Genomic DNA, 55,930 nt, shown 5'->3' with positions numbered 1-55,930 from the left:
TCGAGCACAACCTCGACGTCATCAAGACCTCGGACTGGCTCATCGACATGGGGCCCGAGGGCGGCTCCGGCGGTGGCATGGTCGTCGCCGAGGGCACCCCGGAGCACGTCGCGACCGTCGAGGAGAGCTACACCGGTCAGTTCCTGCAGAAGGTCCTGCAGTAGGTCCCGTCCGTTTCGGCCGGCTCTCCATACTCGTCTGGCGAGGTGGGAGAGCCGGCCGAAAGTTTTTTCGAACTTCGGTGAACCGCCCTCGTGAACCGTCCGTGTTCCCAGTGTCAGTCGGTCACCGCGGAACGCGGGACCACGCACCAGGAGGTTCACATGTCTCGCGCTCGGTTCGCCCTCATTTCCGCAACGGCCCTCTCCGGCCTCGCCGTCCTGACGGCGTGCAGCTCGGGCGGGTCCACCACTGCCGCCGCGTCGTCTTCGTCGGCTGCCCCCTCGTCCAGCGCCGCCACCACGCAGGCCGGGCTGAAGGTCACCACCGTCGGCTCGCTCGGTCAGGTCCTGACCGCCGCCGACGGTAAGACGCTGTACCGCTTCGACGCGGACAAGACCAACCCCGCCGTGTCCAACTGCAACGGCCAGTGCGCCACGCTGTGGCCGCCGCTGATCGCCGGTCCGTCCACTGCGGACATCCAGGGCGCCGACAAGAGCCTGCTCGGCACCGTGAAGCGCCAGGACGGCACCGAGCAGGTCACCTTCGCCGGCAACCCGGTCTACGAGTTCATCAAGGACACCGCGCCCGGCCAGGGCAACGGCCAAGCCGTCCAGAACACCTGGTGGGCCGTGACCGCCACCGGTGCCAAGGCCGTCGCGGGTGCCCCCGCCTCCGGCGCCCCTGCCGCGCCGTCGGCTCCGACCTCCTCGAACAGCGGCAACGGTGGCGGCTACGGCGGCTACTGAGCCGACACCAGCGGACGATCGGAGTGAGGTGTCATCGCGGATGAACGTCTCGGCAGCCACGTTCGAGGTACAGCGATCATCCTTCCGTTCGCCCGTTGCAGTAACGTCCTCGCCGACGAAGCACACAGGCGAGAGGACCGGGGTGGCGATCGGAAGCTGGCGGCCTCAGCGGGCCAAGGGCGAAGACCTGATCCGGCACTTGTACGCGGAGCACGGCCGAAGCCTCCTCGCGTACGCGACCAGGCTCACCAACGACCGGGCCGCGGCCGAGGACGTGGTCCAGGAAACGCTCGTGCGGGCGTGGAAGCACGCCGACGACCTGGAAAACGGCAAGGGCTCGGTACGGGGCTGGCTGCTCACGGTGGCCAGGAACATCATCACCGACCGGGCGCGGGCGCGGTCTTCGCGACCGCAAGAGGTCGAGGAACCGGCCGAGTCGCCGGCTGTGCAGCGCGACCACGCGCAGACCGTCGTCGACTCGATGGCCGTCCTCGGCGCCATGGACGGCTTGTCCCCCGAACACCGGGAGGTCCTGGTGGAGATCTACTACCGGGGACGGACGGTCGCCGAAGCTTCGGAGTCGCTCGGAGTGGCGCCGGGTACCGTTAAATCGCGGTCTTATTACGCCTTACGCGCGCTTCGAGCCGCGATGTCGGGCAGTGGAACGGAGGTGGCTCGATGAGCGCGGTAGAACACGATCACGCGGAATTGGCCGCTTACGTCCTCGGTGCGCTCGAACCGGACGAGGCCGAGCGTTTCGAAGCGCACCTCGCCACCTGCAGCGACTGCACCCACGAGGTCAGCGAGTTCAGTGAGCTGCGCGACCAGCTCGACGAGGTGCCGCCGGAGGCGTTCCTCGACGGCCCGCCCGAGGGCGGTGACCTCCTGCTGCAGCGCACGCTGCGCACTATCCGCGTGGATAGTGCGGAGGACCCTCCTAAGGCCAAGCCTCGGCTGCTGAAGCTGGCCGGGGCGGCAGCGGTGCTGGTCGTGGTGGCCCTCGGCGCTGGTGTACTGGTCGGCCGGGGGACAGCGCCGACCACGACGGTGGCGTCACCGCCCGCCTCGCAGACCAGCGAGCCCGCGGTTCCGGGTACGCGCACGCTGTCGGCAACCGATGCCACGACCGGGGTCAGCCTGGCCGCGGACGTGGTCCCGCTGTCCGGCTGGGTGAAGGTCCGCGTCGCGTTGAAGGGCGTCAAGGACGGCGAGAAATGCGAGCTCGTCATCGTGCCCAAGAACGGCGCTCCCGTGGTCGCCGGTAGCTGGGTCGTCACGGCGAAGGGCCAGGCAGAGGGCATCGGGGTCTACGGCTCCGCGCTCGTCGCGCCAGCCAACGTCGCCTCGGTCGACATCGTCACCCTGGACGGTCGGAAGCTCGTTTCGGCGTCGGCATGAGCGGCCGGTACCGCTTCCGCAGCACCTGGTTGCTGGCGGCGGCGCCGGAGACGGTGTTCGGCGCCGTGGTCGACCTCGAGAAGTACCCGGACTGGTGGGCCGACGTGCGTTCGGTCCAGAAGATCGACGAGGACACCGCCGAGCTGGTCTGCCGCTCGGTCCTGCCGTATTCGCTGGTGCTGCGGATGCGGCGGGCCGAGCAGGACGTCCGGGCCGGCCGCCTGCGGGTCGACCTCAGCGGGGACCTCGAGGGCGTCCTCGCCGGGTCGGTGTGCGAAGTGGACGGTGGGACGAGGCTCGAGATCGTCCAGGAGGTCGTCGCGCACAAGGCGTTGATCCAGCGGCTCGATCTGGTGGCCCGGCCGGTCTTCCGGGCGAACCACGCGCTCATGATGCAGCGGGGCAAGCGCGGGCTCACCGCGCACCTCGCCGCCGCGGCCTGAGCCCTCTCAGTCGCGGTTCGCGGCCGTCGCGAGCTGCACGAACGACCTGAGCAGCGGGCTCGCATCGCCCTGGCCGCCACCACGCGGCTCGGCGCCATGCCGATCAGCGGCACCACGGTCAGCTCGCCGGGGCGGTCGTGCCCGAGCGGCGTCATCCCGACCGAGGTCGGTCTCGCGGATGCGGACCTCGACGCCCGGATGCTCCAGGCGGCGGCGTGACTCCGCGATGGGCGAGGACCAGATCGTCGCCGAGGTCCGGGCGCTGCTGATCGAGCGGCATCCCGAGTGGGCCGGCCAGGAGTGGATCGAGCGCGGCGTCGGCTGCCTGTGCACCGAGTACGTCTGAGGGTCAGTCGAGAATCGCGCCGCACGTCAGGTTGAGCACCGCACCGGTCATCGCTCCAGCGTCCTCCGACGCGGCGAACACCGCAGCTCCGCACAACTGGGCGAGCGTGGGCAGCCGTCCTAGGAGAGTGCCCTCGACCAGATAGTGGTCGCCCCCGATCTCGACGTCCGGGTGGGTTTCGGGGATGTAGTTCGACCGAAGGCACACGACCCGAACCCCCTGCGGGCCCAGTTCGCCCGCGAGGTTGCGGGTGAAACCTTCGATGGCGGCGCACGCCACTCCGAAGCCGCCCATCATCGGACCCGCCAGCTTCGCTGAGGAAGCGGTCAGCAGCAGGACTACGCCCGAGCCTCGGATGACCATGCGACGCGCCGCAGCTGTCGCGGTGAGGAACTGGGTGCGGACGCGGTCGGTGACCGGCCGGGTGAATTCGTCGGGTGCCAGGTCGATCAGGGAGACACCCTGGAGCTCGCCGAGTCCGATCACGTTCAGCGAGACGTCGATGCGCGGTATCGAGCCTGCGTGGGCTTCGACCTCGGCTGCGTCGAGCGCGTCGACCTCGGCGACGTGCACGCCACCTCCGAGGTCCGCGATCTCGGCTGCGACCTTGTCCAGCGCCGGCTGATGGCGGCCGACCAAGAACAGAGTCGCCCCGTCAGCGGCGAAGGCACGTGCGAGCGCGGAACCGATCGTGCCGCCCGCGCCGTAGATCACGACGTTCCTGTTCATTCGGCGACAAGCCGGTAGGAACCGACGACGTGGGCGCCGGTTCGTATCGGTACGTCGGCCAGCCGGTCGTTGATGGTGCTTTGGAAGTTCTTGAACGCGCTCAACCCGGGAAGCGGGTCGCGGTCGTCGTCGGTGGTCACCACGTGCAGGAAGGTGCCGTCGTCGAGGCGGAACGCCGCGTACCGCACCCCTCCGGGGTCGACGGCGGCCAGCTCGGCGAAGACTTTCTCGATCAGTTCCTGGTTCTCGTCGGCGGCGTCGGGCCGAGTCGTGTACCGGATGACGGTTGTCTTGCTCACGCTGTCCTCCTACTGGGTTCGGCTTACCCAGAGGTAGATCCCCGCGGCGCGAAAACTCATCGGTCCGGCGGAAACTCATCGCACACCGATGAGTTCTTCCGTGCTCGAGGATCAGTACAGGGGACATACTTCGAGGAGAACGGGAGCAGCGATGACCGACAGTGAAGACTTCGCCGAGCAGACCGAGCGGTTCCGGCGGGAGCTTCTTGCGCACTGCTACCGGATGCTCGGCTCGGTCCAGGACGCCGAGGATCTGGTACAGGAGACCTATCTCCTCGCCTGGCGCGGCCGGACCACCTTCGAGGGCCGCTCGTCGCTGCGCACGTGGCTGTACCGGATCGCGACGAACGTCTGTCTCAAGGCGCTCGAACACCGAAGCCGCCGCCCGTTGCCGTCCGGACTCGGCGGGCCGGGCGACGATCCGCACCAGCCGCTGGGATCGTCGCGGCCAGAGGTGCCCTGGCTCCAGCCGCTGCCCGACGCGCTCGTGTCGGGGGATGCGACCGACCCGGCGATGATCGCGGTCGCGCGCGCGGGCACGCGGCTCGCGTTGATCGCCGCGTTGCAGTACCTCCCGGCGCGGCAACGGGCCATCTTGATCCTGCGGGACGTGCTCGGCTGGCGCGCCGCCGAAGTCGCCGCGGTACTGGCGACCACCACCGCCGCGGTCAACAGCGGGCTGCAGCGGGCGCGGGCGCAGCTCACCAGCGTTTCGCCTGCCGCCGACGGCTTAGCCGAGCCTGCGGAGACCGTTCAGCGTGCGTTGCTCGACCGTTATGCCACCGCGTTCGCGCGGCGGGATATCGCCGGCCTCACCGCGTTGTTGACCGAAGACGTGGTTTGGGAGATGCCGCCGATCCCGGTGTGGTTCGCCGGGCGGGACCGCGTCGGTGCCTTGCTCGGGCTCAAGTGCCCTGCCGCGGGCGGCAGCCGGCTGGTTCCGGCCGCCGCCAACGGTCAGCACGCGTTCGCGATGTACGCCCACCGGAGCGACGGTCTCTACCACGCGCATTCGCTGCAGGTGTTCACCTTCCGCGGCTCACTGATCAGCCGCGTCACCGCGTTTCACGGTGCGGAGCTGTTCACGACGTTCCGGCTGCCGCAAGTTCAGGCTGACGTTCCGGTCCGGGTTCCGGTTCCGTAGTGGCTTCGTCGAGCAGAGTGGTCTCGTCGAACGGTGCCTGGCCGGACAGGACCAGCTCGGCCTTCGTCCGGTCGAACTCCCTGGTCCACGAGCCGATCAGGACGGTCGCCACGGCGTTGCCCGCGAAGTTGGTGACAGCGCGGGCTTCGGACATGAAGCGGTCGATCCCGAGGATGAACCCGACCCCGTCGACCAGGTCCGGGCGGTGCGACTGCAGGCCGCCGGCGAGGACGGCGATGCCGGCACCGCTGACCCCGGCCGCGCCCTTGGCGGCGATGATCATGAACAGCAGCAACGAGATCTGCTGTCCCAGCGACAGGGGGCTGCCCTGCGCGGAGGCGATGAACAGCGTCGACATCGTCAGGTAAATCGCGGTGCCGTCGAGGTTGAACGAGTATCCCGTCGGCACGGTGATGCCGACGACGGGCTTGCTGACGCCGAGGTGCTCCATCTTCGCGATCAGCCGCGGCAGCGCCGATTCGGACGACGACGTCGACACGATCAGCAGGAATTCGCGAGCCAGGTACTTCAGCAGCTTCAGGATGCTCACTCGCGCGCCGACCCACAGCGTCGTGCCCAGGATGACGAAGACGAACACCAGGCAGGTCAGGTAGAAGCCGAGCATGATCGTGAGCAAGCCCTTGAGCGCGCCCCAGCCGGTCTGGCCGACGACGGCCGCGATCGCGCCGAACGCGCCGATCGGAGCGGCCCACATGATCATCGACAGGATGCGGAAGACCAGCCGCTGAAGGTGTTCGAGGCCGGTGAGGATCGGCTTGCCGCGAGCTCCGAGCTTCTGCAGGCCGAACCCGGCGAGCAGGGCGACGAGCAGGGTCTGCAGTACCGAACCGGAGGTGAACGCCGAGAACAGGCTGTTCGGGATGATGCCGAGGAGGAAGTCGACCCCGCCTTGGGCGCCCGCGGCCTGCTTCTGGGCGGTGGCGACCGCCGACGGCGTCAGGTGCAGGCCGGCGCCCGGGTGCAGCAGGTTGCCGACGACCAGGCCGATCGCCAGCGCGAAGGTCGACATCACCAGGAAGTAGCCGATCGCCATCAGCCCGACTTTGCCGACTTTCGCCGCTTTCGCGACCGAACCGATGCCGAGCACGATGGTGCAGAAGATGATCGGCGAGATCATCATCTTGATCAGGTTCACGAATCCGGTGCCGAGGGGTTGGAGCCCCTTGGCGAACCCGGGGGCGGCGAACCCGACGATGATGCCGAGGGCGACCGCGGCGATCACCGCCAGGTACAGGTAGTGCATCTTGTCGCGGCGGCGGGGGATCGGCGTCGCAGGCATCGTTGCCTCCAGCTCGAGCGGGGGTGTTCGGGATTGCCGGTGACTATCGCCTCCCGCGGTGAGCCAGGTCACGGTTGTGTTCATTGAGTTCGCGCGAGTGAGGTCTCCCGCCCGCGGTGTGCTGGTATGTGCGGGTGTCATCGAAGCCACCCCGGGTGGGCCTCCGGCGCTGGAGCCTGGCCCGCCAGCTGCTCGCGTTGCAGGTCGTCGTGGTCGCCGCACTCGTCGGTACCGGCTTCCTGCTCGCCTACCTCGACGCGAGCAGCGCGACCCGCGCCCGCGCCACCGATCAGGTGACGTCGGTGGCGCAGACGGTCGCCGACGCGCCGAACGTCCTCGCCGCACTGTCCACACCGGAACCGAGCGGGGTGCTGCAGCCGTTCGCCGAGCGTGTCCGCGTAGACACCCGCGTCGACTTCGTCACGATCATGTCGCCGACCGGGATCCGGTTCACTCACCCGAATCCGGCGTTGATCGGGCAGCACTTCCTCGGCAACACCGCGGAAGCACTGCGGGGCAAGGTGTTCACCGAAACCTACACCGGCTCGCTCGGGCCGTCGGTGCGAGCGGTGGTGCCGGTGTTCGGGCCGGGGTCGAAGGTGGTCGCGCTGGTCGCCGCCGGGATCACCGTCGATGTCCTGTCCTCGGAGCTGCGAGACCGGCTGTGGACGCTCGCGACCGTCGCGGTGGCCGTGCTGGCCATCGGCGTCGGCGGCAGCCTGCTGGTCAGTGCGCGCCTGAAACGGCAGACCCACGGGGTCGCGCCGGCCGAACTGAGCACCCTGTTCTCGTACCACGAGGCGGTGCTGCACGCGGTCCGTGAAGGGTTGGTGCTCGTCGGCAAGGACGGCCGGATCGTGCTGTGCAACGACGGCGGCCGGGAGTTGCTGGGCGTCGAAGGCGAGGTCGTCGGCAAGCCGATCGACGACCTCGGGCTCCCCGAAAGCCTTGAAGCCGCGTTCACCTCCACCGAGCCGGTGACCGACGAGATCCACCTGACCGATACCCGGGTGCTCGTGGTCAGCACCGCGCCGGTGCGTTCGGCTGACCGCGCGATGGGCACGGTCGTGACATTGCGGGATCACACCGACATGCAGGCGCTGACCGGGGAACTCGACTCGGCACGGGGTTTCGCCGAGTCGCTGCGATCGCAGGCGCACGAGGCGGCGAACCGGCTGCATACGATCGTTTCGCTGGTCGAGATCGGCCGGCCCGAGCAGGCCGTGGAGTTCGCGACAGCGGAGCTCGAACTCGCGCAGCGGCTCACCGACCAGGTCGTCGGCGCGGTCGCCGAGCCGGTGCTGGCCGCGTTGCTGCTGGGGAAGGCCGCCGAGGCCGCCGAACGCGGCGTCGAGCTGACGATCACCCCGGACACGGCGATCGGCGAGGTCGACGCCGGCATCGCCCCGCGCGACCTGGTGACCGTCCTCGGCAACCTGATCGACAACGGGGTGGACGCGGCGATCGACGGCTCGGCCGGACGGCGGCCCGGGGTCGTGGTCACCGCCCGGGCCGACGCGGGGGAGCTGTTCTTGCGGGTCGCCGACACCGGCGCCGGGCTGGACGACGCGACCGTGTCGGAGGTGTTCCGGCGGGGCTGGTCGACCAAGCCCGCCGACGGCCTGGTCGGGCGCGGTCTGGGGCTGGCGCTGGTCGGGCAGGCCGTGCGGCGCTACGGCGGCACTATCGAGGTCACGCGCGATATCGGCGCGGTTTTCACCGTGCGGTTGCCTTGGCACGCCCGATGATCCGGGTACTGGTCGTCGAAGACGAGCCGGTCGCCGCCGAAGCGCACCGGACCTACGTCGAGCGCGTCCCCGGGTTCAGCGTTTCGGGAGTCGTCCATTCCGGTGGGGACGCGCTGCGGTTCTGCGAGCGCGAACCGGTCGACCTCGTGCTGCTCGATTTCTACCTGCCGGACACGCACGGGCTGGCCGTCTGCCGCGCGTTGCGGACGGCGGGTGTGCCCGTGGACGTCATCGCGGTCACCTCGGCGCGGGATCTGGCCGTGGTGAAGGAAGCCGTGTCCGTCGGTGTCGTGCAGTACCTGCTCAAGCCGTTCACCTTCGCGTCGTTGCGGGAAAAGCTGGACCGCTACGCCGAATTCCGAGGCAACACGGGCGAAGTCGCCGGGCAGGCGGACATCGACCGCGCGCTGGGGGCGTTGCGCACCTCGGAGCGGCCGTCGCTGCCGAAGGGGATGAGCGTGCAGACCCTCACCGCGATCTCCGACGCCCTTGCCGCGTCGGCCGACGGCGTGTCTGCCGGAGCGGCAGCGACCGCGATCGGCGCGTCGAGGGTCACCGCGCGCCGGTATCTCGAGTACCTGGCCGACAACGGTCTCGCCCGACGCGAACCGCGCTACGGCCAAGTCGGCCGCCCCGAGGTCTGGTACCACCCGACCGTATAACGACCTATACGGCTCGGCGTGATGCTGGTCGGGTCTCGTGGGTGTTCCGGCTGGTTCTAGGCGGCTGGAACACCCACGAGTCTTAACGTGCCCGGCCGGGGACTCCGGGGCGGGTCTGCCAGGGGTGCGGGCCGTCGAGCGGGCGGTACTCGACGCCGAGTGCGTCCAGCCGTGGCACGTGGTGCTCGCGCAGCCGCGGGAGGAACTCGGCGTAGTCGCGGCCCTCGGCGGGGCTCCAGACGACCTCCGCGAACGCCGACAGCCGCGGGAAGCTCGCGTAGTCGACGCGCCGGGCCGAGTCGAGGTGTTCGGTCCACACCTGCGCCTGGGCCCCGCGCAGGCGGACTTCGTCGGCGGGCGGCATGCCGAGCGGAACGGGCTCGTAGCCGTAAATGTCCTCGAGCGTGTGCAGGTAGCCGACCGGAATGGGCTCGTCGGGGTGATCGGATTGCCGGTGGTCGAGGTAGACGTGCTGCTCGGGGCACATCACGACGTCGTGCCCGCCGGCCGCGGCGCGCACTCCGGCCTCTTCGCCCTGCCACGAGGCGATGACCACGGGATGCGGCAGGTCGCCGACGTCGAGGACCTCGTCCCAGCACAGTGTTTCGCGGCCGTGGCCATGCAGGTGCTCGATGATCTCCCGGATGAACCGGCTGTGCCGTTCGGTCGAGCCCGGTACCTCATCGCCGCCGAGGGCGATTACCGGCGATGGGAAGATCGAGCACACCTCGTCGAAGACCGCCCGGAAGAAGTCCACAGTGGACTCCTCGGCGTTGAGCAGGCTGGTGCTGATTCCCCACGACGTCCACACTTCGAGCCGCTCGTCCGGGTTCGGCCCGAGCGCCGGGTACGCCGCGATAGCCGCGCGCGCGTGCCCGGGGATGTCGACCTCCGGAACGACGGTCACCGCGCGTTCGGCGGCGTACGCGACGATTTCGCGCAGGTCGTCACCGGTGTAGAAACCGCCGTGCGGCCTGCCGTCGCGCACCGGCTCGTCGTGGCGCCCGACCATCGACTCGGTCCGCCAGCCCCCGACCTCGGTGAGTTTGGGGAATCGCGGGACCTCGATCCGCCAGCCTTGGTCGTCGGTGAGGTGCAGGTTGAGCACGTTGAGCTTGTGCGCCGCCAGCAGGTCGACGAACCGCAGCACCTCGGCCTTCGTCCGGAAGTTGCGGGCGACGTCGAGCAGGCATCCGCGCCAGCCGAACCGCGGATGGTCGGTGACCACGCCGCACGGCAGCGTCACCGGTCCACTGTGGATGGACGCCGAACGGAACGCGGCCGGACCGATCAGCTGCCGGAGCGTCTGCCTTGCATAGAACTCGCCCGAGTCGTCGGCGGCGGAGATCACCACGGATCCCGGCGTGATCTCCAGCCGGTACCCCTCGGCGGGCAGCTCGTCGACGCGGTGCACGACGACGTCGGCGGGCCATGCACAGTCACCGGCCGTCGGCACTACCTCGACCGGGCGGGGGAGCAGTGAGTCGAAACCAGGCACGTCTCAGCCCTTCACGGCGCCGGCCATACCCGACACCAGTTTGCGTTGCACCAGAACGAAGAACACCAGCACCGGGATGGTCATCAGCGTCGACGACGCCATCACCGCGCCCCAGTCGGTGTCCTCGGGTTTGAAGAACACCAGGATCGCCTGCGGCAGCGTCTGGTTCTCGGTCTTGGAGATGATGAACGTCTTCGCGAACAGGAAGTCGTTCCACGCGTGGATGAACGCCAGCACGCTGACCGCGACGAGCCCCGGCGTGACCAGCGGGAACAGGATCTGCCAGGTGAACCGCAGCCGGCTCGCGCCGTCGAGCTTCGCGGCTTCCTCCAGCTCCACCGGGATCGCGGCCACGAACCCGCGCAGCATCCAGATCGCGAACGGCAGGCTGAACGCCAGATGCACCAGCACCAGCGAGCCGAGTTCGTTGAGCCCGAACGCCGGCGCGACATCCCCGACCGAGCGCATCAGGAAGAACAGCGGGATCGTCAGTGCCTCGACCGGAACCATCTGCGCCACCAGCAACATCACCAGCAGCACGGTCCGGCCGCGGAAGTGGAACCGCGTCAGCGCGACCGCCGCCAGGAACGAGAACAGCAGCGAAAGCGCGACGACGGCCACCGCGACGATCACGCTGTTCAGGAAGTACTGACTGAACCCGGAAACCGTCAGCACGCGCTTGAAGCTGTCGAGGCTTGGTGCCACCGTGAACGGTTTCGGGTTCGCCTCCTGGATCTCGCCCGCCGGCTTCAACGCCGAGAGCACCATCCAGTACAGCGGGAAGGCGATCATCGCGGCGATCACCACGGTGATGATCTCGGCGATCAGCCTGCCCGGCCGTTTCACAGCTCGTCGTCCGATCACAGCCATGCTTCACTCCGGCGTTGGGACCGCACGTACAGGCCGGTGATGGAAAACAGCAGCAGGGTCATCACGACACCGATCGCCGCGCCCTGTCCGTAGTCCGAGCCGGCGAACGCCTGCTGGTAGGCGTAGACGTTGAGTACGAGGTTGCGCCCGGCGACCCCGCCGCCGTTGGTCATCACGTAGATCTGGGTGAACACCTTGAAGTCCCAGATGATCGACTGGACCGTCGCGATCATCAGCAGCGGGCGCAGGCTCGGCAGGATGATCGACGTCGTGATGCGGTACAACGACGCGCCGTCGAGCGACGCGGCCTCGAGCATCTCCGGGTCGATCGCTTTGATCCCGGCGTACATCGTGACCAGCACGAACGGGAACGAGCACCAGACGACTTCGGCCGCCACCAACGCGAACGTGCTGTAGGTGCCATAGGTCCACGAGTGGTGGGCCATCCCGGTGAACCCGATCTTCACCAGGATCTCGTTGACCAGACCGAAATCGGCGTCGAAGAGGAACAGCCACACGTACGATCCGGCGATCGCCGGGGTCGCCCACGCGCCGAGCGACGCCAGGAACAGCAGCGTCCTCGGCACCGCGCGGACCCGGCTCGCGAGCACCGCGAGCACGGTCCCGACAAGCAGGCTGCCGACGACACAGGCCGCCGCGAAGCCGACGGTCTTCGCCAGTACCGTCCAGAACGTCGCGGCCTCGATCAGCTGCTGGTAGTTGTCGAAGCCGATGAACACCAGGGGCGCGGTGCCCGAGGCCTGCGGCTGCCCGTACTTGTAGAACGAGATCAGCACCAACTGGTAGATCGGATAAGCAAGCAGCGCGGCGAGCAGGATCAGCGCCGGTGCCAGGTAGATCGCCGCCGCGCGGCCGTCCCGGCGCCGGTTGACGGGCTTCTTGCCCGCCGCCGGCGCCGGAACGGTCCGCGGTAGTTCCTGCGTGGTCATCGGAGATCAGCCGCCGAAGGCTTTGTTCATCTGGTCGGCGGCGTCGGCGAGCGCGGCGTCGGCGCTCTTCCCACCCGTCGCGATCTGCTGGACCGCGGTGGGCAGGACATTCTGCGCGTCGATCTTCGACCACGCCGGCGTGCTGGGCACGAACTTCGTGCCGGCCTGCAGGGTGTCGACGAACGGCTTCAGCGTCGGGTCGCTGCCGGTGAGCTGCTTCTGGACGGTGGCCAGCGTCGGCAGGTCGCCCATCCCGGTGTACATCTTCGCCTGGTACTTCGCGCCGGCGAGCAGCTCGGAGAACTCGACCGCGAGGTCGTGCTTCTTGCTGGCCCCGAACACACCGAGCAGGTTGCCGCCGGCGAACGCGGGGGCGACCGAACCGGGCTGGACACCCGGGATCGGGACGACCGCGTACTTGCCCTTGACCGAGCTGGCGTCCACGGCCTTGCGGTTGAAGTCGCCGCCGATCGTCATCGCCGCCTTGCCCCCGGAGAACGCCTGCACACTCTGCGTCCCGGTGAGGTTGGCGCACTGCGCCGGCGGGCAGATGTCCGGCTTGAGCAGGTCCGCGTACTCCGACAGGCCGGTCTTGGCCTGCGGACTGGTCACCGTCGACGTCCACTTGCCGCCGTCCTGCTTGGCCAGCTCGCCGCCGTTCGCCCACAGGTACGGCAGCATCGCGTAGGTGTACTTGCCACCGACGGAGATGCCGTAGAGGTCGGGCTTCGCCGCACGGATCTTGCGGGCGGTGCTGGTCAACTCGGCCAGCGACGTGGGCGGCTTGAGGCCCAGTTCGGCGAAGATGTCCGTCCGGTAGTACAGCGCGCGGACGCCGGTGTACCAGGGCAGCCCGTACACCTTGCCGTCGACCTTGGCCGTGTCCAGCACGGTCGGCACCAGATCGGCGCCTTCCTTCCAGCTCTTGACGTCGTTGGTCAGATCCGCGAACGCGCCGGCCGCGACGTAGCTGGCCACGTCGGTGTTGCCGAACTCGGCTACGTCCGGTGCGTTCGCGGGATCGTTGAAGGCACCGGAGAACTTGTCCGCACGCCCCTCGACTGGGACCCACTGGACGTCGACCTCGACGCCGGCGTGGGCCGCCTTGAACTCGGCGATGGCCTCGTTGGCCGTCGCCTCCTTCGGCGCGCGGTTGGCTTCGTCGAACAGCCAGACGCGCAGGGTGCCGGTCTGGTCGTTACCGCCGGCGGCGGCCGGTCCGGATTGGGTGGGGGCGCAGCCGGCGACGAGCCCGACCAGCGCCAGCCCGATGAGGGTACGGCGGATTCTCATGAAGTTCTCCAAGGTATAAGGGCTTTAACAGCCGAACAGCACCATAGCGACGGACGCCACGGCGTACGAGCCCGCGACAGCGCCGGGCTGGCCGGTGGCCGGGTCCCGCGGCAGCCAGGTGACGGTTCCGGAACGCTGGTTCGAGACGTAGAACCAGTTCCCCGACGGATCGAGGGTGACGTGGCGCGGCCAGTTGCCGCCGGTCGTGACGCTGCTGGTCCGCGTCAGGTACGCGCCACCCTGGGAGACCGCGAACGTGGAGATCGTGTTCGGGCCGCGCACGGTGGCGTAGACGAATCGGGCGTCGGAGGAAATCGCGAACTCGCCAGGGAACTGGTCGCCAGTGGTACCGGCCGGGACCGCCTGGACTACCTGGATCGGGGTGAGCTTGCCCGCGGCCGAGTCCCAGGAGGCGACGGTCAGCTCCGGGCGCAGCTCCTGGACGATGTAGGCGTAGCGGCCGTTCGGGTGGAAGCCGATGTGCCGCGGGCCCGCGCCAGAAGGCAGGATCACCTGGTCGTGCAGCGCGAGCTTGCCGGTGTTCAGGTCGAGTTGGTAGACGTAGACCGAGTCCGCGCCGAGGTCGACCGAGATGACCCACTTACCGGACGGGTCGGTGACGACCTGGTGGGCGTTGGCGGGTCGTTCGGCACCTTTGTGCGTGACCAGATCCGTTGCCGCGCCGAGCTTTCCGCCGGCGAGGATCGGCAGGACCGCGACCGTGCCGCTGCCGTAGTTGGCCGTGAGCACGTAACGCTGGCTGGGGTGCACCGACAGGTGCGTCGGCGCCGAACCGAGCGACGGGCTGGTGTTCAGTAGCTTCGGCTTCGCCGGGTCGGCCAGGCTGAGCGCGGAGATCGTGCCCGTGTCGGCTTCGTTGGTGGAGTACAGCGTCGCGCCGTCAGCGCTCAGCGCGAACCATGACGCGTCCGGGACGGTCGGGCTCACCGTGCGATCGAGGACGAGCGCGGGGGCGCTCCCCGACCGATGCGTCACGTCGATCCCGTGACCCGCCGGCGGGCTGCTGGTGTAGCTGCCGACGTAGGCCCGGCAGGTCGCATACGGCTTGCGGCCGGATGCGCTTGCGGCCTGCGAAGCCAGGACGGTGCCGAGTCCGGCCGCGCCGACGGCGCCCAAGAAGGTACGGCGATTGAGCCCAGTCATCTTTACTCCCGGGTGGTTCGTGCCGATGGGGACTAGCGTCTGACACTAGAGGTCTGACCTAGTGGTCTAAACCAATGCCATGACCAATGCTGCCACGCCGAACCCCGAAACGGAAAGTACTGTTTCCAAAGCGGTCCAGGTTTTCAGTGTTTCCGGTACCGACATGTTGAAGTACCGCGAGATGATCCAGAAGCCGCCGTCGTTGACGTGTGAGGCGATGATCGAACCCGAGGAGATGGCGACGACGAGCAGTGCCAGTTGGACCTGGCTGTAGTGCAGCTGCGTCACCGTCGGCGCGATGATGCCGCTCGTGGTCACGATCGCCACGGTCGCCGAACCCTGCGCGATGCGCATCCCACAGCTGATCACGTACGCCGCGAGGATCACCGGGAGCCCGGCGTCCTTCAGTGAACCGGCGACGGCCTGGCCGATGCCGGTCGCGGACAGGACAGCGCCGAAGAACGCGCCCGCACCGACCACCAGCAGGATCATCGCGACCGGCCGCAGAGCCGAGGTGGACAGTTCGCTGAGCTGCTTGCCGGTCATCCCGCGCCGGGTGCCGAGCAGCCAGGAGGCGATCAGCACGGCGATCGTCAGCGCCACGGCCGGCGTGCCGATGAACGCGCAGATCCCGTTCAGTGTCGACCTCTTCGGCAGCCAGATGCTGCCGAAGGTCCCGAGCAGGATCAGCACCAGCGGAATCCCGATGATCGAACCGACCAGCTTCAGCGACGGCGGCGGGTTCTCGGTGTCGATCTCCTCGTCGGGGACCAGCATGTCCTCGGGCAGCGGGATGTGGATGCGCTTGCCGATCCAGGTCGAGAACAGGATGCCGCCGATGAACCAGGCCGGGATCGCGCAGCCCGCGCCGATCAGGAGCAGCCAGCCGAGCTGGACGTTGAGGAGAGCCGCGGCCGCGACCGGACCCGGGTGCGGCGGCAGGAACGCGTGCGTGATCGAGAGGCCGGCCAGCAGCGGCAGCGCGTAGAGCACCAGAGACTTGCCGCCCTGCTTCGCCGCGACATAGACGAGCGGGGCGAGCACGAAGATGCCGATGTCGAAGAACACCGGGATACCGAAGATCAACCCCGAAAGGCCCATCGCCAGCGGTGCCCGTTTCTCGCCGAACGCACGCAGCAGCGACGACGTCAGCACTTGGGCGCCGCCGGATTTCTCGAGTATCGACCCGAGAATCGTACCCAGCCCGATGATCGCGGTGATGTGTCCGAGAATCCCGCCGAAACCGGTCTCCAGCAAGGACGTCGAGGACTTCTGCGCGGTACCGACGATCGTCCCGACCGGAAGGCCCGCGGCGAGCGCGGTGAGCAGCCCGACCACGATCAGCGCGATGAACGGCTCGGTCTTCAGCTTGACGATCATGGCCAGCAGGATCGCGATCGAGACGACGGCGAGGGTCAGCAGCCCGCCGGTCGTGTGTTGCAGCCAATGGATCATCGCTTGCTCCTGGGGTTTCTCACTGAGTGACCGGCCAACGCGCCGGTAGGGCGACCATCGTCTAGCGCGGCGATGCCATTGACGAAGACATAGGGGATTCCGGCGGCCTGCTGGCGCGGGTCGTCGAAGGTGGCGGTGTCCTGAATGGACTCGGGGTCGAACAGCACGAGGTCGGCGGCGTAACCCTCGCGGACCAGTCCGCGGTCGGTCAGGCGCAGCCGGCGGGCGGCGCGACCGGTCAGGTGCGCCACGCACTCCGCCAGTTCGAGCACACCGAGGTCCCGCACGTACCGCGCGAGGTAACGCGGGAAAGTGCCCCACGCGCGGGGATGCGGCCGTGAGCCGACGAGCAGCCCGTCACTGCCGCCGGTGTGCGTGCGGTGCCGCATGATCGCCTGGACGTTTTCTTCGTGGCCCACGTGCATCAGGCACGAGGTGCCGAGTCGTTCGGCGATCAGCGTGTCGAAGAACAGCTCGGCCGGAGTCGTGCCCGCCGACTGCGCCGACACGGCCACGGTGAACCCCACCAGGTGGTTGTTGCGGGCCTCGCGGACGCCGTTGATCTCGATGCAGTCCCAGTCGATCGGTACGCCGTGGGCGCCGTCCGAGCCGGTTTCCTCGATCGCGACGCGGATCTTCTCCCGAGTGTCCACGTCGGACAGACGGGCGAGCGTCGGTTCGAGGCCGCCTTCGGTCGCCCAGCTCGGCAGCAGCGCCGAGAGGTAGGTCGCGCCGGGAAGGTAGGGGTAGGTGTCCAACGTGATGTCGCCGCCGTTCGCCAGGGCGGTGTCGAGCAGGTGCAGCAGCTGCGGCGCTTTCCCTTTGTTCACCGAGAAGTTCATCGTGGCGTGGGCCAGGTGCAGCGGGCAGCCCGACTGGCTGGAGACGTCGATCATCTCCGCGAACGCCTCCAGCGCGCCCTTGCCGTAGCTGCGGTGGTGCGGGCTGTAGAACCCGCCGAGCGCGCCGACGACCTCGCACAGCTCGACGAGTTCGGCCGTTTCGGCGTACATGCCCGGGGTGTAGGTCAGGCCCGAGGACATGCCCATCGCACCCTCGGCCATCCCGGTCGCGATGATCTCCTTCATCTTCGCCATCTCGGCGTCGCTCGCGCGGCGGTCATTCCAGCCGACCGCGAGCATGCGGACGCTGCCCTGCGGGATCAGGTACGCCGCGTTCACCGCGATGCCCTCGTCCAGCCGGTCGAGGTACTCACCGACCGACCGCCAGTTCCAGTCGAAGCCCGCCGGGTCGTCGTTCCAGCCGGTCAACTGCTGGCGCAACGCGGCCAACGTCGTGTCGTCGACCGGCGCGTAGGAGAGCCCGTCCTGCCCCAGGACCTCGGTCGTCACCCCTTGCGACACTTTCGCGAGGTGCTCAGGATTCGCGAGTACCTGCAGGTCGGAGTGCGAGTGCATGTCGATGAACCCGGGCGCGAGCACGAGGTCGCCCGCGTCGATGATCCGCCGTCCGGTGAGCGTGCCGGCGTCGGTTATCGCGGCGATCCGGCCGTCGGACACGCCGACGTCGTGGCGCGTGACCGGGTCCCCGGTGCCGTCGGCGACCTGGGCGCCGCGGAAGACGGTATCCATCCGGGCTCCCTAGAAGTAGGTCCGGATGAAGCCGACAACGGTTTCGCCGTCGACCACCGGGAGCAGGGACCATTTGTCGAACACCGTGCACGGGTGGGAGAGCCCGAGCCCGATCCAGTCGCCCACCTCGACTTCGGATCCGGCGGGAAGCCGGAGGAACGCGTGCTGGTCGTTGAGCTTGGTGACCTCGTGCCCGGTTAGCGGTTCCGGTGCCGATCCGGCGCGGCGGTGCAGTCGCGGCTCGGGCATCCCCTCGTCGAACGACGCGTCCCGCTTGCCGAGGGTCAGCAGCGCCAGCTCGGGGGAGGGCTTGGAGGTCACCTGCGCCCAGGCCAGCAGGGCGGGCCGGAACGGCGGGATGCCGCCGAGGCGCGGGTGGGCGCCGAGTGGGGAGATCTCGCGGTAGAAGCCGTCGTCGTGGGTCACGTACGCGCCGCTGCGGAGTACGGGCAGGATGTCGAGGCCGTCGGGCCAGCCGGAAGTCAGCGAGTCGGCGACCTGGTCGAAGTACGCGCTGCCGCCGGCGGTGACCACGATCTGGTCCGCGTCGGCCAGTAAACCCTTGTCCGCCAGCAGGATCGTCAAGGCCTTGATGTCATCCACATAGGATTTGATCTTGGCCAGCGCGGTGCCGTCCGTGTCGTGGGACAGCGCGCCTTCGTAGCCGCCGGTGCCGATCAGGCGAAGCGCCGGACTCTGGTGGACGGCTTCGGCGACCGCGAGCGCGGTCTCGGTGTCCCTTGCGCCGGTCCGGCCGCCGTCGGCGCCCAGCTCGACGATGACGTCGACCTTGCGCCGGACACCGTCCAGCGCCGCGGTCATCAGCTCGACACCGGCCACCGAGTCCACCCAGCAGCTGAACTCGAACTCCGCGTCGCGGTCGAGCTCGGCGCCGACCCACCGCAGGCCGGCGGGGTCGACGAGCTGGTTGGCGAGCAGGATCCGCGAGACCCCGAACGCGCGGTAGACGCGAACCTGGCCGGCGTTGGCTGCCGTCATGCCCCAAGCGCCATGTGCCAGCTGACGTGCGAAGAGCTGGGGAGACATTGTGGTCTTGCCGTGCGGCGCGAGGAGCACTCCGCGTGAAGCACACCAGTCCGCCATCGTAGCGAGGTTGTGTTCGAGCGCTTGCTCGTCGAGGACGACGACCGGCCCGAAGAAGCCTTCTTCGAAGAGATTGACGCGGCGCTCCGCCGCCTCGCCGAGGGTCAGTCCGGAGAACGACACCGGGGAGGCGCGAAAATGCCAGTCGATGAGCTCTTCTCGTAACTCGTTCACTGCGGCAGTGTCGAGGAGGCAAGCGGTTTGCGCCTGTTGATGGTTCATCGTCTCGCCTTGGTTGCGTATGTTGCAACGACCGTTGCGCCTGGTGGGTGCCATAGGTGTAGCATCCGTTCCGCGAGAGGTCAACGGGGCGAACAGCTGGGAGACGTTAAGTGTCGAGCGCACCTGAGGTGCTCTGCATCGGGGAATCGATGGTTCTGTTCGTGCCGGCCGAAGCGGGGCCGCCGGACGAGGTGCGGATGTGGAAGCGGACGATCGGTGGGGCCGAATCGAACGTGGCCTGCCATCTGCCCGCACTCGGGGTGCCGAGCGCCTGGGTCAGTGCCGTCGGCGACGACCCGTTCGGGCGCGCGCTGCTGAACGAGGTCGGCGCGACGGGCGTGGACGTGAGCTCGTGCTCCGTCGATCCGAGCAGGCCGACCGGGTTGTACATCAAGGAAAGCGGCGCTGAGGGCAGTCCGGTGCGTTACTACCGGACCGGGTCCGCGGCCTCCGGCATGGGGCCCGAACTGCTGGACCGCCTCGATTTCGACGGTGTCCGGGTCATCCACCTCAGCGGGATCACGCCGGCGCTGTCCGACAGCTGCCTCGCACTGGTTCGCGCCGTGCTGGCGCTTCCGCGAGCCGGGACCCGCGTCTCGTTCGACCTGAACTTCCGGCCGAGGTTGTGGACCGAACGTGATCCTTCCGTGCTCACCGAACTCGCCGGGGCGTCCGACATCCTGCTGGCCGGCGATGACGAAGCGTTCGCGGTCTGGGGCACCGCCGACCCCGTCGAGCTGCGGCGACTCTTGCCTGGTCCCGAAACGCTGGTCCTCAAGCAGGGCGCGCGCGGGGTCACCCTGATCGAGGGCGACGCGGCTCCCGTGTTCGTCCCGGCGATGCGGGTCGACGTCGTCGAGCCGGTCGGTGCCGGGGACGCCTTCGCCGCGGGCTTCCTCGCGGCGACCTTGCGCGGCACCGATCCCCGCACCCGGCTGCGCAGCGGACACCTTCAGGCAGCCGCCACGCTGCGCACCCACGATGATGTGGGGGAGCCGCTGCCCGCCGCCGTCGTGGCGAAGCTGCTCGAAGCCGACGACGAGGTTTGGGCGAACGCCCGGCTCAGCGACGAAGGAGTGGTGTTCGCGTGAGCCAGAGCCTGGACCGTGCGCTGACCCTGTTGTCCGAGCTGGCGAAGGAAGCCAAGACGCTCGACCAGCTGGCCGAAGCGGTCGGCGTGCACAAGTCGACCGTGCTGAGGCTGTTGCGCACCTTGGAGTCCCACCATTTCGTGCGGCGAGAGGGCACCCGGTACTACCGCCTGGGCAGTGCCCTGTTCGACCTCGCCAACCAGGCGCTGGAAGACCGCGACGTCCGGCGCAGCTCGCAACCGGCGCTCGCCGAACTGAACGCACGTACCGGGCACACCATCCACCTCGCCACGTACGAGGACGGCGAGGTGGTCTATATCGACAAGTATGAGGGCCATCACTCGGTCCGGATGTACTCGAGGATCGGCAAGCGGGCACCGCTGCACTGCACCGCGGTCGGCAAGGTGCTCGTCGCGGCGATGCCCGTCGCGCGGCGGATCGAGATCGCCGAGAAGCTCGACTATGTCGTGCTGACCGGCAATACGATCACCAACCCGGCCGATTTCCTCGCCGAGCTCGACAACGTGGCGTTGCGCGGTTACGCCGTCGACAACGCCGAGCACGAGGACTTCATCCACTGCATCGCGGCGCCGATCCGCGGGGCCGGCGGCGAAGTACTCGCCGCCGCCTCGATGTCGATCCCGAAGGTGCTGCTCGACTTCGACGGCCTGCTCGCGCTCGTCCCCGAGCTCGTGGCGGCCGCCGACGAAGCGTCCATCCACAGTGGATGGACGCGGAACACCGAAAGGGGACAGTGATGGGTAAGGTCGCGATCACCACCGAGAACGCGCCGAAGCCGGTGGCCGCGTTCGCGCAGGCGTCGCGAAAGGGCAACATCCTGCAGGTCGCTGGTCAGGTCGCCTTCGACACCACCGGCGCCGTCATCGGCGACACGGTGACCGAGCAGACCAAGCAGACGTTCAAGAACCTCGAGGCCGTGCTCGCGGCGGCCGGGTCGAGCTTCGGCGACGTCGTGATGGTCCGGGTGTACCTCACCGACACCGCGCACTTCGCGGAGTTCAACGAGGTCTACAAGACGTTGCTCGCGGAGCCCTTTCCCGCGCGCACGACCGTCTACGTGGGACTCCCCGCCGGTCTGCTGGTGGAAATCGACGTCCTCGCGGTCCTCGACTGAGTAACGGGACATGCTCGCATTGGTGACCGGCGTCGGCCGGCGTATCGGGATCGGCAGCGCTGTCGCCGAGGGGCTGGCGAGTGCCGGTTGGGATGTCGCCTTCACGCACTGGACGCCGTATGACGCCCGGATGCCTTGGGGTTCCGACGATAACGCCGCGGACGACCTGTCGAAGCGGCTGGCCGAACCCAAGTCGGCTTCGATCGCGATCGAAGCCGACTTGGGTTCGCCGTCGACGCGCGGGCGACCTGGCTGCTGATCCGCGAGTACGCACAGCGGTTCCGCGGCGAGCACGGCACGGGCCGGATCGTCGCGATCACGAGTGATGACACCGTCGGGAACCTGCCCTACGGCGCGAGCAAGGGCGCGCTGGACCGGATCACCCAGGCCGCGGCCAAGGAGCTCGCCGGCCTCGGGGTCACGTCCAACGCCGTGAACCCGGGACCCACGGACACCGGCTGGATCACCGACGGCCTGCGTGCGGACATCGTCTCGTCGACCCCGCTCGGCCGCGTCGGGACCCCGCAGGACTGCGCCAACCTGGTGACTTTCCTGTGCTCACCCGAGGGCGGCTGGGTCAACGGCCAGCTGCTGCACAGCAACGGCGGTATCGCCTAGAAGACCGAGGTGTCGCCGTTGATCGCGGGCTGGCCACCGAGGTGGGCGTAGCGCACGTTCGAGTCCTTGCCGATCTCGCCGATCGGCAAGCGGGCACATCCACTGCATCGCGGCGCCGATCCGTGGGGCCGGCGGCGAAGTGCTCGCCGCCGCCTCGATGTCGATCCCGAAGGTGCTGCTCGACTTCGACGGCCTGCTGGTGGAAATCGATGTCCTCGCGGTCCTCGACTGAGTAACGCCCCTCAAGGTCACCTTTGCGAGCTTCGCGAAGGTGACCTTGAGCGGGCCGGCCGGTCCGTAGCTACTCGGCGGTGGTTTCGCCGCCGGTGAACGCCCTGAGCAACTGGCTCAGCGCGTCCTTCAGGTATGACTGGAGTTCCCGGGACGCGTCATCGGCCTTGCCATGTTGGAGCAGCGTCACGAGATTGCGGTTGCGCAGCACGTACGGTTCGTGGAACTGCCCGGAGCTGGACATGATGTGGAAGGCCAGGCGCAGTTCGGCGAGCAGGCGGCGCATCAGGTCGTCCAGTCGTGGGCTGTGCGCCAGTGCCACGAGTTCCTGGTGGAACTGGAGGTCGAGCGTCGCCACCTCGTGCCACCGCTTCTCCACCGCGGCCGTCTCGGCCTGTTCGACGGCGTTGACGACCCGAGTGAGATCTGGAGTGCCGCTGCGCGCCGCGAGGACAAGGGCCGAGCATTCCACGATCTGGCGCAGCAGATAGAGATCGCTGACCTCTTCCGCCGTCAGCACGCGGACGAAGACGCCACGGTTCAGCTCGTGCACGACGAGTTTCTCGTGTCCCAGCAATCGGAACGCCTCACGCAGCGTGTTTCGGGACACGCCGAGCGCGTCGGCGATCTTCTCCTCGGACAGGCGTGTGCCGGGCGCGAACCGGCCGGCGGTGATCTGCTCGCGCAGGATTTCGGTCACCCGCTCCGCGGTGCCCACACGCGCCAGTCGCCGACGCTCGTCGGCCAGCACTGTGGTCATGTCACGCGTGTCGGTCATCGAGCGGCTCTCTCCGTGTAGATGCCCAGAGGCATGATGTTGATCGATTGTTCAACAATCTATACAATCTGACAAGTCAAACAGAAGGGTTTACCACGATGACTGGAACGGCTCGACCCGGTGGTCACCACATCGTCCTGGTAACGGGATTCGGTCCATTCGGCAAGCATCTCGACAATCCCAGCGGCGACCTCGCCCGTCGGCTGGATGGTGCGACGGTGGCCGGCGCCACGGTGGTCGGCCGGATCTTCGAAACGTCGACGGACACCATCGGTGCGAATCTGGCCGGTGCGCTCGACGAACTGGCGCCCGATCTGCTCATCTGCCTTGGTATCGCCCCGGGTCGACCGGCGCTGTCGCTCGAGCGGATCGCCATCAATGTCCGAGATTTCCCCTTGCCTGATCATTCCGGCGTGACTGTAGCGGACGAACCTGTAGTAACAGGTGGTCCAGACGGTGTTTTCAGTCGTTTGCCCCTTGCCTCGATTCTGCGACGGTGGCGCAAGGACGACGTGCCCTGCCACGTGTCCAACACGGCTGGCACCTACCTGTGCAACCAGCTCTTCTACCTGGCGTGCCGGCAAGGTCGGGATCGCGGTATTCCTGCCGGTTTCATCCACATCCCGGACACGCCGCGGTCGGCTGCCGTCGCCGAACCGGGCCGCGAGCCCGGCGCGACGATGTCGCTCGACGTCATGGTGGCGGCGTTGCTTTCGGCTATCGAAGTCTGCCTGGAAGAACGCGGTGACCAGGTCGCGCTGACGGCCGGCGCGGTCGCCTGACCCTACGGGCATCCGGCAGGGCAGCTCTGCCGGATGCCCGCGAAACATATCCGCAACAGCGCGGTATCAAATTGTTCTCTTGTCTAGTCGTTCAACAATCTGTACGGTCTTGCCAGAGCCGCGATCGACGGCAAACCTGTTTCTTCACGACCCGTAAGGAGCCACTGTGCTCAGAATCCGGATCTTGGCCCTCGTGGCGGTTGCCACGGCGAGCCTCTCGATCGTCAGCGCGTGCAGCGGAAGCGCAGCGGGTCCAAAGGGGACACCGGTCGAAGGGGGTACCGCTACCTTCGCGGAGGACGCGGGGTCCAAACCGGACTACATCTTCCCGATGGTGACCCCGGCACACCAGAGCATCGCGAACATCGAACAGTTCAACCGGCTTTCGTACCGGTCTCTGTACTGGATCGGCAAGGACGACCAGCCGGTCATCGATCCGGCACAGAGCCTCGCCCAGCCGGCGGTCTACAGCGACGGCAACACCAAGGTCACCGTGACGCTGAACTCGTACGACTGGTCCGATGGCAAGCCGGTCACCACCCGTGACGTCGAGTTCTGGATCAACCTGTTCCGGGCGAACAAGGCAACCGTCGCCGGTTACATCCCCGGCGAGTTTCCGGACAACATCAAGACGTTCACCGCGGTCAACGACAAGACGTTCACGCTGACGCTGACCCAGCCGTACAGTCCACAGTGGTTCAACTACAACGAGCTGTCGCAGATCACGCCCATACCCCAGCACGTGTGGGACAAGACGTCGTCATCGGGCTCGGTGGGCGACTACGACCGCACCCCGGCCGCCGCGGTGCAGGTCTACGGTTTCCTGGCCGGCCAGTCGTCGAACATCAACAGTTACGGTAACGACCCGCTGTGGCAGACCGTCGACGGGCCGTGGGTCCTGACCGCCTATCGGACTGACGGCTACGCCGAGTTCAGCCCGAACAAGAAGTACTCCGGACCGGACAAGCCGCATCTGGCCAAGTTCGTCGAACAGCCCTTCACCTCGGATTCGGCCGAGCTCAACGTTATTCGTTCGGGCAAGACGATCGACTACGGCTACCTGCCGGTGCAGGAGATCGCCCAGCAGAACGCGCTCAAGAACAGCGGTTACGCGATCGCGCCCTGGAAGGAGTGGGGCACCAACTTCATCACCTTGAACTTCCAGCAGCCGACGTCCGGGCCGCTGATCAAGCAGCTTTACATCCGGCAGGCCATGCAATCGCTGGTGAACCAGCAGGCGTATGTCCAGGGCCCGCTGCGCGGCACCGGCAGCGTGAGCTCCGGTCCGATCATGATCAGCAACTTCATGCCGTCGTACGACAACTCCCAGACACTGCCGTATGACCTGGCGAAAGCCAAGTCGCTGCTCAGCTCGCACGGCTGGACCGTCACCTCGAACGGCACGTCCACCTGCGCCAGCCCCGGCACCGGTGCGAACCAGTGCGGCGCGGGGATCGCCGTGGGGACCGCGCTGCAGTTCAACCTCGAGTACAGCTCGGGGATGGTCGTGGTGGACCAGGAGATGCAAGCGATGAGGTCGGATTTCTCCGCGGCCGGCATCACGCTGAACCTCAGCCAGGCACCGTTCAACACGGTGATCGCTGACGCGGCGCCCTGCACGGCGGGTGCCAGCGCGAGCACCTGCAAGTGGCAGATCATCAACTGGGGCGGCGGCTGGATCTACGGCATCAACCCGTACCCGTCGGATGACCAACTGTTCCAGACCGGTTCCGGCTCGAACTACGGCGGCTACAGCGACCAGCACGCCGACCAGGTGATCAACGCCGCCGTGCACAGCAGCGACCCGACCGCGCTGTCCGGGGTGGCCAACTACCTGGCCAACCAGGTACCGGTGCTCTGGATGCCGACCCAGCTCTACCGGATCTCGGCGGTCGCCAGCCGGCTGACCGGAGTGAACACCAAGCAGAGCCCGATCCTCTCGCTGACACCAGAAGACTGGCAGATCACGCAGTGATCTCCGGCTTTACGAACACGCCGTCAGTCGCGTCCGTAATGGACGCGACGGACCGCCCGGAGGCCCGCGAATGACGCGCTACCTGCTCCGCCGCCTCGGTCAGGCCGCGGTCGTGTTGTTCATCGTCACCGTGATCACGTTCATCTTGCTGCACCTGCTGCCCGGTGGACCGGCAAGAGCCGAGTTGGGTGTGCAGGCCACCCCCACCGCGATCGCGTCGTTCAACCGCGACCACGGGTTCGACAAGAGCCTGTGGACGCAGTACTGGACCTGGCTGAGCGAGCTGTTGCGCGGCGACCTCGGCTACTCCTTCAAGGAGAACTCCTCGGTTGTCTCGCTACTCGCCGACCGGCTGCCGAAGACCGCGTTGCTTGCCGGGCTGGCGGTGTTGATCGCGGTGGTCATCGCGATACCACTGGGCATCACCCAGGCGTGGCGGCGCAACACGTTCGTCGACTACGCCCTCACCGCGGTGAGCTTTGTGCTTTACTCCACGCCCTCGTTCTGGCTGGCACTGATCCTGGTGCTGGTGTTCGCGGTGCATATCGGCGCCTTGCCCGCACAGGCGCCGCAGGGCTCGATCGGCGCCGTGCTGTCCCAGCCGAGCGGGCTCATCCTGCCGGTCGCGACCATCGCGCTGCTGTCCATCGCCTTCTACAGCCGCTACATGCGTTCATCCACTATGGACAACCTGACCCAGGACTACGTGCGCACCGCGCGCGCCAAGGGTGCGGGTACGCGACGGATCTTGTTCGGACACGTGCTGCGCAACGCGATCTCTCCGGTTGTGACGCTGCTGGGCATCTCGTTGCCGTTCATCCTCTCCGGGACGCTCATCACCGAGCGTGTCTTCAACTATCCCGGCATGGGCCTGCTCTTCTACAACGCCGCTGTCACCCAGGACTACCCGGTGCTGCTCGCCGTGACACTCGTTGTCGCGGTGGCGACCGTACTCGGGTCGGTGATCGCGGACGTCCTATACGCGGTGCTCGACCCACGCATCCGCCTCGTGCGCTCCTGACGGAGAAGGGAAACCACCAGTGGCCATCGACACACAGGGCACGATCGACCCGACGGCGTCGCCTGAGCCGGACGACCGGCCCGACGAGGCGCCACAGCCCTCCGTGGTGCTGCGGCGGTTCGTCGAGAACAAGCTCGCCGTCCTCGGGCTGGTGCTTTTCGTCGCCATGGTGCTGTTCTGCTTCGCGGGCCCGCTGGTCTACCACACCGACCAGGTCCACACGCGACTCACGCTCGAGACGCTCTCGCCCGGCCCAGGGCGCCCACTGGGCACCGACGACGTCGGCTACGACGAGCTCGGCAGGCTCATGGCGGGCGGACAGACGTCCCTGGAGATCGGTCTCGGCGCCGCCGTGGTCGCGATCGTCGTCGGCGTGCTATGGGGCACTGTCTCCGGCTACTTCGGCGGTGTCGTCGACGCGGTGATGATGCGCATCGTGGACAGCGTCATGTCGATCCCGGCGCTGTTCCTGCTGATGTTCCTGGCCACCATCTTCCGGCCGAACGTGCTGATGCTCATCCTGGTGCTCGGACTGCTCGCGTGGCTGGCCCCGGCCCGCTTGGTGCGCGGCGAGACGCTGTCCCTGCGCACCCGGGAGTACGTACAGGCGGTCCGGTTGATGGGTGGGAAGTCGCCGCGCATCATCTTCCGCCACCTCGTGCCCAGCGTCATCGGCACCATCGTGGTGAACGCGACGTTCCAGGTGGCCGACGCGATTCTCGCGGTCGCCGCGATCTCGTTCCTGGGACTGGGCATCCCGCCGCCCGCGGCGAACTGGGGCGGCATGCTGTCGGACGGACTGAACTACACCTACTCCGATTTCTGGTGGCTGATCTACCCGTCCGGCATCGCGATCATCGTGACAGTACTGGCGTTCAACCTGCTCGGTGATGGGCTGCGCGACGCGATCGGCCTGCGCGCGCAGCGTCGAATCTGACCGGCGAACCCCAGCGGGAGTGACAGGAGTCAAACGTGCCAGCCATAGTGGAGATCTCGGATCTCGTCGTCGACATCCGATCCGGCCACACGACAGTCCGTGCGGTGGACGGCGTGTCCCTGGTCATCGAGCAGGGACGCACCCTCGGTCTGGTCGGCGAGTCGGGCTGTGGAAAGTCGACCACCGGTCTCGCGGTGGTCGGCCTGCTGCCGCCCGGCGGAAAGGTGGTCGGCGGCAGTATCAAGGTCGATGGCGCCGAGGTCGTCGGCCTGGCCGAACCGGCGGCGAGGGCGATCCGGGGTGCGAGCGTCGGCGTGGTGTTCCAGGACCCCATGACAGCGTTGAACCCCACGCAACGGATCGGCGCCCAGGTGGCCGAACCACTGCTGATCCATGGCATGGCCGGCAAGGCGGCCGCCCGGCGGCAGGCCGTCGACATCCTCGGTGAGGTCGGCCTACCGCGCCCGGCGACACAGGCCGAACGGTTCCCGCACGAGCTGTCCGGCGGCATGCGACAGCGCGTGATGATCGCCATCGCCCTGGTGTGCGGGCCGAAACTGTTGATCGCCGACGAGCCGACCACGGCGCTGGACGTGACAACGCAGGACCAGATCCTGCAACTGTTCGACTCGCTGCAGGAGCAGCGCGGCATGTCCATCCTGCTCATCACGCACGACATGGGCGTGGTCGCGGGCCATACCGACGAGGTCGCCGTGATGTACGCGGGCCGGGTCGCGGAACTGGCCGGCACCAAGGACCTGTTCGTCGACAACCGGCACCGCTACACCGAGGCACTGCTGGGATCGATGCCGACGCTGGACACGCCGCACCGCCAGCGGCTGACCAGCATCCCCGGCCTGCCGCCGAACCTGGGCGGCCGGCTCGCCGCGTGCCGGTTCGCACCCCGCTGCGCGCAGTCCGAACAAAAATGTTTCGACGTCGAACCGGAATGGGAGACCGCGTCCGGGCACGGCTTCGCGTGCCACCGGCCGCGCGTGAGCGCCGGCGACATCTCCGTGAACAAGGGTGGTGCGGTATGACAGACGATTCCCCGCTCGTGCGGGTCGAGCACGTGGTCAGGGAGTACCCGGTCGGCGCGTGGAACGTGCGCGGGCACCCGCGCGTCGTGCACGCCGTGTCCGACGTGTCGCTGAGCCTGCGCCGCGGCCGCACCGTCGGACTGGTCGGCGAGTCGGGCTGCGGCAAGAGCACACTCGGCCGGCTGGTGGTGGGCCTCGAGCGCCCGACCAGCGGTGTCGTCCGGTTTGACGGCGTGGACATCCGAGGTGGCACGCGCGCGCAACGCAGGACCGCCCGCCGCGAACTGCAACTGATGTTCCAGGACCCGTACGGATCACTCGATCCGAGGATGAACATCGGCTCGATCATCGCCGAACCGCTCGTCGTACAACGGCAGGGCGCCCGGAAGGAGCGCCGCGAGCGGGTCCTGCACCTGCTGGCCGAGGTGGGGCTGCCGGCGTCGGCGATCAGCCGGTACCCCAGCGAGTTCTCCGGCGGCCAGCGGCAGCGGCTCGGTCTCGCCCGCGCGCTCGCGCTGAACCCGCAGGTGATCGTCGCCGACGAGCCGGTGTCCGCATTGGACGTTTCGGTACGGTCGCAGATCCTGAACCTGATGCTGGACCTCCAGGTTGCCCACGAACTGACGTACCTCGTCATCTCGCACGACCTCACCACGCTGCGGTACATCGCCGACGAGATCGGCGTGATGTACCTGGGAAAGCTGGTCGAGTGGGGGCCGTCCGCGGCGCTGTTCCAGAACGCGGTGCACCCGTACACCCGTGCCCTGATCGGTGCCATTCCGGTCGCCGAGCCGCCCTCCGGGCGGCGGCGCCAGTCCACGGCGGTGCGCGGAGAAGTCCCGTCACCGGTGGAACCGCCGTCCGGCTGCCGGTTCCGCACCCGCTGCCCGCGTGCCGAGTCCATCTGCGCCGAGGTCGAACCCCCGCTGCGCGATTTCGACGCCGGTCACGCCGCGGCCTGCCACTTCCCGTTGCGAGATCCCGTGACCGCCGCGCCGGCCATGACCCGGAAGGAGAGTGCGTGAGCCTGTACGACCCCGCTGACCTGCTCGACATCTCGCTGGCATGCGTGAACCGCGAGTTCCCCTACTACCTTCAGCTCGCGGTCGGCGAACCGATCGGGTTCCGGCGTCCTGCCGACCTGCACCCGTCGTTCTTCGGGTGCTCGGACTGGCACTCAGCCGTGCACAACCACTGGCTGCTGGTGCGACTGCAGCGGGACTTCCCCGACCTGGCGCGTGTCGAAGACGCCCGCGCGGTGCTGGACGATCACCTGGCGCCCGGCAAGCTTGCGACCGAGCTGCGGTACTTCGACAACCCGAACAACGGCACGTTCTCGCGCCCGTACGGATGGAGCTGGGTGCTGCGGCTGCACGCGGAGGCGACCGTCACGGCATCGCGGCGGGCCGCCACGTGGACGGCCGGTGTGCAGCCGTTGCGGGACGGACTGGCCGGCAGACTACGTGAATACTTCACGACTGTGTTGCAGTTTCCGATCCGCACGGGACTGCACGGCAACTCCGCGTTCGCCCTCACCCTCGCCGTCGACTCAGCGCGGATGATCGGCGACGAAGCGTTGGAGGAGGAACTCGTCGAGGCGAGTCGCCGGATGTTCCTCCGCGACAAGGACTACCCGGTCGGGCTGGAGCCGGACGGCGGTGATTTCCTGTCTCCCGCGCTCACCGAGGCGGGCCTGCTCGCCACTGTGCTCCCGCCCGACGAGTTCGCGACCTGGTTGACCGGCTTCCTGCCGGGGTTGGCGGATTCTCGGCTACTGACGCCGCCGTCGTTCGCGCCGAACGCGGCCGACCCTGGAACGGTCCACCTGCCCGGCTTGCTGCTGACCAAGGTGTGGTCGTTCAGTCGTATCGTGGCGAGGCTGCCGTCCGGCGACGCCCGCGGAGAGCCGCTCACGGAGTCGGCGCTGCGGCACTGGGAACACGCCCAGTCAGCGTTGGACGACCGGCATTACCATGCCACGCATTGGATTCCGACGTTCACCGTGTTCGCCCACGACGCGGCCCGCGACGCCGGGTTCGACATCGCGTGACGCCGTTCAGCCCAATGACATTGTCCTGGCGTGGAACCGCACCCGGGTGTGCCGGGTGGTCGGCCAGGAAGCGGCCGGCCGTTCGGAGGGAACTGGATCGAGCTGAAAACCTTGCTCTCGCTGGGCATTGAACTCCCGCAGGCCGGACGGCATGGCATCCCTCAGTGCGAATCGGGCGCGTGGCAACGAAAGGTGGTCCACACTCGTATCTAACGCTACTGTGATACGGAAACCACCACACAGCAGGAAATTATGGCCGAGTGTGCGGTGACGCGCAGGTCTGCGGTCCGTCCAGAGTAGACGTGACCGGACTAGGCCCACCAGCGACTCAGGAACGGGATCTGTGATGACAGAAAAGCCGATTGGCGGTGGCACCGCGAGTGACCACCGGATCGCCGTCTCGCTGACGTTCGACTTCGACGCCGAGTCTGTCTGGCTCGGCGCATTGGGCGTCGACACGCCGTCGGCGCTGTCCAGGGGTGCCTACGGCGCCAACGAGGGTGTGCCCCGCATCCTCAGGCTGCTGGACAAGTACCACCTGCCCGCCACCTTCTTCATTCCGGGCGACACGGCGGATCGGCACCCCGAGGAGACGAAGGCGATCGCGGCGGCGGGGCACGAGATCGGTCACCACGGTTACTGTCACGAGCCACCCCCCGGCCTGTCGCTGACCGAGGAACGGGAGATGATCGAGCGCGGTATCGACGCGCTGGAACGGCAGGTCGGCGTGCGGCCAAGGGGTTACCGGTCTCCGTCCTGGGAACTGTCCCACAACACCTACGCACTGCTGGCCGAGTACGGCATCGAGTACGACGCCAGCCAACTGGCGGCCGACCGGCCCTACTGGGTCCACGACAAGGGGGAGCGGACCGACATCGTCGAGGTCCCCGGCGCGTGGGAGCTGTGCGACTCCTCGCTGTTCATGTTCGCGTTCACGCCGAACTACCTGACCGGTCTGGCCAGTCCGTCCCGGGCGCAGGAGATCTGGTGCGGCGACTTCGACGGCATGTACGCCGAGAACAGCGACGCCTGTTATGTCCTCACGATGCACCCGCAGATCATCGGCCGGCACCACCGGATGCAGCTGCTGGAGCGGGTGATCCAGCACATGCTCGGGCACGACGGTGTGTGGTTCGCGCAGATGGGTGACATCGCTGACGACTTCCGTCAGCGCGCGACGGCGAACGTCCAGCCGTGAGACGGACCGCCACGCCGCGGCGAACGGTGCTCGGTCCTGGTCGCGCACGGAGGTCTGGCCCTCGGCTACTCGGCGCCTGCCGATAGCGGCACATCGTGCGCCGGAGAGTGCGGCGGCGCTAATCAGAAGACCGAGGTGTAGCCGTTGATCGCGGGCTGGCCACCGAGGTGGGCGTAGAGCACGTTCGAGCCCTTGCCGATCTCGCCGCGGCCGACCAGGTCGATCAGGCCCGCCATCGACTTGCCCTCGTACACCGGGTCGGTGATGACGCCTTCCAGTCGCGCGAGCAGCCGGATCGCGTCCACTGTGGACTCGTCAGGGATGCCGTATGTCCCGGCGTGGTAGCGCTCGTCGAGGATGATCTCGTCTTCGGCGAGCTCGCGTCCGACCTCGATGAGCTCAGCCGTCGCGCGGGCGATGCGGGCGATCTGCGCCCGGGTTTCGGCGGGCTTCGCCGAAGCGTCGATGCCGATGATCCGGCGCGGCCGGTCGCTCAGTGCGTTCCCGGCGATCATGCCCGCCTGGGTGCCACCGGTCACCGAACACACGATCACGGTGTCGAAGAAGACCCCGAGTTCCTGTTCCTGGGCTTCGAGTTCGGTGATCCAGTTGGCGAAACCGAGTCCGCCGAGCCGGTGGTCCGAACCGCCCGCCGGGATCGCGTACGGCTTGCCGCCCGAGGTTTCGATCTCCGCGATGGCCTGTTCCCAGCTCTGTTTGAAGCTGATGCCGAACCCGGCGTCGACGAGCCGGACGTCGGCGCCCATCAGCCGGGACAACTGGATGTTGCCGACCCGGTCGTAGAGCGGATCGGCCCACTCGACCCAGCTTTCCTGGACCAGCACGGCTTTGAGTCCGGCGCGGGCGGCCGCGGCGGCGACCTGCCTGGTGTGGTTCGACTGCACTCCGCCGATCGAAATCAGCGTGTCGGCGCCGGTGGCGAGCGCGTCGGCGACGAGGTATTCGAGTTTGCGGGTTTTGTTGCCGCCGAAGGCGAGCCCGGAGTTGACGTCCTCGCGCTTGGCCCACACCCGGGCGCCGCCCAGGTGCTCGGTGAGCCGCTCCAGCGGGTGCACCGGCGACGGGCCGAACATCAGGGGATAGCGCTCGAAGGAGTCCAGCTTCATGTCGTGCCTCTTTCAGGAATCGAACAGGGGCGGGAGCTCCGCCCAGATCGTGCTGGTGAGCCGGCTGGCTTCGTCGGTGTCACGTGCCTCGATCGCGTCGATCAGTTCGTCGTGGCGTGCGATCGAGCGGTGGGCCATCGCGGTGCTGAACCGCGCGAGTTCGAGACGGCGCAGCAACGGCGTGTAGCGGTCCAAGGTGTTCGCCACGGCCCGGTTCCCGCAGACCTCGACCGGCACGTCGTGGAGCCGGTCGTCCGCTTCGATGGCGGCGGCCAAGTCGCCGTCGGCGATCGCCGCGACGAAGGCCGCGTTCGCGACCCGCATCTGCGCGACGTGGGCGGTAGTGAACCGGGGGAGCGCGGCGCGGACGGCGAATTCGTGCAACGTACGGACCAGCTGCAACGCGTCGCGGACGTCGTCGGTGACGATCGGCGCGACCCGCGTGTAGCTCTGCGGCTTGGAATCGACCAGTCCTTCGGCCGCCAGCCGCGTCAACGCCTGGCGGACCGGCGCGCGGGACAGCCCGAGTTCGGTCGCCAGGTCGGCGTCGCGGAGATCGGTTCCGGGCGCGAGGTCGCCTTCGACGATCGCCCGGCGAAGGCTGTCGTACGCCTCGTCGCGAAGCAGGGGCCGCTGGATCTTGACTAAACCACTCACATCTAAAATGTTAATTGGCTCGGTCAAGCCTGTCCATCGGTTTTTTGCCGACGGACAGGCTCGAGCAGCTAGTAGACAGGTCCGGTGTACTTCTCGCCGGGGCCCTGACCTGGGGCATCGGGGACGACGGAGGCCTCGCGGAAGGCCTTCTGCAGGGACTGCAGGCCGTCGCGCAGGGGGCCGGCGTGCAGCCCCAGGTACTCCGCGGAGGCGGTGACGAGCCCGGCGAGGGCGGTGATCAGCCGACGCGCCTCGTCGAGGTCGCGATGCGGGCTGGTGTCCGGATCGGCGTCGGCGAGGCCGAGCCGCTCGGCGCCGGCCGAGAGCAGCATGACCGCGGCCCGGCTGATGACCTCTACACTGGGGATGTCCTCCAGGTCGCGGATATCCGGCGGAGGCGTCCGGCGCTCGTCTTCAGGGGAATAGGCGGGCTGCTGAGAAGGTTGTTCCGACACGTCTGGTACCCTTCCACGTACGACCAGCCCCCGAGCGATCGGGGGCGGCAAAGTGGAGCCCCGCTCCCACCCGTGTCGCCGCTTCAGGTGTCCGGGTCCGGTCTCGTAAGACGTGTTCTTCGGCGTTCTCGCTGATGTCGCGTCGCGCGAAGCGTTCGGTCTCTTATGGCCGGGCGCGATCGGAACAGGGCCCCGCGTGCCGGCTGAACCAGCTGGTGACGGGGCCCGTGGCATGTGGGCACCAGGTCGAGTACAGACAGAAGAACTCACCTCGGACCAAGGAGGCCCCATCAGTTCCGAGACACGCATCAATGATCGGATCCGCGTACCGGAGGTCCGGCTCGTCGGACCGGCCGGTGAGCAGGTCGGCATCGTCCGCATCGAGGACGCGCTGCGGCTCGCGCAGGAGAACGATCTCGACCTCGTCGAGGTCGCGCCGCAGGCACGCCCGCCGGTATGCAAGCTCATGGACTTCGGCAAGTTCAAGTACGAGAGCGCGCAGAAGGCCCGCGAGTCACGCCGCAACCAGCAGCTGACCGTCATCAAAGAGCAGAAGCTGCGTCCGAAGATCGACCAGCACGACTACGAGACCAAAAAGGGTCACGTGTCGCGCTTCCTGGCCGCCGGTAACAAGGTCAAGGTCACGATCATGTTCCGCGGACGCGAGCAGTCGCGGCCCGAACTCGGGTTCCGGTTGCTGCAGAAGCTTGCCGACGACGTGACCGAGCTCGGTTTTGTGGAGTCGTCACCGAAGCAGGACGGCCGCAACATGATCATGGTGTTGGCGCCGCACAAGAACATCAAGCCGAAGCCGAAGGTGACCAAGGAAGCCGCGGAAGTCGCGGAAGCCGAGTCGTCCTGACGGCTCAACCGGCCACCTAACGCAAGTCAGCGGCACGACGGGCTTCCGTCGTGCCGCCGCCCGGAAGAGGACAACGAATGCCGAAGATGAAGACGCACAAGGGCACGGCCAAGCGGGTCCGCGTGACCGGCACGGGCAAGCTCCGTCGCCAGAAGGCCGGCCGTCGCCACCTGATGGAGAAGAAGTCCGCGAAGTACGCGCGCCGCCTCGAAGGCACGACCGAGATCGCCAAGAACGATGTCGGCCGCGTCAAGCGTCTGCTCGGTCTCTGACCCACCCAGACTTTTCCCCAACCACCCGGGGCTTTTCCCAGCCCCCTGAGATCGACAGGATGTACCAGTGGCACGCGTCAAGCGGGCGGTAAACGCCCAGAAGAAGCGTCGCGCGACTCTTGAACTGGCCAGCGGTTACCGCGGTCAGCGTTCGCGGCTCTACCGCAAGGCCAAGGAGCAGATGCTCCACTCGCTCAACTACGCCTACCGGGACCGTCGCGCCCGCAAGGGTGACTTCCGCCAGCTGTGGATCACGCGTATCAACGCGGCCGCCCGGGCGAACGGGGTGACCTACAACCGGTTCATCCAGGGCCTGAAGATCGCCGGCGTCGAGGTCGACCGCAAGATCCTTGCCGATCTCGCCGTCAACGACGCCGCCGCGTTCACCGCGCTCGCCGAGCTGGCGAAGGCGAACGTGCACACCGGCGAAGAGAAGAAGTCGGCCTGATCAGGCCGGTAGCGCTCCCGCAACCCGGGGCGGATCCGTTCACCGAGCGGACCCCCCGGGTTGTTGCCGCGCGCAAGCTGACCCGCCGCGCCGAACGGGACAAGGCGGGCCGGTTTCTCGCCGAGGGCGCGAACGCCGTCGGCGCCGCACTGGCCCATGAGCGGCTCAGCCCCGGCACCGTGCACGAACTGTTCGTTACGACGCGGGCATGGGAGACCTCCTCGGAGCTCGTCCGGCTGGCTCGCGAACTCGACGTCGCGGTGTCCGTCATCACCGACCGCGCGGCGTCCGGCCTGTCCGAAACCGTGACACCGCAAGGCATCGTCGCGGTGTGCGACCTGCTCGACAGGTCCATCGAGGGCCTGCTCGACGTCGGCACCTCGTTGGTGGTCGTGCTCGTCGACGTCTCCGACCCCGGCAACGCCGGCACCGTGATCCGCGTCGCCGACGCCGCCGGAGCCGACGCTGTCGTCCTGGCCGGTGACAGTGTCGACCCGCACAACGGCAAATGCGTCCGCGCCGCGGCAGGCAGCCTGTTCCACGTGCCGATCACCCGCGTGCGCGACGTCGACACCGCGCTGGCGGCCTGCTCGGCGGCCGGGCTGCGTACCTTGGCTGCCCACGGCTACGCCGAAGCGCAACTCGACTCGATCGACCTCACCGTCCCGTCCGCCTGGGTGTTCGGCAACGAAGCCCACGGCCTGCCCGGCGACGTGCTCGACCGGGTCGACACCGCGGTCAAGATCCCCATCTACGGGCAGGCGGAAAGCCTGAACCTGGCGACGGCGGCGGCCGTGTGTGTCTACGCCAGCGCGATGGCGGCGAAGCGCGTCTAGCCTGGCGCGATGTCCCGCCCGATCCGGGCCTTCACAGACAGCAACCCCGGTCAGCCGAGGGTGACCGGTTGGTGTCACCAGGGGGTCCCATAGAATCAGGTGAACCGCTCACGTCGGCTCCTGCCTGCGCGAGGTCCCAGAATCCAGCACCCACGCTTCTGACGAGGAGTTATGTCCGGAGCCACCGAAGAGCAGGACCCGAAGCCGGGCGAAACCCTCGCACCGGAGACGCTACGGGCTGCGATCAAGAAGGCCGAGACGGACTTCGGCGCCGTACCCGATCTCGACGCGCTCGCCGCGTGCAAGCCGGCGCACCTCGGTGACCAGTCGCCCTTGCTGCTGGCCCGCCGGGAGATCGGCGCGCTGCCGAAGAAGGAGAAGGCCGAGGCGGGCAAGCTCGTCAACGAGGCCCGCCAGGCCATCCAGGCGGCGTTCGACGCCCGCCGCGCGGTGCTGCAGGCCGAGCGCGACGAGAACGTGTTGCGGGACGAGGCTGTCGACGTCACGCTCCCGTGGGACCGCGTTGTCCAGGGCGCCCGGCATCCGGTCACCACGATCTCCGAGCGCATCGAGGACGTGTTCGTCGCGATGGGCTACGAGATCGCCGACGGCCCGGAGCTCGAAGCGGAGTGGTTCAACTTCGACGCGCTGAACTTCGGCAAGGACCACCCGGCCCGCCAGCTCCAGGACACCTTCTATGTCGGTGCCGAGGACTCGGGTCTCGTCCTGCGGACACACACCTCACCGGTCCAGGCGCGCACGCTGCTGCGTCGCGAGCTGCCGGTGTACGTGGTCTGCCCGGGTCGCACGTACCGGACGGACGAGCTGGATTCCACCCACACCCCGGTCTTCAGCCAGGTCGAGGGACTCGCGGTGGACAAGGGCATCACTATGGCGGACCTCAAGGGCACGCTCGACGCGTTCGCCCGCGCGATGTTCGGCGAAGAGGCCAAGACCAGGCTGCGTCCGCACTTCTTCCCGTTCACCGAGCCGTCCGCCGAGGTCGACGTCTGGTTCGAGCAGAAAAAGGGCGGCGCCGGCTGGGTCGAGTGGGGCGGCTGCGGCATGGTCAACCCGAACGTGCTGCGTGCCTGCGGGGTCGACCCGGCGGTGTACTCCGGCTTCGCCTTCGGCATGGGTATCGAGCGCACTCTGCAATTCCGCAACGGAATTCCCGATATGCGCGACATCGTGGAGGGTGACGTCCGCTTCACCCTCCCGTTCGGAACGGAGTCGTAGTGCGGATCCCGGTCAGTTGGCTCACCGAACACCTCGGCCTCAATGAAGGCGTCGACGCCCAGGATTTGGCCGACGCCTTCGTCCGCATCGGCATCGAGGTCGACGAGGTCCGTCCGCTCGCGCAGGTCACCGGTCCACTCGTGATCGGCAGGGTCGCCGAAATCGAAGAACTGACCGAGTTCAAGAAGCCGATCCGGTTCTGCCGGGTCGACGTCGGTGAAGACGGCGCCGAGAACACGGACGTCGCTGAAGACACCGTGAGCGCAGAAGAGCCGGAGGCCGTCGAGCACCACGGCGGCATCCGCACGCGCGGCATCGTCTGCGGTGCCTCGAACTTCGCCGAGGGCGACCTCGTGGTGGTCGCACTGCCGGGAGCGGTGCTCCCCGGAGACTTCGCGATCGCCGCGAGGAAAACGTACGGCCGCACCAGCGACGGCATGATCTGCTCGCCGAAGGAACTGGGCCTCGGTGAGGACCAGGCGGGCATTCTGGTGCTGCCGCCGGCGACCGCGAGCCCCGGAGACGACGCGAGCGTGGTCCTCGGCCTGGACGACACCGTCCTCGACGTGACCCCGACCCCCGACCGCGGCTACGCGCTGTCCGTGCGCGGCTTGGCCAGGGAACTGTCCAACGCGCTCGACGTCCCCTTCGGCGACCCGGCCTCGATCGAGCTGCCGGAAGCCGAAGGCGAAGCGTGGCCGGTCCGGGTCGAGGACCCGCAAGGCTGCCCTCGGTTCGTGGTGCGGCGAGTCAAGGGACTGGACGCGACCGCGCCCACTCCATGGTGGATGCGCCGGCGGCTGATGTTGTCCGGGATCCGGTCCATCTCGCTCGCCGTCGACGTCACCAACTACGTCATGATCGAGCTCGGGCACCCGCTGCACGCCTGGGACACCGCTTCGGTCAAGGGCGATCTCGTGGTGCGCCGCGCCGAACCCGGCGAGAAGCTGACCACTTTGGACGATGTCGTGCGCGAGCTCGACACCGACGACATGGTGATCGCCGACGACTCCGGCGCGGTCTCGCTGGCCGGCACCATGGGCGGCGCGAGCACCGAGATCAGCCTGGAGAGCACCGACGTGCTGCTGGAAGCGGCGCACTGGGACCCGGCGTCGATCAGCAGGACGGCGCGCCGGCACAAGCTGTTCTCCGAGGCGGCCAAGCGTTACGAGCGGTTCACCGACCCACAGCTGTGCGCCGTCGCCTCCGAGCTGGCAGCGCGGCTGCTGCGGCAGTACGGCGACGGTGCCATCCAGCCGGGGCGCACGGACGTGGGCGAAGTCGCCCCGCTGCCGGCCGTGACGATGCCGATCAACCTGCCCGATCAGGTGGCGGGCGTGCGCTACGACCGCGGGGTCACCGTTCGCAGGCTCGGTCAGATCGGTTGCAAGGCCACCGTGAGCACGGGCGACGACGGCACCGGCCTGGTCACGGCGCTGCCGCCGAGCTGGCGCGGCGACCTGCTGCAGCCCGCCGACCTCGTCGAGGAGGTGCTGCGCCTCGAAGGGCTCGACAGCATCCCGTCGACGTTGCCGAGCGCGCCGATCGGCCGCGGTCTCACCGAAACGCAGCGGCGTCGCCGCGCGGTGTCCCGTGCGCTCGCGGACACCGGGTATGTCGGGGTCCTGCCGTTCCCGTTCGTCTCGAAGACGGTCTGGGACGCGTTCGGTCTCGACGCGGACGACGTGCGGCGCAACACCGTGCAGGTCCGCAACCCGCTCGAAGCCGACAAGGACCAACTGGCCACGACGTTGCTGCCGGGGCTCCTGGACGCGGTGCAGCGCAACATTTCCCGGGGGAACAAGGACTTCGCCCTGTTCCACATCGGACAGGTCGTGCTGCCCTCGGCCGAGCCGGTTCCGATGCCCGCGCTCGGGGTCGACCGCCGGCCGACCGACGAGGAGCTGGCGGTGCTCACCGCGGCCGTCCCGGCTCAGCCGGTGCACGTCGCTGTCGCCCTCACCGGGCAGTACCGGCGTTCGGGTTGGTGGGGTGACGGTGAGCAGGCAGGTTGGGCCGACGCCGTGCAGGCCGCTCGGACGGTGGCCGCGGCGGCCGGGGTCGAGCTCGAGATCCGTGCCGCGGACCTCTTGCCGTGGCACCCGGGTCGGTGCGCGCAGCTGCTGATCGGCGACTGGCCGATCGGGCACGCCGGCGAGCTGCACCCGAAGGTCGTTGAGGCGCTCGGACTGCCGAAGCGGACCGCCGTCATGGAGCTGGACCTCGACGCGATCCCGTTGCTGGAGAACCGGCCGGCGCCGAAGATCTCGACCTACCCGCCGGTGCTTCTGGACGTCGCCCTCGTGGCGCCGGCCAAGGTGCCGTCGGCGGAGCTGGAAGAAACCTTGCGAGGTGCCGCCGGCGAACTTCTCGAGGACATCACGCTGTTCGACGTCTACACCGGCGAACAGGTCGGGGAGGGCAAGCGCTCGCTGGCCTACAAGCTGAGGTTCCGCGCACCCGATCGCACGCTGACCGTCGACGAGGCGATCGAAGCGAAGGACGCGGCTGTCGCCGCGACGTCGGAGCGGTTCGGCGCGACGCTGCGGGCGTAGCGCGTCAGCAGTAGCCAAGCCTCGGGTGGGTACCGACTCAATGTCGGCCCACCCGGGGCTCTTTATTACCCGATCCGCCTGAGAGCCTCCCGCCGGGACAAGGCGGACAGCGCCGGATGGTCGCCGACGAACTGCCGGACCCACTCGGGGTCCGTCTTGGCATATTCGCGCAGCGCCCAGCCGATGCCCTTGCGCAGGAAGAAGTCCGGCTCGTCGAGGGTGGCTTCCGTAGTCCGGGCGAGCAGCACGGTGTCGGTGTGCTCCTTGGCTCCCACCTGGCAGATCACCGATGTACGCCGACGCCACAGATCGGCGTCTCGCGACCACCGCACCATGAGCGGCCTGACTGTGGCCGGCTCGGCCCGCAGAATCGGTCCGACCCGGCGAATCGCGATCTCGTCCACATAGTCCCACCATGCACCGGTCACGATCATTTCCTCGTAGAGCGGAAGCAGCGATGAATCCTGCCATCGCGCGTAGGAGTGGTACCCGGTCAGATCGATCGCGACGTATCTTTCTTCCCGGTATTCGGCGTTCCGCCACAACTCCAGTGCGGTATTCGTGAATGATTTTCGGTCTTCGAGGGGATGTTCGGCGAACAGTTCCCGGGTGAGCACCCGGCGTGCCGGTTTCGCGACTCCGCGGTACGGCATCGCCGATTTCATGTAAGCGCGCATCGCCGGAGCCTTCAGCGGATCCGCCACCTGGGCTAATCCGGCTCGCACCGCTTCGGTCAACGTGGCTGCCGTACTCATCGGTTCCCTCCCGGCGAAGTCGAAATACCAACGAAAGGCGGATAGCGGAAAGCGTGTCGTTCGGACAGGTTGTTCGCAAGCCCGGGGTACTTTCGGGGAAATTCGTACCGGCGCCGACCATCATCGACGGACTGCACACCCGCCGTGTGACCACTGCACGAAAACGAAAAGGGACACCGTGAAAAGATTCGTAGCCGCAGTCGCGGTCGCGGGCATCGCCGTCGGTACGCTGGCTGTCGCGCCCGCTGCCGTCGCCGCGCCTGCCGGGCCGCCGGAGTACAGCCCGCCGGCCATCAGTTGGGGACCCTGCCAGTCGACCTCCCTGAAGAACGCCGGCGCGGACTGCGGGTTCCTGCAGGTTCCGCTGGACTACGCCAAGCCCGGTGGCGCGAAGATCTCGATCGCGGTGTCGCGGGTGAAGCACAAGGCCGCCGCGTACCAGGGCGTCATGCTGGTCAACCCCGGTGGTCCCGGTGGTTCGGGACTCGGCCTGTCCACCCTCGGCGGGGCGGTGCCGAACCACGCGGGCGACGCCTACGACTGGATCGGCTTCGACCCGCGCGGTGTCGGCTCGAGTAAGCCGGCGTTGACCTGCGACGGGAACTACTTCAGCTACAACCGGCCCAACTACCTGCCGACCTCCCCTCAGCTGGAAAAGGTGTGGCTCGCCCGGTCGAAGACCTACGCAGCGGCCTGTGTGAAGAACGGCCCGCTGCTCGAGCACATCAAGACCACCGACGTGGCGCAGGACATGGACAGCCTGCGCAAAGCGCTCGGAGCGCGGCAGATCAACTACTACGGCTTCTCCTACGGCACCTATCTCGGCCAGGTGTACAGCACCCTCTACCCGCAGCGGGTGCGCCGGATGGTGCTCGACAGTAACGTCGATCCGCGCGGGGTCTGGTACCAGGCGAACCTGGACCAGGACATCGCCTTCGACAAGAACATCAAGGTCTACTTCGACTGGATCGCCAAGTACGACAGCGTCTACCACCTCGGCAAGACCGGTGACGCGGTCGACAAGCTCTGGTACGCCCAGCAGCGCAAGCTCGGTGCGCACGCCGCGGGCGGGGTGATCGGTGCCGATGAATGGACCGACGTCTTCCTGCAGGCCGGCTACTACGTCTTCGGCTGGGAAGATCTGGCGAACGCGTTCGCCGGCTGGGTGCAGAAGGGTGACTGGCAGACCCTCAAGACCTTGTACGACGAGTCCAACCCGCCGGGTGACGACAACGGCTTCGCGGTCTACAACGCAGTTCAGTGCTCGGACGTGCAGTGGCCGACGAACTGGAACAAGTGGCGCGTCGACAACTGGCTGACCTATTTCCAGGCGCCCTTCGAGACCTGGGGCAACGCGTGGTTCAACGCGCCTTGCGTGTTCTGGCCCGCCAAGGCGGGCAAGCCCGTGAACGTCGACGGGAGGAAGGTGGCCGGTGCGCTGCTCATCGACGAGGAGCAGGACGCGGCGACGCCGTTCGAGGGGAGCCTCGAGGTACGCAAGCTGTACCCGAACTCGAGCCTGATCGGCGCTCCCGGCGGCACGACCCATGCCGGTTCGCTGTCCGGGGTCTCGTGTGTCGACGACCAGGTCGCGGACTACCTCGCGACGGGAAAGTTGCCGGTCCGCAAGCCGGGTAACCGGGCGGACACCGACTGCCCGGCGGTGCCACCACCGGTGCCGGCGGCCGCGGGCGCGAAAGCCGACAGCCCAGCCCCTCAGATGCCGGCGGAGCTGCAGAAGGCATTGCGCTCGCAGCTCGCGCACGCCTGAAGCGGCTGGTTCACGCAAGCGGTAGCTCATCGTGGTACCCCGGTCTGGTCCAGGTCGGGGCACCACTGCGCCGGGAGGATCACGAGTGGGCCGTCCGGGGCGTCCGCTCCGCTGGGCAGGTGCCGCGCGGCGAGCCGGGGAAAGCGCCGGCGTAGGGCCTCGAAGTTCTCGGGGAGCCCGTCGTCGGGTGGCGGCTCTTCATAGCAGTCCAGCTCGAACAACCCGGCCGGTCCACCGGTGCCGGGTCCGGAGTCCGGCATGAGGATCCTGGCGGCGATCGTGGCCAGTTCCGCGGCATCGGCGACTTCGGCCGCTTCGACCTGGTGCGAGCCGAGTGCGTCCGGTTCGGCGAGCACCTGCCGGAACCGTCGCCTGCCGCTCAGGATGAGCCAGCAGATGCCGTCTCTCACGGCCGCCCGATCGGCGCCCGCCAGCGCGAGGCCGAAAGCGGTCCACATCGGCCACCGGTACGCCTGCCGGTGCAGGCGTTCAATGTGCTGGTGGAACCGGATGAGCTCGGTCATGGGCAGCTCTTCCAGCAGCCGCCCGAGGTGGGTCAGGGTTTCCCGGCTGTCGCTCAGCCGGCACCGTCTTCGGAGTTCGTCCCTGGCCGTGGCGTGCCGGCGCCGGTCGCGGTGCGCGCGCCCGATCAACCGCCAGAATTCGCGCTCGTTCATCTCTGCCCCCTGGCTCTCGACACCCTGAATTCGATCAGGTGTTCGGTGACGGTGATCACGATAAGACAGGGGTCCGACAGTTTCGGAGCGCGGTCGCCCGGGGACGCACGGTGAGCCGAAACTGTCGGGGGTCCGCGCTAGCTTGGGCTCATGGACATCATCGAAGAGACCCTCACCCAGGTCAGGGTCGGTAATCACACGTATCGCATCGGCATCGCCGCGCTGGCGGGCGAAGATCCGGTTTCGACGGAAAGTCGCCTCGCGGTCGACATCGGAGCCGCTGATCCGGACGGCAGTCCGGTGGCTGAAGGGCGGCTGGAGGTCGACGCCGGGTCCGCGGCGGCGCTGGGCACAGTGCTTGCGGGCGCGCTGCGCGCCTTCGCCGGCAGTCGCCGAAGACCGGCGGACGGCCCGGCCAAGCGGGGCGCGCAGTGGACGGCGGAGCTCGACGCGGAACTGGAACGTCTCTGGCTCGCGGGCGAGAACGTCGAGGAGATCGCCGCCCGGTTCGAGCGCACGCCCGGCGGGATCCGGGCTCGGCTGCCTCGGGTCGGGTGCGACCCGGAAGCGCCGGGCGCCTACCTCCCGGTCCCGCCGAGTCGCCGGGACGCCGGGCAAGGGGGTGTGCCGGACTGAACCAGTGGCACGCCCGGCCCGTCTTTGATTGAACTTGCGTCGTCGTGCATAATCATACGCATGACGGTGAAGATCGCGGTTGCTGGAGCGAGTGGGTACGCGGGCGGAGAGCTCCTGCGTCTCCTGCTCACTCATCCGGAGGTCGAGATCGGTGCGTTGACGGCCGCCACCAGCGCGGGCACCGCGCTGGGCGGCCATCAGCCACATCTCGTTCCGCTGGCGGGCCGGGTGCTGGCGCACACCAGTGCCGAGACTCTGGCCGGGCACGAAGTCGTGTTCCTGGCGCTGCCGCACGGGCATTCCGCCCAGATCGCCGCCCAGCTCGGTCCCGATGTCCTGGTCGTCGACCTCGGCGCGGACCACCGGCTGGCCGATCCCGCGGACTGGACGCGCTGGTACGGCGGAGAACACGCCGGAACCTGGCCGTACGGCCTCCCGGAGCTACCGGGAGCGCGTGCGGCACTCGCCGGTACCAAGCGGATCGCGGTACCGGGCTGTTTCCCGACCGGTGGTTCGCTGGCGCTGGCGCCGGCGCTCGCTGCCGGGCTCGTGCGTCCGGAGGTCTCCGTCGTCGGTGTCACCGGGACTTCGGGTGCGGGCAAGAGCCTGAAACCGAACCTGCTCGGTTCCGAGGTGATGGGTTCGGCCAGCGCCTACGGCGTCGGCGGTGCACACAGGCATACCCCTGAGTTCACCCAGAACCTCAGTGCGGTGGCGGGGGAGCGGGTGACGGTGTCCTTTACTCCGGTGCTCGCTCCCATGCCTCGCGGCATCCTGACCACGGCGAGCGCTCAGCTGGTACCCGGGGTGGACGGCGACGCCGTTCGCGCGGTGTATGAGAAGGCCTACGACACCGAGCCCTTCGTGCAGCTCCTGCCCGAGGGCCGGTGGCCGAGCACCGCGGCGACGCTGGGTTCCAACAACGTGCAGCTGCAGGTCGCCGTCGATGTCGACGCGGGGCGGCTGATCGTGATCGCCGCCATCGACAACCTGACCAAGGGCACCGCAGGCGGTGCTGTCCAGTCCATGAACATCGCGCTCGGCTTCGCGGAGATGACCGGGCTTTCCAGTGTGGGGGTAGCACCGTGACGGTTACGGGTCCGCAGGGTTTCCGGGCGGCGGGGGTCGCCGCCGGGATCAAGGCGTCGGGCGCGCTCGATCTCGCGCTCGTGGTCAACGACGGCCCCAACGACGTGGCCGCCGGTGTGTTCACCCGCAACGTCATCAAGGCCGCCCCGGTGCTGTGGTCGCAGGAAGTGCTTCGCCACCAGCGACTGCGCGCGGTCGTGCTGAACTCGGGTGGCGCCAACGCGGCGACCGGTCCGCTCGGCTTCGGAGACACCCACGCCACCGCGGAGAAGGTCGGCGAGGTGCTCGACGCCGGTGCGGTCGAGGTCGCGGTGTGCTCCACCGGCCTGATCGGCGAGCGGCTGCCGATGGACGCCGTGCTGTCGGGAGTGGACGCTGCGGTCAAGGCACTCGACACCACTGCCGAGTCAGGGCTCGCGGCGGCGACCGCGGTCATGACCACCGACAGCGTGCCGAAGCAGGCCTTCGTCCGGCACGCCGACGGCTGGAGCGCGGGCGGTTTCGCCAAGGGTGCCGGCATGCTGGCGCCGAACCTCGCGACCATGCTCTCGGTCATCACCACCGACGCCGTCGCCGACAAGGAGACCCTCGATCGGGCCCTGCGCACGGCGACCCACCTGACATTCGACCGGCTCGACGTCGACGGCGGGACGTCCACGAACGACACGGTGCTCGTGCTGTCCTCCGGTGCCAGTGGCGTGACGCCGTCCGAGGCGGAGCTCGCGGACCTGCTCACCCAGGTCTCGCTGGACCTCGTCCTGCAGCTGCGAGCGGACTCCGAAGGCGCGACGAAGTACGTCGACCTCGTCGTGAAGGGCGCCGCGAGCGAAGCGGACGCCGTCGTGGTCGCGCGCACGGTCGCCGAGGACAACCTCGTCAAGACCGCGCTGTTCGGTTCGGACCCGAACTGGGGTCGGATCGCGATGGCACTGGGCCGCGCCCCGGCCCGGATCGACCCGGAAACGCTGTCCATCACCATCAACGGCGTGACGCTGTTCGCCCGCGGCACGACAGCGGCGGACCGTTCCGAGGCCGACCTGAGCGGCCGTGCCATCACGATCGTCATCGACCTCGGAGTCGGATCCGACGAAGCCACGGTGTACACGACCGACCTTTCGCACGGCTATGTCGAAGAGAACAGCGCGTACTCGTCATGAGTCCGTCGGAGTTACTGGTCTCGGCGGACGAACGGCTGAGCACCGCGGCCGAGAAGGCCGGGGTGCTGATCGAAGCACTGCCTTGGCTGCAGCGGTTCCACGGCGCGACGGTCGTCGTGAAGTACGGCGGCAACGCGATGATCGACGACAGCCTGAAGCAGGCTTTCGCCGAGGACATGGTGTTCCTGCGGATGGTTGGGCTGCGCCCCGTCGTCGTGCACGGCGGCGGCCCGCAGATCACCGCGATGCTGGATCGGCTGGGGCTCGTCGGCGAGTTCAAGGGCGGCCTGCGGGTGACCACGCCCGAGACGATGGATGTCGTCCGGATGGTGCTCGTGGGCCAGGTCAGCCGTGAGCTGGTCGGGCTGATCAACGCGCACGGCCCGTACGCCGTCGGCATCTCCGGCGAGGACGCGCACCTGTTCACCGCCGAACGCAAGCACGCTGTCGTCGACGGAGTGGCGGTCGACATCGGCCTGGTGGGCGAGGTCGCCGCGGTCAACCCCGATGCCGTGCTCGACATCGTCAACGCCGGGCGCATCCCGGTCGTGTCCACCGTTGCCCCGGATATCGACGGCGTGGTCCACAACGTCAACGCCGACACCGCCGCCGGCGCACTGGCCGCCGCGCTCGGCGCCGAGAAGCTGGTCATGCTGACCGACGTCGAGGGGCTGTACGCGAACTGGCCGGACCGGTCGTCGCTGGTGGACAAGATCCGGGTGGACCGCCTGGAACTGCTGCTGCCGGGTCTGGCGAGCGGGATGATCCCGAAGATGGAAGCCTGCGCCCGCGCGGTCCGCGGCGGGGTCCGCCGCGCGCACGTGATCGATGGCCGGGTCGCGCACTCGGTACTACTGGAAGTGTTCACCTCGAAGGGGATCGGGACCATGGTGTTCCCGGAAGAAGAGGCATCATGAACGACATAAAGTCCAATGTAGACGGACAGAGCCGGTGGCGGTCCGCGGTGATGGACAACTACGGCACGCCGGGGCTGACGCTCGTCCGCGGTGAAGGCGCGCGTGTGTGGGACGTCGACGGCAACTCCTACGTCGACCTCGTCGGCGGCATCGCGGTCAACGCGCTCGGCCACGCCCATCCCGCGGTGGTGCAGGCGGTCACCGAACAGATCGCCACGCTGGGCCACACCTCGAACCTGTATGTGAACCCGGTCGCCCTCGAGCTGGCGGAGGCGCTGCTCGATATCGCGGGCGTGACCGGCAACGGGAAAGTGCTCTTCGCCAACTCGGGCGCCGAGGCGAACGAGGCCGCGCTGAAGATGAGCAGGCTGACCGGACGCACGAAGGTCGTCGCCTGTGAAGGCGCGTTCCATGGCCGGACCATGGGCGCGCTCACGCTCACTGGCCAGCCCGCCAAGCGGGATCCGTTCTTCCCGCTGGTACCCGGAGTCACGCACGTCCCCTTCGGTGACGTCGAAGCGCTCCGCGCGGCTGTCGACTCCGAAACCGCCGCGGTGTTTCTCGAACCGGTGCTCGGCGAGGCCGGGGTCATCCCGGCTCCGGACGGCTACCTGCAGGCTGCCCGGGAAATCACGAAGGCTGCCGGTGCGCTGCTCGTTCTCGACGAGGTGCAGACCGGTATCGGCCGGTTAGGTGCCTGGTTCGCCTTCCAGCAGGCAGGCGTACTGCCGGACGTGATCACGCTGGCGAAGGGGTTGGGCGGCGGGCTTCCGCTGGGCGCGGTGATCGGCATCGGGCCGGCTGCCGACCTGCTCAAGCCCGGGCACCACGGCACCACGTTCGGGGGAAACCCGGTGTGCTGCGCCGCTGGGCTGGCGGTGCTGCGCACGATCGCCAAGGACGGGCTGATCGACCACGCCGCGGCACTGGGTAAGGACCTCGCGAACGGGGTCGAGGAACTCGGCCATCCGCTGGTGGCCGGGGTGCGCGGAGCTGGGCTGCTGATCGGGATCTCGCTTCGCGAGCCGGTCTCGGCCGCGGTCGCCAAGGCCGCCCAGGACGCTGGCTACCTCGTCAACCCCGTCGCTCCGGACACCATTCGGCTGGCGCCCCCCTTGATCCTGACCACCGAGCAGGTCGAAGGTTTCCTGTCCGCTCTCCCGGCGGCGCTCGACTCCACCAGGAAGGACGGCCAGTAATGCCTCGGCACTTTCTCCGCGACGACGACCTGAACCCCGACGAGCAGAAGTTCGTGCTCGACCTGGCGGACAAGCTGAAGGCCGACAAGCACGGCTCGAAGGCGTTGCAGGGGATGTCGGTCGCGGCGATCTTCGAAAAGAACTCGACCCGCACCAGGCTCTCCTTCGAGGTGGGCATCGCCCAGCTCGGCGGGCAGCCGGTCATCGTCGACGGCCGCTCGATGCAGTTGGGCCGCGAAGAGACCATCGAGGACACCTCCCGGGTGCTCTCGCGCTACGTCGACGCCGTGGTGTGGCGGACTTTCGCGCAGAAGCGCATGGACGCGATGGCGCTGGTCTCGCGGATCCCGGTGATCAACGCGCTGACCGATGAGTTCCACCCCTGCCAGGTGCTCACCGATCTGCAGACGATCAGGGAGCGCAAGGGAAAGCTGGCCGGGCTGACCCTCGTGTACCTCGGTGACGGCGCCAACAACATGGCTCATTCGCTGCTGCTGGGCGGGACGACGGCCGGGATGCATGTCCGGGTGGTCTCCCCGGAGGGCTTCCAGCCGGACCTGCAGGTGATGCTCGACGCCAAGCACCGCGCGAGCGACACCGGCGGCAGCGCGGCGGTGTTCACCGATCCGCAGGCCGCGGTCGACGGCGCCGATGTCGTGGTCACCGACACCTGGACCTCGATGGGACAGGAGAACGACGGCCTGGACCGCGTCGGTCCGTTCCGGGCGCTGCAGGTCAACGCGGCGTTGCTGGAGCGGGCCGCGCCGGGCGCGATCGTGTTGCACTGCCTGCCCGCGCACCGCGGCTGGGAGATCACCGACGAGGTACTCGACGGGCCGGCCAGCGCGGTGTGGGACGAGGCCGAAAACCGCCTGCACGCTCAGAAGGCGCTGCTCGTGTGGCTGCTGGACGAGGATCGCCGGAAGTGAGCCGCGCCGACGTGTTCTTCTCAGCGGAGGCGCCGATGAGCAGGGCCGACGTGTTCTTCTCAGCGGGGGCCCCATGAGCCGCGCGTCGAGACAGGCCAGGATCACCGAGCTGGTGTCCACCATGGCCATCCGCAGTCAGACCGAACTGGCGAAGCTGCTCGTCGCCGAGGGGGTCGACGTTACGCAGGCGACGTTGTCGCGGGACCTCGACGAACTCGGTGCGGTGAAGTTGCGCGGCGCGGATTCCGGTGCGCCGGTGTACGTCATCCCCGAGGACGGCAGCCCGGTGCGAGGCGTGCAGGGCGGTACATCGCGGTTGGCCAGGCTACTGGGCGAGCTCATGGTCTCGGTCGACGCGTCGGGCAACCTGATGGTGCTGCGCACTCCGCCCGGGGCGGCGCAGTTCATGGCCAGCGCGATCGACCGGGCGGCGCTGGAAGAGGTCGTCGGTTCGATTGCCGGCGACGACACGGTCGCCGTGATTGCCAGGGAGCCGCTGTCCGGGCGGGACCTGGCCGAACGGTTCACCGCGCTCGCGCGACGATCGTCTACTTTGGACGTCGAAGCCAAGGAACCCGGCAACGACTGACTTCGACCAGCGCACGCAGAAAAACCCATCATTCGGTATGAATCCGCGAGCACCTGAAAGAGTGAGAACGTGAGCGAGAAAGAGCAGCCCGTGCAGTTGTGGGGCGGCCGGTTCAGCAGCGGCCCGGCGGAGGCGATGGCGGCGCTGAGCGCGTCCACGCACTTCGACTGGCGATTGGCGCCGTACGACATCGCCGGTTCTCGCGCCCATGCCCGCGTGCTGCACAAGGCCGGGTTGCTGACCGACGCGGAACTCACCGGCATGCTCGACGCACTGGGCGTCCTGGCGGCGGATGTGGCTTCCGGCGCGTTCGCGCCGACGGTCGCGGACGAGGACGTGCACACCGCGCTGGAGCGCGGGCTGCTCGAACGTGCCGGCACCGACCTCGGCGGGAAGCTGCGGGCCGGCCGCTCCCGCAACGACCAGGTCGCCACGCTGTTCCGGATGTGGCTGCGCGACGCCGCCCGACGGGTCGTCGCGGGCACGCTTTCCGTCATCGACGCGATGGTGTCCCAGGCGGAACGCCATCCCGACGTCATCCTGCCCGGGCGGACGCACCTCCAGCACGCGCAGCCGGTGCTGCTCGCCCACCACCTCCTCGCGCATGGCCAGGCGCTGCTGCGCGACGTCGGCAGGCTGCGTGACTGGGACGTGCGCGCCGCCGAGTCGCCCTACGGTTCCGGCGCGCTCGCCGGGTCCTCGCTGGGCCTCGATCCCGAAGCCATCGCAGCGGAGCTGGGGTTCGACACGAGCGTCGAGAACTCGATCGACGGCACCGCTTCGCGTGACTTCGCCGCGGAGTTCGCGTTCGACGTCGCGATGCTGGCCGTGAACCTTTCGCGCATCGCCGAAGAGATCATCATCTGGAACACCGCCGAGTTCGGCTACGTGACTCTCGACGACGCCTGGGCGACCGGCAGTTCGATCATGCCGCAGAAGAAGAACCCCGATGTCGCGGAGCTGACGAGGGGCAAGACCGGCCGGCTGATCGGCAACCTGACCGGCCTGCTGGCCACCCTCAAAGCGCAGCCGCTCGCGTACAACCGCGACCTGCAGGAGGACAAGGAGCCGGTCTTCGACTCGGTCGACCAGCTCGAGCTCCTGTTCCCGGCCATCGCGGGCATGGTCGGCACGCTGACCTTCCACACCGAGCGGCTGGCCGAGCTCGCTCCCGCAGGGTTCACCCTGGCCACCGACATCGCCGAGTGGCTCGTCCGCCAGGGCGTCCCGTTCCGCGTCGCGCACGAGGCGGCGGGGGAGAGCGTCCGCGTGGCCGAAGGCCGAGGTGTCGGGCTGGACGAGCTGACCGACGAGGAGTTCCACGCGATCAATCCCGCGCTGACCCCGCAGGTCCGCGAAGTCCTCACGGTGGAAGGGTCGGTGGCTTCGCGGGACGCCCGCGGCGGGACCGCCCCGGTTCGCGTGGCTGAACAGCGAGCCCGTCTTATCGACCGGGTCACCGAAGCGAGGCAATGGCTGAAGTAGCTGCTCCTTAACTGCGTTTGCGCAGTTTGGCCTTCACCGCGCGGGTGGCGATCGGACCGAGCCCTTCGACGACGTCGACGAGCGCTGCGAGCTGAGTCAAGGCTCGCAGCGCGCTCTCGCCGCCCTCCGGGTCGACAGACTCGAAGAGCGTCAGCCCTAGGAATCCAGCCGAGACCGCGTACGCGAGCCCTGCCGTGTCGGCGAACTCGGTCAGTGGCGACCCGTCCAATACGCGGTCCAGTGCGGACTTCACCGCGGAGACCCACTTTCCCAGCGCCTCGCGAGTCGCTTCGGCCAACCGTCCGCCGCCCTGCGCGCCTGCCAACGTCTGCGCGAGGACGACCAGGTTCCCGCCGGCCCGTTCCTCGAGATGGATCGTCCGGCCCAGTTCGAGGAGCTCGCCCACGGTTCGTACCGCCTCGAACCGGTCGCGGTAGGCGTCCACCCGGGCCTCTGTAGCGCTTACGCACGCCTGCGCGACAAGTTCGTCGACCGTGCCGAAGTGGTAGAAGACCAGCGCCTGGTTGGTACCGGTCGCGGCCGCGACCGTCCTCGCGGAGACTGCGGTGATGCCGTGCAGCCGGATGGTTTCCAGCACGCCGTCGATGAGCCGCTGCTTGGTGCCCGATGGCGCGGGCGTGCTGTTGTTCATCGGTCCAAGACCTTCTCCCGCAACGGTTTGACCGCTCCGCTCACCCCAGTGCGCAGATCGACGAACTTCGCGTCGAAGCCGCCCTCGTAGCCGAACAGCGGCCCGAACCGGCCGTTGACCACCGCTACTTCGATGCGGAACAGGCCGCTGGCCTCGTCGAACCATTCGTCGACTGACGCGACGCCGACGATCGGCTGTGGGACGACCGCCCGCAGCGGACCTTCGGCAAGCCGGAACTCCCCCGAGCGGATCCGAAAGCCGCCGTCCGGCCGCACGGAGATGTCCAAGTCGGTGGCGAGGTGCTGATGCGTGCCGAGGTAGTCGACGATCCGGCCGCCCTCGTAGACCATCTGCGCGTCGAACCGCCGACGCCGGTTGGGCAGTTCGAAGGTCCGCACGAACGACACCGTTTCCCGGCCGTAGGAGTCGAGGTACGGGTAGTTCTCAATGGTGAAGGGCACATTGCGGCCCCGCTCGGGAAACAGGATGTGCCGGGATGCACCGAGCCGCAGGAACGGCGTGGTGAACGCCCTGCCGCGCCAGATCCGGTCCATCACCCCGTGCCCGATCATGCCGGTTCCGGCGGCGGTACACAGGGACAGCCGTTCTCGCATCCGCGGGTGCAGCGACTCGAACTCGGCACCCAGCGCATGCTGGAAGATGCTCGTCATGGCTTGTCCACCTTGCTCAGGAGTTGCGGCGGGACGGCGTCGCGGTCGCGTGTCGGCCGGCGAACGCACCTTGCCGCGGAAGGGGCGAGCAAGGAGAGCGACTCCGGCGGAGTGTCGGTTTCCAGCCACAGCCGCAGCCGGTCGAACGACCACGCCGTCGCCCAGCCGAACAGCGGGCGGAACAGCAGGTCGGCGAGTTTGCCAAGCGGGCCCCAGCGGGTGGTGTAGTCGAACCCGGTGACGAACCGGACGCCGTTTTGGGTGGGGGTGTAACGCCAGTAACCGGATCCGGACCTGATCAGCGACAACGGATCCGCCGACGCGAACCGCAATGCCGAGGTCCGGGTGCCGTCAGAACGGGAGCGCTCGCCCGCGTTGGTTCCGGTTCCGGCGACGGTCAGGCCGAGAATCCTGGTCGCGTAACGGAAGCGTTTGCCGTCCGAATCGGGCAGGTAGTGGATCTCGGCGAACCGCAGGTCCCAGCGCTGGTGCAACGACGGCTCCTGGGTGTACCGCCAGAGCGTGTCCATGTCTGTGTGGATCACCGTCTCCACGTAAAGCGACCGTCTGCCCATCGGGCTACCTCCAGTTTGAGCGAGTGCTCAACCGCAGTATAGCCAGAATTTGAGCGATCGCTCAAGACCGTCGTGCGGACCTGGCCACTAGGCTCGGCTCGTGATGATCGGCGGGCGCGAGGGGAAGCAAGACGTGGGTGACCGGCTGTTCACGCGGGACGAACTGGCACTGGACCCGATCGAGTTGGCGGAGCTCCTCCTCGGCGCCGTGATCGAGTCGACCGGGCCCGATGGCACGGTGGCGGTCAGGCTGGTCGAGGTCGAGGCCTATCGCGGGTTCGACGACCCGGCGTCGCACTGCTATCGCGGCCGGACCCCGCGGAATTCGGTCATGTGGGGACCGGCGGGGTACTTGTACGTGTATTTCGTCTACGGCATGCACTTCTGCGCCAACGTCGTCGGGACCCAGGAGGGTCAGCCCGGAGCCGTGCTGATGCGAGCCGGCGAAGTGGTGTCCGGGCTCGACGTCGTCAAGGCGCGCCGGCCGAGGGCCAGGGGGACGGGCGAGCTCGCGAAAGGGCCCGCGATCCTGACGTCGGTGCTCGCGATCGACCGCGAGGAGAACAGCCTCGACCTGACAGACCCGGCGTCGCCCGTGCGGCTGTACACCGGCGAACGGGTGCCTGCCGAGCACATCAGAACCGGGCCCAGGGTCGGGGTCGCCATGGCGATGGAGACCCCGTGGCGGTTCTGGGACGACCGGTCGCCCGCGGTCTCGACGTACCGCCGGGGTGGCCGCCGTCGCCCCGCGAAGAACTCGGTTGACCTGGTGCGGAAGAATCCAGGGCGTGAGTGAGCACATTCTTGACGAGCTGTCCTGGCGCGGGTTGATCGCGCAGTCCACCGATATCGACGCCCTGCGACGAGACCTCGACAAAGGTCCGCTCACGCTCTATGCCGGCTTCGACCCGACAGCGCCGAGCCTGCACGCCGGGAACCTCGTCCCGCTGCTGATGCTGACCCGGTTCCAACGCGCCGGGCACCGGCCGATCGTGCTGGCCGGCGGCGCCACCGGGATGATCGGCGACCCGCGGGACAACGGGGAACGCTCCCTGAACACGCTCGACGTCGTCGCGGAGTGGGCGGGCCGGATCCGCGGGCAGCTTGAGCGCTTCGTGGACTTCGGTGAGGCGAAGACCAGCGCGATCGTCGAGAACAACCTCAACTGGACCGGCAAGCAGAGCGTCCTCGAGTTCCTGCGGGACGTCGGCAAGCATTTCCCGATCAACACCATGCTCAACCGTGAGACCGTCAAACGCCGCCTGGAAACCGACGGGATGTCCTACACGGAGTTCAGCTACCTGCTGCTCCAGTCCCAGGACTACCTGCACCTGAACCGCGAGTACGGCTGCGCGCTGCAGGTCGGCGGTGCCGACCAGTGGGGGAACCTGATCGGCGGGGTCGACCTGATCCGCCGGACGGACGGCAAGTCGGTCCACGCGCTGACCGCGCCCCTGGTCACCGACGCGGAGGGGCGCAAGTTCGGCAAGTCGACCGGTGGCGGGAACCTCTGGCTGGATCCGGCCATGACCTCGCCATATGCCTGGTTCCAGTACTTCGTGAACGTTGGCGACACGGACGTCCTGAACTACCTGAGCATGTTCAGCTTCCTCACGCAGGAGGAGCTCGCCGCGCTCGCCGAGGACACCGAGCAGCGTCCGCACCTCCGCGCCGCGCAACGCCGGCTCGCCGAGGAGTTCACCACGCTGGTGCACGGCGAGGAGCAGACCCGGCAGGTCATCGCGGCCAGCCAGGCGTTGTTCGGCAGGGGAGAGCTGGGTGAACTCGATGCCTCGACGCTCGACGCGGCGATGGCAGAGGTGCCGACCGGCGAGGTCAAGCTTGCCGAGGAGCCGACCATCGTCGAGCTGCTGATCGCCGGCGGACTCGTCGACGGCAGGGGCGCCGCTCGCCGGACCGTCAAGGAGGGCGGTGCCTACGTCAACAACGTCAAGATCGCCGACGAGCAGTGGCGTCCATCGGCGGACGACGCGCTGCACGGCCAGTGGCTCGTGGTCCGCAAGGGCAAGCGCACCACCGCCGGCGTCCGACTGCTGCGCTGACCTGCGGAAACGCAGTTAAGGTACCCCCCTGTTCCGGGGGTCAAACGGCCATGTAAAGTTCTCCAAGTCGCCAGGGAAACCGGGTGGCCGCGGGACACGAACCAAGCTCTCATCTCAAGGTGATTGAGTGGGTGTCCCACCAGCTTGAAAAACTTGCTAAGGAATGACCGTCTCGGATAAGGCTGCTTTCGGGTGGCGCGATCTGCGGTGTGTTGCTTGAGAACTCAACAGTGTGCTAGTGAACTAAGCCAGTAGAGCTTATGTATAAAGTAACCTCGTAGTGAGGTTCCTTTGAGTGGTTAGACAAGATATGGACAGTTTTACGTTAGCTGT

59 protein-coding genes and 1 pseudogene (1 of these 60 cut by a window edge) are annotated in these 55,930 nt (G+C 68.1%); 40 read left to right on the top strand and 20 right to left on the bottom strand.

The features are described from left to right. From uvrA to JWQ81_RS35900, 6 genes are all read left to right on the top strand, one after another. Positions 1-164: the end of an excinuclease ABC subunit UvrA gene (uvrA, locus tag JWQ81_RS35925; RefSeq protein WP_297548651.1), read on the top strand. The gene continues 2,692 nt to the left of window position 1, outside the view; only the last 164 of its 2,856 coding nucleotides appear in the window; the start codon falls outside the window, past its left edge; it ends in the stop codon at positions 162-164. A 159-nt stretch (positions 165-323) separates the two neighbouring features. Further along, complete coding sequence (locus JWQ81_RS35920) at positions 324-908, top strand: hypothetical protein (RefSeq protein WP_297548649.1); 585 nt, start codon at positions 324-326, stop codon at positions 906-908. A gap of 142 nt (positions 909-1,050) precedes the next feature. Continuing rightward, positions 1,051-1,590, top strand: coding sequence for a sigma-70 family RNA polymerase sigma factor (locus tag JWQ81_RS35915; RefSeq protein ID WP_297548647.1), 540 nt, complete (start codon positions 1,051-1,053; stop codon positions 1,588-1,590). Then, positions 1,587-2,306, top strand: a complete 720-nt coding sequence (locus tag JWQ81_RS35910; protein ID WP_297548645.1) for an anti-sigma factor — start codon at positions 1,587-1,589, stop codon at positions 2,304-2,306. Before JWQ81_RS35915 ends, JWQ81_RS35910 begins: the two co-directional genes overlap by 4 nt. Further along, a complete protein-coding gene (locus tag JWQ81_RS35905; protein WP_297548643.1) occupies positions 2,303-2,749 on the top strand; it encodes an SRPBCC family protein in 447 nt (148 codons plus the stop codon). The genes JWQ81_RS35910 and JWQ81_RS35905 overlap by 4 nt, the downstream gene beginning before the upstream one ends. Positions 2,750-2,845: 96 nt before the next feature. After that, positions 2,846-2,968 (top strand): hypothetical protein, encoded by a 123-nt coding sequence (locus JWQ81_RS35900; protein WP_297548641.1) that lies wholly within the window; start codon positions 2,846-2,848, stop codon positions 2,966-2,968. Between the two features lie 130 nt (positions 2,969-3,098). On the opposite strand, the gene JWQ81_RS35895 is transcribed toward JWQ81_RS35900, so the two are convergent. Beyond that, positions 3,099-3,824, bottom strand: a complete 726-nt coding sequence (locus JWQ81_RS35895) for an SDR family oxidoreductase (RefSeq protein ID WP_297548639.1) — start codon at positions 3,822-3,824, stop codon at positions 3,099-3,101. Next, the gene (locus JWQ81_RS35890; RefSeq protein ID WP_297548637.1) at positions 3,821-4,123 is read right to left on the bottom strand and encodes a hypothetical protein; all 303 of its coding nucleotides are present in this window, start codon (positions 4,121-4,123) and stop codon (positions 3,821-3,823) included. Before JWQ81_RS35890 ends, JWQ81_RS35895 begins: the two co-directional genes overlap by 4 nt. A gap of 151 nt (positions 4,124-4,274) precedes the next feature. On the opposite strand from JWQ81_RS35890, the gene JWQ81_RS35885 reads away from it, so the two are divergent. Further along, positions 4,275-5,267, top strand: coding sequence for a sigma-70 family RNA polymerase sigma factor (locus JWQ81_RS35885; protein WP_297548635.1), 993 nt, complete (start codon positions 4,275-4,277; stop codon positions 5,265-5,267). Here JWQ81_RS35885 and JWQ81_RS35880 read toward each other — a convergent pair. Further along, positions 5,206-6,531 (bottom strand): cation:dicarboxylase symporter family transporter, encoded by a 1,326-nt coding sequence (locus tag JWQ81_RS35880; protein ID WP_297548665.1) that lies wholly within the window; start codon positions 6,529-6,531, stop codon positions 5,206-5,208. The genes JWQ81_RS35885 and JWQ81_RS35880 overlap by 62 nt on opposite strands. Positions 6,532-6,701: 170 nt before the next feature. Here JWQ81_RS35880 and JWQ81_RS35875 point away from each other — a divergent pair, with 170 nt between their 5' ends. Together JWQ81_RS35875 and JWQ81_RS35870 are read left to right on the top strand one after the other, a co-directional pair. Further along, positions 6,702-8,315, top strand: a complete 1,614-nt coding sequence (locus tag JWQ81_RS35875) for a sensor histidine kinase (RefSeq protein WP_297548633.1) — start codon at positions 6,702-6,704, stop codon at positions 8,313-8,315. Next, positions 8,312-8,977 (top strand): response regulator, encoded by a 666-nt coding sequence (locus JWQ81_RS35870; protein ID WP_297548631.1) that lies wholly within the window; start codon positions 8,312-8,314, stop codon positions 8,975-8,977. Before JWQ81_RS35875 ends, JWQ81_RS35870 begins: the two co-directional genes overlap by 4 nt. An 82-nt stretch (positions 8,978-9,059) precedes the next feature. On the opposite strand, the gene JWQ81_RS35865 is transcribed toward JWQ81_RS35870, so the two are convergent. The 8 genes from JWQ81_RS35865 to JWQ81_RS35830 all read right to left on the bottom strand — a co-directional run bounded on the left by JWQ81_RS35865 (position 9,060) and on the right by JWQ81_RS35830 (position 19,125). Then, positions 9,060-10,475, bottom strand: a complete 1,416-nt coding sequence (locus JWQ81_RS35865) for a beta-N-acetylhexosaminidase (protein WP_297548629.1) — start codon at positions 10,473-10,475, stop codon at positions 9,060-9,062. Positions 10,476-10,478: 3 nt separating this feature from the next. Next, complete coding sequence (locus JWQ81_RS35860; RefSeq protein ID WP_297548627.1) at positions 10,479-11,345, bottom strand: carbohydrate ABC transporter permease; 867 nt, start codon at positions 11,343-11,345, stop codon at positions 10,479-10,481. After that, positions 11,336-12,295 carry a carbohydrate ABC transporter permease gene (locus JWQ81_RS35855; RefSeq protein ID WP_297548625.1) on the bottom strand — a complete coding sequence of 320 codons (960 nt, stop codon included), beginning with the start codon at positions 12,293-12,295 and terminating at the stop codon, positions 11,336-11,338. Before JWQ81_RS35855 ends, JWQ81_RS35860 begins: the two co-directional genes overlap by 10 nt. Positions 12,296-12,301: 6 nt before the next feature. Further along, entirely contained in the window at positions 12,302-13,588 is a 1,287-nt protein-coding gene (locus JWQ81_RS35850; RefSeq protein WP_297548623.1) for an extracellular solute-binding protein, read from the bottom strand. Positions 13,589-13,612: 24 nt separating this feature from the next. Beyond that, on the bottom strand, positions 13,613-14,752 hold the full coding sequence (locus tag JWQ81_RS35845) for a lactonase family protein (protein WP_297548621.1): 1,140 nt from the start codon (positions 14,750-14,752) through the stop codon (positions 13,613-13,615). A 66-nt stretch (positions 14,753-14,818) separates the two neighbouring features. Continuing rightward, positions 14,819-16,207 carry a gluconate:H+ symporter gene (locus JWQ81_RS35840; protein WP_297548619.1) on the bottom strand — a complete coding sequence of 463 codons (1,389 nt, stop codon included), beginning with the start codon at positions 16,205-16,207 and terminating at the stop codon, positions 14,819-14,821. Further along, complete coding sequence (locus JWQ81_RS35835; protein ID WP_297548617.1) at positions 16,204-17,799, bottom strand: amidohydrolase family protein; 1,596 nt, start codon at positions 17,797-17,799, stop codon at positions 16,204-16,206. The genes JWQ81_RS35840 and JWQ81_RS35835 overlap by 4 nt, the downstream gene beginning before the upstream one ends. A 9-nt stretch (positions 17,800-17,808) precedes the next feature. Beyond that, positions 17,809-19,125 (bottom strand): amino acid deaminase, encoded by a 1,317-nt coding sequence (locus JWQ81_RS35830; protein WP_297548615.1) that lies wholly within the window; start codon positions 19,123-19,125, stop codon positions 17,809-17,811. 110 nt (positions 19,126-19,235) lie between these two features. Here JWQ81_RS35830 and JWQ81_RS35825 point away from each other — a divergent pair, with 110 nt between their 5' ends. The 6 genes and pseudogenes from JWQ81_RS35825 to JWQ81_RS35800 form a co-directional block, all read left to right on the top strand. Further along, positions 19,236-20,216 carry a sugar kinase gene (locus tag JWQ81_RS35825; protein WP_297548612.1) on the top strand — a complete coding sequence of 327 codons (981 nt, stop codon included), beginning with the start codon at positions 19,236-19,238 and terminating at the stop codon, positions 20,214-20,216. Further along, a complete protein-coding gene (locus JWQ81_RS35820) occupies positions 20,213-20,974 on the top strand; it encodes an IclR family transcriptional regulator (RefSeq protein WP_297548610.1) in 762 nt (253 codons plus the stop codon). The genes JWQ81_RS35825 and JWQ81_RS35820 overlap by 4 nt, the downstream gene beginning before the upstream one ends. Next, positions 20,974-21,351, top strand: a complete 378-nt coding sequence (locus JWQ81_RS35815; RefSeq protein WP_297548608.1) for a Rid family detoxifying hydrolase — start codon at positions 20,974-20,976, stop codon at positions 21,349-21,351. Before JWQ81_RS35820 ends, JWQ81_RS35815 begins: the two co-directional genes overlap by 1 nt. 10 nt (positions 21,352-21,361) lie before the next feature. Continuing rightward, positions 21,362-21,610: a hypothetical protein gene (locus tag JWQ81_RS35810; RefSeq protein ID WP_297548606.1), complete on the top strand. Its 249-nt coding sequence runs from the start codon at positions 21,362-21,364 to the stop codon at positions 21,608-21,610. Beyond that, positions 21,604-21,969, top strand: a complete 366-nt coding sequence (locus JWQ81_RS35805) for an SDR family oxidoreductase (RefSeq protein WP_366942368.1) — start codon at positions 21,604-21,606, stop codon at positions 21,967-21,969. Before JWQ81_RS35810 ends, JWQ81_RS35805 begins: the two co-directional genes overlap by 7 nt. A gap of 97 nt (positions 21,970-22,066) precedes the next feature. Further along, positions 22,067-22,201, top strand: a pseudogene (locus tag JWQ81_RS35800) (IclR family transcriptional regulator); the annotation flags it as partial. A 69-nt stretch (positions 22,202-22,270) separates the two neighbouring features. Here JWQ81_RS35800 and JWQ81_RS35795 read toward each other — a convergent pair. After that, positions 22,271-22,978, bottom strand: coding sequence for a GntR family transcriptional regulator (locus tag JWQ81_RS35795; RefSeq protein ID WP_297548604.1), 708 nt, complete (start codon positions 22,976-22,978; stop codon positions 22,271-22,273). Positions 22,979-23,025: 47 nt separating this feature from the next. Between JWQ81_RS35795 and JWQ81_RS35790 the strand changes: the two genes are divergently transcribed. The 8 genes from JWQ81_RS35790 to JWQ81_RS35755 all read left to right on the top strand — a co-directional run bounded on the left by JWQ81_RS35790 (position 23,026) and on the right by JWQ81_RS35755 (position 31,981). After that, positions 23,026-23,760, top strand: a complete 735-nt coding sequence (locus JWQ81_RS35790) for a hypothetical protein (protein WP_297548602.1) — start codon at positions 23,026-23,028, stop codon at positions 23,758-23,760. Positions 23,761-23,926: 166 nt separating this feature from the next. After that, positions 23,927-25,735, top strand: coding sequence for a peptide ABC transporter substrate-binding protein (locus tag JWQ81_RS35785; protein ID WP_297548600.1), 1,809 nt, complete (start codon positions 23,927-23,929; stop codon positions 25,733-25,735). A gap of 70 nt (positions 25,736-25,805) precedes the next feature. Then, positions 25,806-26,756, top strand: coding sequence for an ABC transporter permease (locus tag JWQ81_RS35780; protein ID WP_297548598.1), 951 nt, complete (start codon positions 25,806-25,808; stop codon positions 26,754-26,756). 19 nt (positions 26,757-26,775) lie between these two features. Continuing rightward, positions 26,776-27,693, top strand: a complete 918-nt coding sequence (locus JWQ81_RS35775) for an ABC transporter permease (protein ID WP_297548596.1) — start codon at positions 26,776-26,778, stop codon at positions 27,691-27,693. Between the two features lie 35 nt (positions 27,694-27,728). Beyond that, complete coding sequence (locus tag JWQ81_RS35770) at positions 27,729-28,733, top strand: ABC transporter ATP-binding protein (RefSeq protein ID WP_297548594.1); 1,005 nt, start codon at positions 27,729-27,731, stop codon at positions 28,731-28,733. After that, positions 28,730-29,758 carry an ABC transporter ATP-binding protein gene (locus JWQ81_RS35765; RefSeq protein WP_297548592.1) on the top strand — a complete coding sequence of 343 codons (1,029 nt, stop codon included), beginning with the start codon at positions 28,730-28,732 and terminating at the stop codon, positions 29,756-29,758. The genes JWQ81_RS35770 and JWQ81_RS35765 overlap by 4 nt, the downstream gene beginning before the upstream one ends. Continuing rightward, positions 29,755-30,783, top strand: a complete 1,029-nt coding sequence (locus JWQ81_RS35760) for a DUF2891 family protein (protein WP_297548590.1) — start codon at positions 29,755-29,757, stop codon at positions 30,781-30,783. Before JWQ81_RS35765 ends, JWQ81_RS35760 begins: the two co-directional genes overlap by 4 nt. Positions 30,784-31,129: 346 nt before the next feature. After that, positions 31,130-31,981 (top strand): polysaccharide deacetylase, encoded by an 852-nt coding sequence (locus JWQ81_RS35755; RefSeq protein ID WP_297548588.1) that lies wholly within the window; start codon positions 31,130-31,132, stop codon positions 31,979-31,981. A gap of 122 nt (positions 31,982-32,103) precedes the next feature. On the opposite strand, the gene JWQ81_RS35750 is transcribed toward JWQ81_RS35755, so the two are convergent. The 3 genes from JWQ81_RS35750 to JWQ81_RS35740 all read right to left on the bottom strand — a co-directional run bounded on the left by JWQ81_RS35750 (position 32,104) and on the right by JWQ81_RS35740 (position 34,151). Then, entirely contained in the window at positions 32,104-33,108 is a 1,005-nt protein-coding gene (locus JWQ81_RS35750) for a 1-aminocyclopropane-1-carboxylate deaminase (protein ID WP_297548586.1), read from the bottom strand. Positions 33,109-33,120: 12 nt separating this feature from the next. Next, entirely contained in the window at positions 33,121-33,765 is a 645-nt protein-coding gene (locus JWQ81_RS35745) for a GntR family transcriptional regulator (protein WP_297548585.1), read from the bottom strand. Between the two features lie 68 nt (positions 33,766-33,833). Next, positions 33,834-34,151 (bottom strand): DUF1844 domain-containing protein, encoded by a 318-nt coding sequence (locus JWQ81_RS35740; protein ID WP_297548661.1) that lies wholly within the window; start codon positions 34,149-34,151, stop codon positions 33,834-33,836. Positions 34,152-34,452: 301 nt separating this feature from the next. Between JWQ81_RS35740 and infC the strand changes: the two genes are divergently transcribed. The 6 genes from infC (at position 34,453) to pheT (ending at position 40,432) form a co-directional block, all read left to right on the top strand. Beyond that, positions 34,453-35,082, top strand: coding sequence for a translation initiation factor IF-3 (infC, locus tag JWQ81_RS35735; RefSeq protein WP_297548583.1), 630 nt, complete (start codon positions 34,453-34,455; stop codon positions 35,080-35,082). Between the two features lie 77 nt (positions 35,083-35,159). Further along, positions 35,160-35,354 carry a 50S ribosomal protein L35 gene (gene rpmI / locus JWQ81_RS35730; RefSeq protein ID WP_297548581.1) on the top strand — a complete coding sequence of 65 codons (195 nt, stop codon included), beginning with the start codon at positions 35,160-35,162 and terminating at the stop codon, positions 35,352-35,354. Positions 35,355-35,421: 67 nt separating this feature from the next. Further along, positions 35,422-35,802 carry a 50S ribosomal protein L20 gene (gene rplT / locus JWQ81_RS35725; protein ID WP_297548579.1) on the top strand — a complete coding sequence of 127 codons (381 nt, stop codon included), beginning with the start codon at positions 35,422-35,424 and terminating at the stop codon, positions 35,800-35,802. After that, entirely contained in the window at positions 35,802-36,638 is an 837-nt protein-coding gene (locus tag JWQ81_RS35720; protein WP_297548659.1) for an RNA methyltransferase, read from the top strand. The genes rplT and JWQ81_RS35720 overlap by 1 nt, the downstream gene beginning before the upstream one ends. 171 nt (positions 36,639-36,809) lie before the next feature. Continuing rightward, entirely contained in the window at positions 36,810-37,877 is a 1,068-nt protein-coding gene (gene pheS, locus JWQ81_RS35715) for a phenylalanine--tRNA ligase subunit alpha (protein WP_297548577.1), read from the top strand. Then, on the top strand, positions 37,877-40,432 hold the full coding sequence (pheT, locus tag JWQ81_RS35710; protein ID WP_297548575.1) for a phenylalanine--tRNA ligase subunit beta: 2,556 nt from the start codon (positions 37,877-37,879) through the stop codon (positions 40,430-40,432). Before pheS ends, pheT begins: the two co-directional genes overlap by 1 nt. 65 nt (positions 40,433-40,497) lie before the next feature. Here pheT and JWQ81_RS35705 read toward each other — a convergent pair whose 3' ends face one another. Continuing rightward, a complete protein-coding gene (locus JWQ81_RS35705) occupies positions 40,498-41,187 on the bottom strand; it encodes a DNA alkylation repair protein (RefSeq protein ID WP_297548573.1) in 690 nt (229 codons plus the stop codon). A gap of 178 nt (positions 41,188-41,365) precedes the next feature. Between JWQ81_RS35705 and JWQ81_RS35700 the strand changes: the two genes are divergently transcribed. Further along, positions 41,366-42,958 (top strand): alpha/beta hydrolase, encoded by a 1,593-nt coding sequence (locus JWQ81_RS35700; protein ID WP_297548571.1) that lies wholly within the window; start codon positions 41,366-41,368, stop codon positions 42,956-42,958. Positions 42,959-42,984: 26 nt separating this feature from the next. Here JWQ81_RS35700 and JWQ81_RS35695 read toward each other — a convergent pair whose 3' ends face one another. After that, a complete protein-coding gene (locus tag JWQ81_RS35695) occupies positions 42,985-43,635 on the bottom strand; it encodes a DUF4240 domain-containing protein (protein WP_297548569.1) in 651 nt (216 codons plus the stop codon). A 150-nt stretch (positions 43,636-43,785) separates the two neighbouring features. Between JWQ81_RS35695 and JWQ81_RS35690 the strand changes: the two genes are divergently transcribed. From JWQ81_RS35690 to argH, 8 genes are all read left to right on the top strand, one after another. Then, the gene (locus tag JWQ81_RS35690; protein WP_297548568.1) at positions 43,786-44,271 is read left to right on the top strand and encodes a helix-turn-helix domain containing protein; all 486 of its coding nucleotides are present in this window, start codon (positions 43,786-43,788) and stop codon (positions 44,269-44,271) included. 60 nt (positions 44,272-44,331) lie between these two features. Continuing rightward, complete coding sequence (gene argC / locus JWQ81_RS35685; RefSeq protein WP_297548566.1) at positions 44,332-45,360, top strand: N-acetyl-gamma-glutamyl-phosphate reductase; 1,029 nt, start codon at positions 44,332-44,334, stop codon at positions 45,358-45,360. Further along, positions 45,357-46,517, top strand: a complete 1,161-nt coding sequence (gene argJ / locus JWQ81_RS35680; protein ID WP_297548564.1) for a bifunctional glutamate N-acetyltransferase/amino-acid acetyltransferase ArgJ — start codon at positions 45,357-45,359, stop codon at positions 46,515-46,517. The genes argC and argJ overlap by 4 nt, the downstream gene beginning before the upstream one ends. After that, a complete protein-coding gene (gene argB, locus JWQ81_RS35675) occupies positions 46,514-47,434 on the top strand; it encodes an acetylglutamate kinase (RefSeq protein ID WP_297548562.1) in 921 nt (306 codons plus the stop codon). The genes argJ and argB overlap by 4 nt, the downstream gene beginning before the upstream one ends. Continuing rightward, positions 47,431-48,633: an acetylornithine transaminase gene (locus JWQ81_RS35670; RefSeq protein ID WP_297548560.1), complete on the top strand. Its 1,203-nt coding sequence runs from the start codon at positions 47,431-47,433 to the stop codon at positions 48,631-48,633. Before argB ends, JWQ81_RS35670 begins: the two co-directional genes overlap by 4 nt. Then, positions 48,633-49,562: an ornithine carbamoyltransferase gene (argF, locus tag JWQ81_RS35665; RefSeq protein WP_297548558.1), complete on the top strand. Its 930-nt coding sequence runs from the start codon at positions 48,633-48,635 to the stop codon at positions 49,560-49,562. The genes JWQ81_RS35670 and argF overlap by 1 nt, the downstream gene beginning before the upstream one ends. A 73-nt stretch (positions 49,563-49,635) precedes the next feature. After that, the gene (locus JWQ81_RS35660) at positions 49,636-50,151 is read left to right on the top strand and encodes an arginine repressor (protein WP_297548557.1); all 516 of its coding nucleotides are present in this window, start codon (positions 49,636-49,638) and stop codon (positions 50,149-50,151) included. Between the two features lie 69 nt (positions 50,152-50,220). Beyond that, on the top strand, positions 50,221-51,636 hold the full coding sequence (gene argH, locus JWQ81_RS35655) for an argininosuccinate lyase (RefSeq protein WP_297548555.1): 1,416 nt from the start codon (positions 50,221-50,223) through the stop codon (positions 51,634-51,636). 7 nt (positions 51,637-51,643) lie between these two features. Here the strand turns inward: argH and JWQ81_RS35650 are convergent, their stop codons facing one another. From JWQ81_RS35650 to JWQ81_RS35640, 3 genes are read right to left on the bottom strand one after another with little or no spacing between them, the layout of a single operon-like run. Continuing rightward, positions 51,644-52,288: a TetR family transcriptional regulator gene (locus JWQ81_RS35650; protein WP_297548553.1), complete on the bottom strand. Its 645-nt coding sequence runs from the start codon at positions 52,286-52,288 to the stop codon at positions 51,644-51,646. Next, positions 52,285-52,959, bottom strand: coding sequence for a DUF4166 domain-containing protein (locus JWQ81_RS35645; protein ID WP_297548551.1), 675 nt, complete (start codon positions 52,957-52,959; stop codon positions 52,285-52,287). The genes JWQ81_RS35650 and JWQ81_RS35645 overlap by 4 nt, the downstream gene beginning before the upstream one ends. Continuing rightward, positions 52,956-53,534 (bottom strand): hypothetical protein, encoded by a 579-nt coding sequence (locus tag JWQ81_RS35640; RefSeq protein ID WP_297548549.1) that lies wholly within the window; start codon positions 53,532-53,534, stop codon positions 52,956-52,958. The genes JWQ81_RS35645 and JWQ81_RS35640 overlap by 4 nt, the downstream gene beginning before the upstream one ends. Before the next feature lie 103 nt (positions 53,535-53,637). Between JWQ81_RS35640 and JWQ81_RS35635 the strand changes: the two genes are divergently transcribed. Both JWQ81_RS35635 and tyrS read left to right on the top strand, forming a co-directional pair. Further along, positions 53,638-54,330 (top strand): DNA-3-methyladenine glycosylase, encoded by a 693-nt coding sequence (locus tag JWQ81_RS35635; RefSeq protein ID WP_297548657.1) that lies wholly within the window; start codon positions 53,638-53,640, stop codon positions 54,328-54,330. After that, on the top strand, positions 54,323-55,597 hold the full coding sequence (gene tyrS / locus JWQ81_RS35630; RefSeq protein ID WP_297548547.1) for a tyrosine--tRNA ligase: 1,275 nt from the start codon (positions 54,323-54,325) through the stop codon (positions 55,595-55,597). The genes JWQ81_RS35635 and tyrS overlap by 8 nt, the downstream gene beginning before the upstream one ends. Positions 55,598-55,930 lie beyond the last annotated feature (333 nt).

The sequence above is a fragment of the Amycolatopsis sp. genome (assembly GCF_025464955.1).
In the GTDB taxonomy this organism is placed as follows: Bacteria; Actinomycetota; Actinomycetes; order Mycobacteriales; family Pseudonocardiaceae; genus Amycolatopsis.
This window is presented reverse-complemented; position numbering and strand designations above follow the sequence as displayed.

Coding starts and splice junctions, on each gene's coding strand:
- JWQ81_RS35780 (WP_297548598.1), top strand. CDS start 25,806: ATGACGCGCTACCTGCTCCGCCGCCTCGGTCAGGCCGCGGTCGTGTTG.
- JWQ81_RS35830 (WP_297548615.1), bottom strand. CDS start 19,125: ATGAACCATCAACAGGCGCAAACCGCTTGCCTCCTCGACACTGCCGCA.
- JWQ81_RS35645 (WP_297548551.1), bottom strand. CDS start 52,959: ATGACGAGCATCTTCCAGCATGCGCTGGGTGCCGAGTTCGAGTCGCTG.
- JWQ81_RS35920 (WP_297548649.1), top strand. CDS start 324: ATGTCTCGCGCTCGGTTCGCCCTCATTTCCGCAACGGCCCTCTCCGGC.
- JWQ81_RS35755 (WP_297548588.1), top strand. CDS start 31,130: ATGACAGAAAAGCCGATTGGCGGTGGCACCGCGAGTGACCACCGGATC.
- JWQ81_RS35885 (WP_297548635.1), top strand. CDS start 4,275: ATGACCGACAGTGAAGACTTCGCCGAGCAGACCGAGCGGTTCCGGCGG.
- JWQ81_RS35705 (WP_297548573.1), bottom strand. CDS start 41,187: ATGAGTACGGCAGCCACGTTGACCGAAGCGGTGCGAGCCGGATTAGCC.
- JWQ81_RS35850 (WP_297548623.1), bottom strand. CDS start 13,588: ATGAGAATCCGCCGTACCCTCATCGGGCTGGCGCTGGTCGGGCTCGTC.
- JWQ81_RS35635 (WP_297548657.1), top strand. CDS start 53,638: ATGATCGGCGGGCGCGAGGGGAAGCAAGACGTGGGTGACCGGCTGTTC.
- argB (WP_297548562.1), top strand. CDS start 46,514: ATGAGTCCGTCGGAGTTACTGGTCTCGGCGGACGAACGGCTGAGCACC.
- JWQ81_RS35895 (WP_297548639.1), bottom strand. CDS start 3,824: ATGAACAGGAACGTCGTGATCTACGGCGCGGGCGGCACGATCGGTTCC.
- pheS (WP_297548577.1), top strand. CDS start 36,810: ATGTCCGGAGCCACCGAAGAGCAGGACCCGAAGCCGGGCGAAACCCTC.
- JWQ81_RS35860 (WP_297548627.1), bottom strand. CDS start 11,345: ATGGCTGTGATCGGACGACGAGCTGTGAAACGGCCGGGCAGGCTGATC.
- JWQ81_RS35765 (WP_297548592.1), top strand. CDS start 28,730: ATGACAGACGATTCCCCGCTCGTGCGGGTCGAGCACGTGGTCAGGGAG.
- JWQ81_RS35870 (WP_297548631.1), top strand. CDS start 8,312: ATGATCCGGGTACTGGTCGTCGAAGACGAGCCGGTCGCCGCCGAAGCG.
- rpmI (WP_297548581.1), top strand. CDS start 35,160: ATGCCGAAGATGAAGACGCACAAGGGCACGGCCAAGCGGGTCCGCGTG.
- JWQ81_RS35670 (WP_297548560.1), top strand. CDS start 47,431: ATGAACGACATAAAGTCCAATGTAGACGGACAGAGCCGGTGGCGGTCC.
- argC (WP_297548566.1), top strand. CDS start 44,332: ATGACGGTGAAGATCGCGGTTGCTGGAGCGAGTGGGTACGCGGGCGGA.
- JWQ81_RS35795 (WP_297548604.1), bottom strand. CDS start 22,978: ATGACCGACACGCGTGACATGACCACAGTGCTGGCCGACGAGCGTCGG.
- JWQ81_RS35855 (WP_297548625.1), bottom strand. CDS start 12,295: ATGACCACGCAGGAACTACCGCGGACCGTTCCGGCGCCGGCGGCGGGC.
- JWQ81_RS35650 (WP_297548553.1), bottom strand. CDS start 52,288: ATGAACAACAGCACGCCCGCGCCATCGGGCACCAAGCAGCGGCTCATC.
- JWQ81_RS35845 (WP_297548621.1), bottom strand. CDS start 14,752: ATGACTGGGCTCAATCGCCGTACCTTCTTGGGCGCCGTCGGCGCGGCC.
- JWQ81_RS35660 (WP_297548557.1), top strand. CDS start 49,636: ATGAGCCGCGCGTCGAGACAGGCCAGGATCACCGAGCTGGTGTCCACC.
- JWQ81_RS35690 (WP_297548568.1), top strand. CDS start 43,786: ATGGACATCATCGAAGAGACCCTCACCCAGGTCAGGGTCGGTAATCAC.
- JWQ81_RS35900 (WP_297548641.1), top strand. CDS start 2,846: ATGCCGATCAGCGGCACCACGGTCAGCTCGCCGGGGCGGTCGTGCCCG.
- JWQ81_RS35835 (WP_297548617.1), bottom strand. CDS start 17,799: ATGGATACCGTCTTCCGCGGCGCCCAGGTCGCCGACGGCACCGGGGAC.
- JWQ81_RS35905 (WP_297548643.1), top strand. CDS start 2,303: ATGAGCGGCCGGTACCGCTTCCGCAGCACCTGGTTGCTGGCGGCGGCG.
- JWQ81_RS35810 (WP_297548606.1), top strand. CDS start 21,362: ATGCTCGCATTGGTGACCGGCGTCGGCCGGCGTATCGGGATCGGCAGC.
- infC (WP_297548583.1), top strand. CDS start 34,453: ATGTGGGCACCAGGTCGAGTACAGACAGAAGAACTCACCTCGGACCAA.
- JWQ81_RS35840 (WP_297548619.1), bottom strand. CDS start 16,207: ATGATCCATTGGCTGCAACACACGACCGGCGGGCTGCTGACCCTCGCC.
- JWQ81_RS35640 (WP_297548549.1), bottom strand. CDS start 53,534: ATGGGCAGACGGTCGCTTTACGTGGAGACGGTGATCCACACAGACATG.
- JWQ81_RS35880 (WP_297548665.1), bottom strand. CDS start 6,531: ATGCACTACCTGTACCTGGCGGTGATCGCCGCGGTCGCCCTCGGCATC.
- JWQ81_RS35815 (WP_297548608.1), top strand. CDS start 20,974: ATGGGTAAGGTCGCGATCACCACCGAGAACGCGCCGAAGCCGGTGGCC.
- JWQ81_RS35750 (WP_297548586.1), bottom strand. CDS start 33,108: ATGAAGCTGGACTCCTTCGAGCGCTATCCCCTGATGTTCGGCCCGTCG.
- JWQ81_RS35695 (WP_297548569.1), bottom strand. CDS start 43,635: ATGAACGAGCGCGAATTCTGGCGGTTGATCGGGCGCGCGCACCGCGAC.
- JWQ81_RS35910 (WP_297548645.1), top strand. CDS start 1,587: ATGAGCGCGGTAGAACACGATCACGCGGAATTGGCCGCTTACGTCCTC.
- argF (WP_297548558.1), top strand. CDS start 48,633: ATGCCTCGGCACTTTCTCCGCGACGACGACCTGAACCCCGACGAGCAG.